Below are 56,937 nucleotides of genomic sequence, written 5' to 3'. Positions count from 1 at the left end.
GCGGCCTGGACGAGCTGGGTTTCGGTACTGCGAGATTCCGGGTGGAAAAAGGATTGGTGCTTCGGGTGACGGAGGCCGTGCGTGCGGCTGGTTTGCCGGTTACTGCGGGTCCGGTTCTCACGGTCTCCACTGTGACTGGGACGGCTTCGACTGCGGCCCGATTGGCTGCGCGGGTACCGGGTGCCGCCGCTGAGGGCATGGAAGGCTTTGGCGTGGCGACCGCCGCCCGAAACCGGGGTATTCCCGTCTTGGAGATTCGGGCCATTTCAAATGTTGTCGGGCCACGTGACCGGTCAGCGTGGCGCATTGATGAAGCGTTAGAGAAACTGGCAGCAACGATTTCCGTATTGCAGGAGGTTATCTTATGAGGATTGCTTTTTCTCCATGTCCGAATGATACATTCGTATTTCACGCGTGGGTGCACGGATTGATCCCGGGTGCACCGGAACTGGATGTTACTTATGCGGATATTGATATTACGAACAATTTGGCGGCAGGACCGGACGGATTGGAAGTGTTGAAGATTTCGTGCGCAGCTTTGCCATGGGTGTTGTCCAAGTATGCGCTGTTGCCGTGTGGCGGAGCATTGGGGAAAGGATGTGGCCCGCTCCTTTTGACCGGCGGCAAAAATGATGCTCGTAATCCCGAATCGCTTTCCGGCCGGCGGGTGGCAGTGCCGAGTGAACGCTCGACAGCATACTTGCTGTTCCGCTTGTGGGCTGCCCAACATGTGCCCGGAGGTGTCGGAGAAATTATTGTCATGCCGTTTCATGAGATCATGCCGGCGGTTCGGGACGGGGCGGTTGACGCGGGATTGGTGATCCACGAAGCCCGGTTTACCTATCCTTCCTACGGTTTGTCGATGTTGGTTGATCTGGGCGAATGGTGGGAGAAAGACACCGGATTACCCATTCCGCTCGGAGCGATCATCGCCCGCCGCTCATTGGATGTGAAGGCGATTGCCGATTGGACGAGAGCTTCTGTTGAATATGCCTGGGCGCATCCGGAGGCATCACAGGAATACGTGATGCAACATGCGCAAGAGTTGGACCCCGAAGTGGCCAAGGCGCATATCAACCTCTACGTAAACGAGTTTACGGCCAACCTTGGAGAAGAAGGATATGGGGCGATTTCCACCTTGTTGAGCCGGGCCGCAAAGGAAGGATTGGTGCCTGAAGTGGATTTGTCCCTCCTACGGTAACAAGGGGCATTCTGCTTGCAAATCCCCCAATCGGCAAAGATGGTTGATTGGGGGATCTGTTTGCAGTCCGCAAGCACAGCAGGAAAGAATTTCGGCGCAATCGGGGAAAGAACGGAAGCGTGACCGGAAAGGAAGACTGGCAGCCAAACAGCGGGAACGCTTTCGAAAGATTGACGCTTATTTTGAAAAGATCTTATATTTAGTTGAATGCAACCGTTTTCTCCCATTATTTAGATTGGAAGGTTATGCCGATGAAACCAACAATTAAGGATGTAGCCAGAAAAGCGAATGTTTCTGTTGCTACTGTCTCAAGAGTGCTCAACCACCAGTCGGGTTACTCCGAAGAGACCAAACAAAAGGTTTTACAAGCCATTAAAGAAATGGGTTATCAACCCAATGCCATCGCCCGCGGGCTGATCAACAAGCGGACACAAACCATTGGCGTTCTTTTTCCCAAGTTGTCCAGCATGTTTTCTTCCCAGCTCCTTCATGGCATTGAATACACGGCCCATGAACGGGATCACAGTGTCGTGGTTTGCAACACCGACAAGAACGGGAAACGGACCGTCAAGTATCTTCAGGTTCTGAGGGAGAAACAGGTGGATGGCATCATTTTTACGAGTGAGGTGTTGACGGAGGAATACTTCCGGGTTCTCACGGCGATGAAGATTCCGGTAGTTCTGCTTTCCACCCGTTCGGAGAAGTATCCCTTTCCCCATGTAAAGGTGGATGACAAGCAGGCAGCTTATGACGCAACCCGATATTTAATTCAGCGAGGCCATCGAAAAATCGCCATGATCAGCGGGGATCAAACGGATCCGATTGCCGGGAAACCGAGGATTGAGGGTTACAAGGAAGCGCTGGCTGCTTATGGAATACCGTTTCAAGAGAATCTCCTTGCGTTTGGCAGTTTTGGTTTTCACAGCGGGGTCATGGCCATGGAACAATTGCTGCAGTCAAAGGTTGAGTTTACAGCCGTTTTTGCAGCCAGCGATGAGATGGCTGTGGGGGCCATGTCTGCAGCCTTCCGGCACGGGATCAAGGTGCCGGATCAACTTTCCGTCATCGGCTATGATAATCTGCGGCTTGCGGAAATGACCACTCCTCCTTTGACCACGGTGGCACAACCGTTGTTTGAGATGGGAAAGCAGGCGGCAGAAATGCTGCTGCAAATGATTGAAACAAAAACGGAAGTGCCGGGACGGATTTTACCTCACGAGATTATCGAACGTCAGTCTGTGGCCCGGGTCTGAACGATCGGAAGGACGAAGACCGGTCGGGAGACAAAAAGCCCTCTTCGCAGAAGCGTGATCCCGCTGCAGAAGAGGGCTTTTTGTGTGTTGAAGGTTTGTCCGGGTAGAGAATGCGATTAATATCACAACGAAAATCTTGCTGACTTTAACATTTGGTGCGCTTGCTTTCAATCTGTCCGGGATTTACGGGTTGATTGGAAAAAGGGTATACGGGTTTGACGGGCTTCCTTGGCCTGGCTCTCTATGCTTAAACATGCTCGCTTTTAATGGCTGATCAAGTGGGAGTTCACCCATTTTAACAGTTCATCGACCGCCTTCATGTAGCCGCCTGCTTCGCGGAAGGATTTGCTGATTTTCTGGCTGTTCCGTTTGTAGACAGGATTTTTTAATACTTCCTCAACGGCATTCCGCAGTTTTTCGGCATCCAAAGTTTGATGATCGAGAACCACTCCGGCGCCCAATTCTTTGGCCCGGCTTGCCACGAAGGGTTGGTCGTTCACCAGCGGCAGCATCACCAGAGGAACCCCGAAGTACAAACCTTCGTTTGTGCTGTTCATGCCGCAGTGAGTGATAAAAGCATCGCTGTGGCGCAGTACATCGAGTTGCGGAACATAGTTGCGAACGATAAAGTTGTCGGGAATCGGGCCCAGATCCGAAGCGGACAACTGTTTCCCGATGCTGAGCACCACTCTGGCGTCGAGATCCTGCAACGCTTCAATACAGATCTTATATAAATCCGGACGATTGTTCACGATCGTGCCCAGAGCCATGTACACGACCGGGCCGTCTTTCAGTTCATCGAGCGGAAAGTCACCCTGATCCTTACGGTCAGCAATCGACGGACCCACAAAGAGATAATTGTCGCCAAAGCGATCAGAATCCGGCTGGAAATACCGAGATGTGAAAACGATGTTGAGATCGGCTTCGCACAACATGGCCTGCCGTAAGTCGGGAATGGAGATGGAATATTTCTGTTCCAGCCGAGATTTGCGCTCTTCCATCTCCTCTTTCATTTCTTCCATTGCTTTCAGAAATTCCGAGCCGCGCTGCTTCATGATTTTTTCAAAAAAATTGGAATCCCGGTTAGAGACAAAAATAGTCCAGATCGAAACAGAAGGAAGTTTTTTCATTTCAGAGATCCATTTTCCGGGCAAACTATTGGCATCATAGATAATGTAATCGTAAGTTTCCGACTCAATCTCTTTCAAAATGTCATCCGTGACCCATTCCATCATTTCGAACATCTTCGGCATTCTTTTGGCGAGAAGGCCCATCATATTTCCCGTATTTTTCATCATGTCGTTTGCTTGGCTGAAAAATTCGCGCATGAGCGTTTCCGCTTTTTCGGAGATAGGGCGAAATTCCGCTCCGGTGGTTTCAATTTTGTCTTTATACATGCTGTTCGCATAGTAGATGATTTCTTCACCGCGGTTAACCAGTTCGCGCACGAGCCCGATGGACGGATTTACATGTCCTTCGCCCAAAGGATTAATGAATAACGCTTTCGACACATAGATCACCTCATCATTTTGTAACCTAATAACTTTGCTATAAAGATATTGGGGAATAAAAAACAGGTTATGCTCCAAGATTAAATCCTTGAGCATCCCCCTCTTAAAAAAACTTTGCAGTAAAGTTATTTTGGTATAAAGTTATATTAAACCCAATCTGTATGAGTTGCAATTGGCTGAATGAGAAAAATATAACAAATTTGCAAACACGGTCTGTAATTTTTCTCATAATCAAAAGGGGGTGATTGAATGGGGAATGAGGAAAAGAGGTTTGATCCGCAAATCCAAAGAATTGATCAGATTACCGAACGTATCGGCCGTTATGTCGGAAGTCGGTTTGCCGGTCAGGAGGATTCATTCCAACCTAAAATCACGCCGGTAAAATTTATTTTGCTTCGCACAGTCTATCTCAACCGAAGATGCATGGTTGCCGATCTCTCGCGTGAAGTAAATTTAACTTCGGGTGCAACCACGCTGGCCCTCAACCGGCTGGAAAAAGAAGGCTTGATCCGTCGGCAGAGGGATCAGGCCGACCGGCGCATCGTCTGGGTGGAATTGTCGGAAGAGGGGGAAGCGCTGGTGGAGAAAATTTTGTGGCAACGCCAGCAAATGTTCAAGCAGATGCTAAGTGTTTTGACAGAGGATGAACAGGACTTATTTATAAAGTTATTGGAAAAAATTTCTTTTAAACTGTGTGGGCAGAAATAAGATTGTGTGATGCCTTCATTTTTTGAAACGGTTTTCATGTGTTTATTGAGGGAAATCGAGCATGTTGATTTAACCGATCCTGTATGTTCAATGGAGGGATTTTTGCAAGCGAGCGGTTCTTGCCGTCGCCGGGAAGTATAAGCGCCGTACGGAGGGGAAAATACGTATCAGATGCTTTACCGGAGGGATCAGGGAGTTTCGTCCGCACCCGGCGTTTCTCCGGCAAGACGACAAGAGTCCGGGGCTCAAAAATCTCCTCTGTTCTCTTCTGATATGATGCCTAATGATTATGAATAAACTCTTTCAGCACAATAGCATGGTTTTGCTGCTCGTTTTTGGCTGCATAGACCAGGGTGACATCTTGTTTTTCCAACATTTTGATCACTGTTCTCACGGCATTTTGTTTTTCCGGATCTGACTTGAGCTCTTCGAGATAACGATGTTGAAATTCAGCAAAACGTTCAGGCTGATGGCCGAACCATTTCCGCAATTCCGGACTGGGTGCAATCGTTTTGAGCCAAAGATCGATCTTCGCCGCCTCTTTTTTCACGCCGCGCGGCCACAGACGATCCACCAGAATGCGGAAGCCGTCTTCCGGTGCTGCGGTTTCATATACCCTTTTCATTTTGATTTTGCCCAACCGATTTTCCTCCTCTCCGTTTATATTTAATTTTATCTTAAGACACCGGTGAATAACATTCCTGCGTCATTGGGCAAATATGCTATGATAGTGAATAAATAAGGAGTCGAAATTTTCGCGTTTGAAACATCCGGCCATAATATTTTTACTATTTGTTATTTTTTGTGAACAGTAAACAAAAATATTTGCGGAGGGAAGCTGTCAGTGAAAAAGGTCGTAACGGTCAATGTCATTGTCGCTCTGATCATTGTGGGATTGGGGATTGGCGCTTGGTATTATGCGACGAACATCATGAATTTCATCATAACTGAGGATGCCCAAGTACAAGGGGATCTCAGCACCATCAGTGCACCGGCAAGTGGAAAGATTGTCAAATGGAATATAAAAACGGGAGACACCGTCAAAGAAGGGGACGTGATTGCCGAAATCGTTGCGGGAAATACAGAGATTACGGATCTGCCCGAAGAAGTTTCCGTAATAGAGACCATTCCCGTCACCGCACCGGCTGATGGAACGGTGATTCAAAGCGATGGAAGAGAGGGGCAAGTCGTCGCGGCCGGTACGCCGCTGGTCATTACGGTTCCGCTTGATCAGTTGTTTGTCACAGCCAATATTGAAGAAGGGGAGTTGAAGGGGCTGAAGACAGGCCAGGATGTCGATATCACTTTGGATGCGTTTCCCGGGCGAACGTTCAGCGGGAAGGTCCAGCAAATCGGCCTGGCGACCGTTTCCGTCTTTTCCCTGTTTCCGTCCGAGAACACCAGCGGCAACTACACCAAAGTGACACAAAAAGTGCCGGTGAAAATCCGTTTTGATTCCGTGGAAAAAGGAATGGTTCCCGGACTGAATGCAACGGTGAAAATACATAAATAACCGGGAGAAAGGTGGAAGCTCGTTGGATAACGCGGATATGAAAAATCGCGGCCTGATCTTGGCCACACTGTTGATCGCCGTTTTCATGGCGGTATTGGACAGCAGCATTGTCAATGTATCGTTGCCGAGGATGATGCAGGTATTCGGGGTGAACACCGATGAGATTCAATGGGTTGTGACGGCTTATGCGCTGATGGTGGGAACAATCATCCCCATTACCGGTTATTTGACTGAACGTTTTGGCTATAAACGGATTTTTATGATTGCTCTGTTTCTGTTTACTTTGGGTTCTCTTCTCTGCGGGCTGGCCTGGAGCAACCCGGTCATGGTTCTGTTCCGCATAGTTCAGGCCATCGGCGGGGGCGCCTTGATGCCCGTCGTGCAAGCCCTGATCTTTCGCATGTTCCCGCGGGAAAAAAGAGGGCAGGCGATGGGGATATTCGGAATTGCCATCATGTTTGCCCCCGCCATCGGACCAACATTAAGCGGTTATATCACGGAGTATTTAAATTGGCGCCTGATCTTCTTCATCAATGTCCCGATCGGTGTGGTTGTTCTGTTTCTGGCTGCGGCCGCCATGCGGGAAATGGAGCATTATACCGAGCAAAAATTTGATTTCTGGGGCTTTGTCACTTCAACAGCCGGTTTTTCCACTCTGCTGTACGGAATCGGAAACGCGGCGGACAAAGGCTGGTCCGATCCGGAAGTTATGGCGTTTATCGGTTTCGGAGCCGTCTGTTTGCTCTTTTTCATCCTCATTGAATGGAACAAGAAAGAGCCGATGCTGAGGATACAGGTTGTCAAACACGGTGTATTTTCCCTGACGCAGGTTGTTCTCAGCATTGCCAGCGTCATCTTGTTTGTGCCTCTGTTTCTCTTTCCTATCTTTTTGGAAAATATCATGGGTTTGTCTGCGGTTCAGACCGGCCTGTTGCTTTTGCCGCAGGCGCTGGTTACGGGTTTGATGATGCCGATCGCGGGAAGGCTCTATGACCGGATCGGTGCCAGGTGGCTGGCTGTTGCCGGGTTTGCCGTAACTGCCTTCTCGATGTATCTGACCACATCGCTGGATGTGAATACCCCGTTTTCCACGATCATTTTATGGCTGGTGCTGCGGGGATTGGGCATTTCACTGGTGATGATGCCCATTACGACAGCCGGGCTTAACGCGGTTCCAAATGAGCTGGTGAATCAGGCGACGGCATTGAGCAGCACGATCCGCCAGGTTGCGATGTCATTTGGCACCGCCTGGGCAACTTTGTTATATTCTCATCGCATCGCGTTTCATGCCGCTGCCAATGCAGATCAGCTCAATGTTTTTTCACCGACCGGCCAAATGGTCTTCAGCCAAATTCAGCAGCTGTTTATGACGATGGGACAACCCATGGCCGAAGCCAGGCAATCCGCCATCGGCTATCTGGCGGGACAAATCCGGATACACTCAATGGTTCAGGGGATGAGCGATGTCTTTTATGTCACGGTTTGGCTGGCGGTTGCAGCCTTGATCCTGGCTTTGTTCATTGCGGAAAAACGGCCGGAAGGTTCTCAGCCTGCCGGGTCTTCGTTACAGGAAACGGCATAATCACAGTTTTCAAAGAAAAGCCCTGAAATGAACATAAGGCTTTTACTCTGGACGATCCATCGGGTAAAAGCCTTATGTGCGTCAGGCCGGTCCCTCACTGCGCGGGGAGTATGTTGGTTTATTCGGTGATGCCCAGACTGCGCTTATATGCAAAGATCTCATCGACAGCTCGTTGGTATCCCCCTGCCGCACGAAACGAATTTCCGATTTTCCGGCAAACATTGCGGAAGGAAGAATCCTCAAGTATGCGCTCCGCTTCCTTTCTGAGACCGGCGGGAGTCAGCCCTTCCTGTTTTAATTGAATCCCCGCACCCAGATTCGCCACACGCTGTGCTATCAGAGGTTGATCGGCGCTTTGAGGAATCACAATTAGCGGTACACCGTAGTAGAGTCCTTCGGACGTGCTGTTCATGCCGCCGTGTGTGATGAACAATTTGGCACGCTGCAGGATTTCCAACTGCGGTACGTAATTGCGGACAACAAAATTCCCGGGAATCTCCCCCAAGTCTTCGATTCGCGTCTGCCTGCCGACGGATAAAATGACCGTATGTTTCGTATCAGCAAAAGCTTGAATGCAGAGTTTGTAGAAATCCACTGCTTGATTGATCACCGTGCCAAGTGATATGTAAATCAGACTGCTTGTGTCCAGCTCGGAAAAATCAAACCGGACGTGCGATCGTGGAGCTATGGATGGCCCGACGAACTTGTACGTTTCGTCAAAGCTCTCTCCTTCGGGCTGGAACTGCTTTGTCGTGTAGACAATGGTCAATGGGGCGGGATTGCAGAACACCTCGTAAGCAGAGCCGATTTTCACGCGGTATCTCTTTTGCACGGAACTGACCATTTGTTGAAAGTCTTGTTGCACACGTTCATTGATTTCTGCAGGTAGACGGCGTGAAAAGTGATCCAGCATACGGTCAAAAGTGGTCTGTTGGAACGCAAAGCTCGTGCAGGAGTTGATTGCCGGCAAGTTGAGTATTTGTGCGAGTAAACGGCCACACCCGAACATTGAATCGTGAATCATGTAATCGTATTGCTCTCCCTTTGTTTGTTCCAAAACGGCAGGGATCACGATATCGGTTGTGCGCAAGAGGCCGTTCACTCTGGAAAGCAGATGGGATCTTCCGCCCTTCAGGAACGCTTTGACAAACTTTTCGGTGTCAAACGTACGTACCGAAGCGCCTGTCTCTTTAATTCGATCACGCATGTTTTCCGTGGTAAAATAGACAACCTGTTCACCACGGCGGATGAGTTCACGAACCACGCCGAGAGTGGGGTTGATATGTCCTTCTGCTCCTGCGTTGACAAATAAAACACGTGCCATGAAATCATCACCTTTCGAGGGATGTGTGCCTTTCCCTTAAAGCATACCATTTCTTTAATATTGATATTTCAGTCTGAAAAAATGAAAAAAGAGATGATTCCCGCTTAAAACACATATGGGAACATCTCCAATACACCCAGGGACGTTGGCTTAACCTTACTTACGCAAAATCTCTTTCAGTTTCAAGTATTCTTCTTCGCTTATTTCATGGTTGATCAAGCGGCGCTTCAGGATCTCCTCCGCCTCAAGCCGGCCGTCGAAACGGTTGTAACAGTAACAGCGTCCGTAACGGCGGAATGAAATAATGCGGAAGATCAGGAATGTTGCAAACACGATACAGAAAAAACCAAACGGGAAAATTAAAGGGAAGAAATGAAAATCATGATTTGCAGCTAAAAACATGTAATCACCTTCTCCTCAGGATTGCGGTATTTTGTCCGCCGGGTGTCATGTGAATAAGATACCTTTTACCGATCACAGATAAATCGGATGAAAAGTCACAAACTGATCACGAAGCGGTCATAATTCAGCAGAGCGCCTGATCCTGGCTTGTTTGCTGTGTTAAGATGAAGGTGCTTCGCTGCAATTCCGTTACGATGGGGGGTTATGATGAACAGCAAACAAACCGTTTTGGTTGTCGATGATGATAAAGCGATTGTGGAGTTAATGCGGGATTTTTTGGAAGATGAAGGTTTTCGTGTCGAAGAGGCGTACGATGCCGAAGAGGCGCTTCGCATTTTGCGGCATTCAACCGTGGAGTGCGTGCTTCTGGATGTGATGATGCCTGGCCGGAGCGGATTTGAGCTGTGCCGGGAGATTCGGCGGACAAGCGATGTTCCGATTCTGTTTTTAAGCGCGCGCGGTGAAGATGTGGACAAAATCCGGGGACTGGGAATCGGCGGGGACGATTATATCGTCAAATCCGCCACGCCGGTGGAAGTGGTGGCGCGGGTAAAAGCGGTGCTTCGCCGCTATGGCAAACAGAGGATTCCCCAGGCAGCCGTTCGCCGGTTTGGCCACCTCACGCTTGATGTCCGGGCCCATGAAGTTCGGGTGAACGGCCATCCGGTATCCCTGACACCCAAGGAGTTTGAAACGCTGCTCTTACTTGCGGAGCATCCCCGGCAAGTATTTACCTATGAGCAACTCCTTGACCGTTTCTGGGATGGTGTGGGTGATAAGCATACGGTGATCGTCCATATGGGCAGGATTCGCGAAAAAATCGAAGCCGATCCCAACCATCCCAGACTGATTGTCAATGTATGGGGTGTAGGATACCGTTTTGAAGGAGCGCATTAGATGAGAACGATGCGGATTCGCAAATTCATCTTTGCCGGCCTGTTGTCGGTGATCATTTTGTCCCGGCTCTTTTATGGGATTCTCGGGTTTGTCATCCAGCCGATTGTCAGCCACCAGACGCAGACGAAAGCGGCGCTGGCGGACAGGGCGATCCGGGAAATCACGGGCAGTGTGGACAAATGGCGGAACGCGGACTGGCAAAAAACGATTCAAACCAAGTTCAAAGCTTCAGGAATCGCCGTTTCCATCACCGATCCGTCGGGAAAGAAGATTTTTCAGACGGGTCCGTATAATCCGAAGCAATTTAACAGCCAACAGGTCATGGTCATCGAAGACGGAAAAATGCGGGGGACGGTCAAGCTGTTTGTTTTTAACCATAATCAAATTTATGGCATATTATCGGCGGTCATTGCCATGATCCTCGCCATCATCTTCAACCGCTGGCTGATGGGGCGATATGTGCTGAAGCCGCTTGCTGCGATGAGTTCCGCAGCCAGACGGATTGCCGAAGGTGATTTGGATTTTCGGATCCCGACCTCCCGCGTAACCGAAGTGGCGGATGTAAGGGCTGCTTTTGAGGCGATGGGAGAAGGATTGAGGAAATCGCTCAAGCGCCAGGCAACCTTGGAAGAAGAGCGCCGTTTCTTTCTCACTGCCATCGCGCACGACCTCCGCACGCCGTTATTCGTGCTGCGGGGCTATTTGCTCAGGCTTGAGCAGGGGAAAGCGGAAACGGCGGAAAAAGCGGCCAGGTACTTAAGTGTCTGCAGGCAGAAATCAGAACAGATTGAGCGGCTGGTCTCTGATCTTTTCGTTTACGCGAAAACCGAATATATGGAACAAATGGATGTGAATAAACGTGAACCATTTGATTTTGGACTGTGGATGAAGGAGATGATCGAACATTACCGATTGCTCGCCCAGGCCAAGAATGTGGAAATCGTTGATGAGAGCGGAGAGGAAACGGCGTGTCCGGTTCAAGGCGATCCGCATTTGCTGGAACGGGCTGTCGGCAATCTCCTCGACAATGCTTTGCGTTATACACTGGCGGGCGGGAAAATCACGGTGAAGTGGTACAGGAAAGGAAATCAGGTATGTTTCACCATCAGCGATACAGGGCCGGGAATTCCCGAACAGGATCTGCCGCATGTATTTGAACCCCTCTACCGGGCGGAAAAATCGAGAAATGCCGAAACAGGCGGAACCGGAATGGGACTGACCATCGCCAAACGCATCTTCAAAGCCCACGGTGGCGATCTCACGGCCGCAAATCGGGCTGATGCCGGAGCAGAGTTTAGCGGTTGGCTTCCCCTTGGAGAACCGATCCATGTTTTCCGGAAATGATAACGATCGCAGAAGAAACCTTGGCTGGATACTGCACACCGCCCGGATCCGCTTCCTGGGCTGCCGTGTCCCCGACGCATCAGAAACACAAGTGGCACAAGGGGATGATCGATTACCGGACAGCAGAGGGGGAGCGATTGTACAGAGCCGGACGAAATGGTGTCTGCCACTGTGATATTCACCAGCCAAGGCCCTTGAGGCGCGCGGAAGCCGAGCACATGCAAAATCGGTAACGAGAGGTCCGGGGTCGGACGAGGCCTTTTCATTATGCAGGAAAATTGAATGTTCTCGTGTGGACCTTCACGATTGATGAACAGTCGTGTGTTTTGAAAATGCGGCCGTCGTATAATTTACTATTTAGCTATATGGCTATATAATAATATTATGAACAGCCAGCAGAAAGCAATAACGGTTGGTGAACTTGTATGAATGAAAATGTATTTAAAGCGATGGCCGATCCGACGCGCAGGAAAATCATTGAATTATTGAAGGAAGGGCCCAAAACAGCCGGTGAGATTGCGACCCATTTTTCGCATGCACAACCGACCATCAGCCGTCATTTAAACGTGCTCAAAAATGCCAATCTGGTTGCAGACCAGCGAAACGGCACGTATATCATCTACCGGCTGAACACGACCGTGTTACAAGATTGGCTTGCGTGGCTTTTAGAACGCTTTGGAGGTAGTGGAAACGATGATGAAGAGTAAAGCGATTCCTTGGTGGGGTTGGGCTGCATGGATCTTGGTGATGGTATTGACAATTTTGGCTTATCCACATCTTCCGGCCGAAGTTCCGACGCATTTCAATTTGGCAGGGCAACCGGATCGATTCAGGCCGCGCCTTGTTGCCGTTCTCATTCAACCCGGAGCCATGTTGCTGGTTATTCTCTTATGGCATGTGCTTTGGAGAATCGATCCGAAAAAGAAAAACTACCGGGAATTTTGGCCCACTTACCGGTATATCGGCGGCATTACCGTCGTCTTTTTCGGATTGATCGCTCTCTGGTCTCTGGCCAGTGCCTTAAACATCGGGATTCCGCTGAAATTCGTGCCTGCGATGATCGGCCTTCTGATTCTTCTGTATTCAAATGTTTTGCCCCGGCTTCAACCCAACTGGCGGATTGGCATCCGGACGGCGTGGACTCTTTCCAGCGAAAGAAGCTGGCTTCGTACGCATCGGCTGGCGGGGAATCTGGGCATTCCCACCGGTCTGCTGATCATCGTTCTCGCATGGGTCCTGCCCTCCTCCATGGGGAACTGGGCCGTGCTGGGCCTGATTCTGTTGTGGTTGCTGATCGCGGTTGTGGCCTCCTATTTTTACGCCAAACCACCAACCATTTCCGATGATTGAGCTGCCGGTGGATGAGCGGGGACTCTCAGTTTGATTACACGCCCGAAAACAGGAGTCCGGCGGGATTGGTTTTTTCCAGGTCGTTGCGGAAAAACGCCAATCCCCTTCTGCTTAAGTTGGCCGCAGCCTCTGAAGGACTATTTGTCCTCCTTGGGTATACGATTTTCTCCTGCTTGTTTTTTTATATAAAATCCTCCTCCGATTTCCTCGTATTGATCCTTGTTTTTGACCGGGCAGAAATTACAACGACCGCCCGGTCTTTGCTTGTAGCATTCCAGGCATTTAATCGGTTTCTCCACGGTGATCCGCCCCTTGTCCCGCTGCAGCTGCGTTTCTGTATTGTTTTCAGGATGGCAGAAAACGATTCGCCGTGTCAATTCATTAAAAAAACTCCCCGGCCGGTTGCAGGGAGCGGATCAGCTTAAACGTCTTGATTCGCTTTGATCAATTTAACGGAACAAGCGGTTAAAATGACAAACAGAAGATCGATCAACAAAACAGTATCGGTCGGATGATCATTCATGACCATGACTCCCAGCATCGCCCCCATCAAGCCACCCATGATTCCCGCCAGCATTCCGTCGATGACAGCGATCAGGCCATAGGGTCGTCCGGTCAAATAACCAACAGCCAAACCGAAAAGCGTCGCGACGGCGGTTGGCACAAACATGGTCATCTGCATGATTCCCAAGACTGTACCTGTCGTCAAACCGGACATCGTGGCGTTCGTCATCGCCGTCATCATGCCTGACATACAAGGGATTTTTCCTCTGTTTTTTGAGGCCAGACAGACCAACAAGCTGCTCAGGAGCACCGCCAGAACAAGGGAAGCGGCGTGAACGGCCAGTGGCAGCGCATCCGGGGTTGCTTGAGAGGACATGGAATGCATACGGTAATATTCAACCTCCTGTTCTTGTTGGAGAGCATGGCTGCTTCCAATCATTTAATAGTATGAATCATGGTTATTTTATATAACTTTCTCTTGGACCGGTATAGCCCGAAAGAGTTATAAATGCGACCCAAGTTGAGAATGGACAAGACTGTTTCTGAACTTTGCCGGTCGGTGGTATACTCAGATTGATGGTATCGGGAGGGAAAGAAATGGAAGAAAATAACGGGCAGGCGCGAAACTGCCCCATCTGCGGCCGGGACAACGTGTGTGGTTATCTTTCGCGGCCGCCGCAGGAAAGTTGCTGGTGTACCGCTGAAACTTTTCCGCAGGAAATCTTTGGGCTTGTTCCTCCGGAGCAGTTGCATCAATCGTGCATATGCAAGGAATGTCTCACAAACTTCAGGAGGAAAGTTAAACCGGAAAACGGGATTTGAGGTTTTTGTCAAGTGGAGCAAGGAATTTATAATAGTGGATAACGGCTGTCTGGGCTGCCTGAGCTGAACATGTACATAAGGGGGGATCACAGGTGAAAAAAGGTGTTTTCTTTTTGATCCTGGGAATTGTCTCTATTTTCATAGTTGCTTGTAACACAAATCAAGTGGTCATCAAGGATGAAGCGAAAGCTCCTTCCGGTGCGGAGGCAACCAAAAAGGATGAAATGAAAATCCCCTTTCCGGACGGTGCTTCGGAAACAGGGGATGGAAAGCTGACGATCCAAACAGCGGACGGTGAAGCTGCGGACGGAGACATTCCGGTTCTGATGCTGGGGGAAGATGATCTGACCGTACAAACAGGATTTACAATTGAAAACTTTGCTGATGATAAAGACGTTTTTATTTTTGTGAATAAGCGCTGGTTGCAAACGGAGCACGGGGGCAAGATGTTCCAGGGAACACTGGCTCTGGAAAAAGACCCGAGCATGCTCAAGCCCGGTACATATACGGTCACTGCCGTTCAATATGAGGGAAATGACCCGGTTCACGGGAAAGTGATTGAGTTTCACCAGGCGAAGTTTGCAGTAAAAGCGGGTCAGTAAGGGGCAACACCTTAAAGCGAAAAAAGAAACCCTCGTCAATCTTGGCGAGGGTTAAATTTTAAGCTCATCCAGACACTGGCCAGTGAGGAGACGATGAGTGCATACCCCATCCATTGCAGGTGGCCGGGACTTATTTTCGTGCCGAATACCAGTCCCAGCAGAACCGACGACAGGATGCAACCCATATAGCGGCATGTTTGAAAAAGTCCGGACGCCAAACTGGTCATTGAGGGAGGGGCGACCATCAGCAGGGCAGATTGCAGGCATACGTTCGTGATTCCGTAACTGAGGCCCATGATCGCCAAAGCAAAGGCCATCCCATACAACGGCAGGTGAACGAAGACAAAGGTTAACAGCAAAGCTCCGCCAACCATCAAGAAAGAGCTGATGATCAGAGGGGTTTTTACGCCGGAACGGTCAATCCATTTTCCCATCACCGGATAAATCAAGGCACCGAATCCGGCATTGAACAGCATGAGCAGCCCGCTTGTTTTCACATCCAGGTTCATTGCCTCCTGAAAGTAGGTGGGCAACCCAAAAAAAATCGAGTAGTTATAAATGTTCAAGACGATAAACTGAAGGTAAACCCAGCTCAGCAAGGGGTTGGTTTTAAACAGCCGAAGCTGTATAAACGGTTTTTCCACGTGAAGTTCGCGGTAGATGAATCCGGCGAGCAGGAGAATTCCCAGAATTCCGGACAGCGGATGGACTTGGGTTTTAAAGGAAAGCAAAAACCAGAGCAAGAAGACCATGGAGGCCGCAAATAACAAGATTCCGGGCAGATCCAGTTGTTTCACCGTTTGCCGGAAGGAGGGCCGCTCCTTGTCGCGGTCGGGCGGCAGGTAGAACCAGCCCAGCAGGAGACTGATCAAAATGACCGGGATGTTCACCGTAAAAATCGCCGGCCAATCGCCCAGATCAATGAGAAATCCGCCGATGGTGGGACCGAAGGCGGCGCTTCCGGTGGCGAATAAAGAGATGATCGCCAAGGCGGAAGCCTGCTTTTCCGTGATATATTCCCGGATCATGCCCATGCCCGAGGGGTAAATGGAACAACTGCCAAAAGATTGGATCAGCCGGGCCAGGATGAGAATGAGAAAAGTCGGGGCCCACGGAGCTGACAAAGCCGACAGGGCGACCAAAAGCAAACCGATGAGAAAAATATTCTTGCGGCCCAGTTGATCACCGATTTTGCCCATAACGGGCTGACCGATGGCGCTGGCCAGATAGTAGGAGGAGATCAGCCAGGAGACCGTCGTAAATGAAAGGTGAAAATCCTGCTGAATGCGGTGAAGGGCCATGGAAATCATTGACGAGTTAAGCGGATTTAGCAAGGTCCCCGATGCGATGGCGATGAGAAAGAGGAGGCGGTTCGGTTTTTTGCCGTTCATTTTGTTTCACCACGGACAGTAAAAACAGTGATAAAAATGAAGTTCTCCATGTTTTCGATCTCCTTTGTCAGTGATGGAAAAACCCCCCTTAAAGGGATGTCAGAACGATTTCGGGCCCTTTAAGGGGAGTACTTTAAAATTCTATTTTTTTTGCTGCATTTGGCGCAGCATTTTCCGGTACTCATCATCATCGATGTGATCTTTTTTTGCTGGTTTTTCCGGTTTTGTCATCGCGGACAAACCACGTCGCAGCGCTTCGCGGTATTCCTGGTCTGTCTGCCTGGAAATCTCTTGTTTGGTAGAGGTTGTTCTCGGAGCCACCTTGGTTTTTGTCTCCACCTTGGGCTTCGATTGATCCATGGCCGCCGCGGAATCCGGTTCTTCTGCGGAAACCGGGTCCGGTTTGGACTGGAGGGTGGGATTCTCAGCTGATGTCACTCTTTTTTTGTCTTTGTTTTTGACAGCTCTTACGTTAAAGATAATCAAAAAGAGAATCCCAACCACCATTAAGAGAATGATGATTACTAATCCCATCGATTTCACTCCTGACGTTATTGGATCAAATGAATTAACCGTGAAGTTTTTTTGCTACTTCCGCTACACGGCGCCCCAATGCACGTCCAAGAGCCTGGTCTGATTCGGTGGGCATATTTTTTGGTGCATCTTCGCTGTCTTCCACCGGACAGGTTACCGCCACCCCATAGTATGAGCCATGCAAAACGTTTTCCGGCACGTTGCTCGGCAGACCGACAATGATCATTCCGTTATGCATCATCGGGGTGATCAAGTTCCACAGCGTCATTTCCGCACCGCCGTGCAAAGTGGCCGTGGTGCAGAAGGCGGCGCCCACTTTTCCAACCAGTTTTCCGGCTGCCCACAGGTATCCCAGCTTGTCGATCCAGCTTTTTAAGCCGGCGCTGATGGTGCCAAAGTGACCCGGGCAACCCCAGATCAGGGCATCGATATCATGCAAATCGCGAACGTCCGCTTCGTTCACATGTTTGACGAACACTTCTGCACCTTCAATTTCCTGTGCGCCTTGTCCGATCGCCTTGGCCAGTACCTCTGTATGTCCGCTTTCGCTATCGTAAACCACGTATACTTTCATCGCAAAAACTCCCCTTATGTCAGATGTATAGTTCTACTATTTGATTTAGTAAACAGGTTTTATTCTAACATGATCTTACGGGTTGCGAAAGAGTGAACGGGAACTGTTTCTGAATTATACAAAAATTGATGGGTGAATGGCAGAAAAAAGGGGGGTTTTGGCGAAGGGGCATTTTTTTCACTCAACCTTGACGCGGACTTTAAATATACCGTTGTATCCGTATCCTTTCCGGTTCCAGACGGGTTCCATCGGCTGGGTTCGCCCCTCTGAATCAGTCGCGCGTGACATGATGGTAAATTTTCCTTCACATTTGGCTTCCCATAAGAACTCCCAAAAAGTCCAAGCGTAGGGGTGCTGCGGTTCTGAGTGCAATGTTGCCGGGTGCCAGGATCGGCCGTTGTCCGTGCTTATCTCCACCTTTACAATCCTTCCTTCTCCCGTCCAGGCAAATCCTTTGATTTTGTTTATTCCCTTTTTCACTACATCATAGTCTTGCGGCTGCTGAATGATTGAATTCACTTTCATCGTTGTGACCGGGGTTTTGCCTTCATCTGTATCGTCATGGGGGTAGTAGACGTAATCTTCTGTCTGGAAAAAACCTTGAAAGGGGTGGTCGATGGCTGTTATTTTCGAAAGCCATTTTACGGAAGCCATGGCATACCAGCCGGGGACGATCAAGCGAAAGGGGTATCCGTGTTTGAAGGGAAGGGGTTTTCCGTTCAATTCATAAGCAATGATGGTATCCGAGTGCAGTGCCTTTTCCACCGGCAGGCTGCGGGCATAGGAGGTTCCGTCGGGGCTTTGGTCAATGGCCGAAAAGACGATTTCTGTTGCCGTCGTTTTGAGCCCCGCCCGTTTAAGAAGAGAGGCAAGAGGCACTCCTTTCCACCGGCCCTGACTGATGGCCCCCTTCTGCCATTGAACGCCGTAGACCCTGGGTGAGTAAGATGTTCGCCGGTTGCCGGCACACTCCAAGGGAACGACAAGGGTTTTGGACGGCCATGACAACAAATCTTCATAGTCCAGCGTCAAAGGATGATCGACCAGCCCGTTGAGATGAAGGGTGGCGGGAATGTCGGCGGCAGAGGGATAAGGAAAGTGATTCCGTTTATACATCAATTCCACCGGAGTGATCCAGTCTTCCACAAAATGAACCGGTGTCTCCTGATTTTCGGGATTGAGGCTCACTGTGAGCGGATAAGGATGGTTTTTTCTGCCGTTTTGTTGATTCATTTTTCATTCCTCCTGACAAGCGTATTGTTCAATTTTTGAGAAGAGGCAACGGAGAAAGTTGACCTGGATTTCATCTTTCTGATCCATGGCGTCATGGAGACAGGAAACGATGACCGTTTTGAGGAAGCGATATTCCGCCGGCGTGAAGAGAATGTCGGGAAATCTGATTTTGCCCAGAATGGAAGTGATCAGGGATTGTTCCTCACGACACACATGGATTTTGATTTTTTCCAGATGCCTCAGCAGAAAGTATCGTTCTTTCAAATTGATGTAACCCATCACGTTCACCCTTTCAAAATGGAACGAACCAAGGTGTCAAAAACAGCATATTCTGAAGATGATCAATCAGACATTAAATCTTGACTAATTAAGTAAATATTGTAAAGAAAGTGATCATTTCCGTTTGATGGAGGGAAGAGAAATGGATTTTTTAAGGCAGATTAAAGAGGTACTGTCCAAGGTGGAACACCCGGGATTCCGTGAACTGAAAGAAGCGGTACAGGCCATCGGGTGTACGCGTGAAAAAATCCTCCCTTATGTGACCAGCCCCGACGGGAATCCGTACGGGAGAAATGTGGTCTACCGTTCGGATTTCGTCGAGGCGGTTGTGATTCATATCCCCGGAATGAAACAAACACCGATCCATAATCACGGTTGCTCCATCGGATGCGGTCAGGTGGTGGAAGGAAATTTGATTAACCATTTGTACGTTCTGGAAAAAGAGGACGAACCGTTTGCTTATGAGCAAAACCGTTACGGGCCTGGCCAATTCTTTTTTGCCACGCAAGGGCAGATTCATAAAATGCGCAATCCTTCCACGCAGAGGCTTGTCACCTTCCACTTGTATTCTCCGCCGTTACAAGAGATGAAAATCTATAAATAAAATGGGGAGGCGGTACTGACCCTGTTTTCGGACAGCAGGGTTAGGATGAAGCTTTATCCGTTTTGGAAGTGACCAAGTTCAGGGTTTGCGACTTTTGCCGGTCCGTTGAGGCCATTACCTGGTCAAGGATGGTGCCGACCAGCGAAGCAAAGAGCGGATTGTTCCGCTGTCGCGGCCTGGGCAGAGGAATACGGATATCCATTCCCACTTTCCCGTCTCGCAGCATGATGACCCGGTCAGCCAGGATGACGGCTTCCTCGACATCGTGAGTAACCAGGAGAGCCGTGAATCGTTGTTCTTGCCAAAGCTTTTCAATTAACCGCTGCATTTCAATCCGTGTCAGGGCATCCAGAGCGCCCAATGGTTCATCGAGCAAAAGAAGGCGGGGATTGCTTGCGAGAGCCCGTGCCAGGGCGACCCGTTGACGTTGCCCGCCGGAAAGGACTCCAGGCCATTGCTTCTCGTAACCGGCCAAACCGACCTGCTCCAGGATGCGGGCTGTTTTTTCCGTTCTGCCGTTTTGGTCCCGGATGCCGAGCGCAATGTTGGCAAAAACAGTTCGCCACGGCAAGAGGCGGGGTTCCTGAAACATGATTCTGGCGGCGTCGTTCAGCCCGGAGATGGCTTTTCCTTCCTGCATAATCACGCCGCCGCTCGGTTCTTCCAGTCCGGCAATCAGGCGAAGCAGCGTGCTTTTCCCGCTGCCGGAACGGCCGACGACAGCGAGAAATTCGCCCCGTTGAACGAGAAGATCGATGTTGTTCAAGATCAGGCGATTGTCAAATTGTTTTTTTAACCCCCGAATGTCCAGCGTTGTTCCTGAAACTTTGCGGTTCAGTTGAAACACCCCCTGATGATGTCAGAAAATATTCATGTCCTTGCGGCACAGTCGAAGAGACCGGGGGATGCCATGTTCCTGCCTGCAACCCATTTTTTGCGAGAAAGCTAACCGTTTACCCGCCAGCGCAGGCAGCGTTTTTCCAAAGCTTTTGCCACAAGATCAGCCAGTTTGCCGAGCAGGGCATAGAGCAAAATGCTTAAAACCACCACATCCATCTGCATAAACTCCCGTGCGTTCATCGCCATATAGCCGATTCCCGAGTCTGAGGAAATGGTTTCCGCTACGATCAGCGTCAGCCACATAATCCCCAGGGCATAGCGGAATCCGATGAGAATGGATGGCAATGCATTGGGCAGGATAATGTGCCAAAAAAGAGCCCTCTTTGTCAGGCGGAAAATTTTTCCCATCTCCAGCAGTCCGGGATCAACACTGCGAATGCCATGAAAAGTATTCAAATAGATCGGGAAGAACACACCCAGGGCCACGAGGAACAATTTTGATTCTTCACCGATTCCGAACCACATGATGGCCAACGGGATCAGGGCCAGATGAGGGATATTTCGCAACATCTGCACAGTGGAATCGAGGATTTTTTCCGCAAATCGAGAAATTCCGTTTAAAAAGCCCAACACCAGGCCGATGCTTCCGCCGATTGCCAAACCGAGCAATGCGCGGACGGCACTGTCATCAATGTGATGAATCAATTCTCCCGAACGGGCCAGGTGAATGGCCGTCCGGATCACGGTGACGGGGGCCGGAAGGGTTTCCGTGGAAATCCAGCCCATGCTGCTGAAGATTTGCCAAAGGATTACCAAAATGGCCGGGAGAGACCAGGACAGAAGGGCATCCATCTTTGTTCGCCATCGGAAATTACTCAGCTTCATGGGCAACACCTTCTTTTTCCCGGGGGAAATGGTCATTTGCCACGATTTCGCCAAAGGGACTGTAAACATGAGGATGAGAAGCAGGCGGATTATTGGTTAAAGGTAATTCCGGGAAGAGCAATTCGGCGACCCGATAGGCTTCTTCCAGGTGGGGATAGCCAGACAGGATAAACGTTTCTATCCCCAGGTCCGCATATTCCCGCATCCTTTCTGCCACGGTGCGTGGATCCCCGACAAGAGCTGTTCCCGCACCTCCACGAACCAGTCCGATGCCCGCCCATAAATTGGGGCTGATTTCCAAATCGGTTGTTTTTCCGTTGTGAAGCCGGGTCATCCGTTGTTGTCCGACAGAATCATAACGGGCAAAAATACGCTTTGACTTCGCGATCGCCTCGTCGTCAACATAGCGGATCAAACGCTCAGCTGCCGCCCAGGCTTCTTTTTCCGTCTCCCGGACGATCACATGCAAACGGATGCCGAAGCGCAATGATCTTCCCTGTTTGGCAGCCAGTTTCCTCACTTGTCCGATTTTTGCCTCTACTTGTTTCGGGGGCTCACCCCATGTGAGATAAACATCGGTATGTTTGGCCGCGACTTTCATTCCCGCCGGTGAAGACCCTCCGAAGTAAAGGGGGGGATACGGGGTTTGCACAGGCGGAAAAATCCGTTTGCCGCCGGAAATTTTCAAATGTTTTCCGGTGAAGTAAACATCTTCTCCCCGCATGATTTCCCGCCAGACGGTCAGGAACTCGTCCGTTAACTCATAACGGGTATCGTGATCCAGATGCAGGCCGTCACCGGCTAATTCGACTGGATCTCCGCCTGTTACGATATTGATGAGCAGACGGCCCGCGGATAAGCGGTCAAACGTGGCTGCCATTCGCGCGGCAAGCGTGGGAGAGATCAGGCCGGGACGGACAGCGACCAGAAATTTTATTCTCTCTGTGGCAGACAATAAAGAGGAGGCGACAATCCATGCGTCCTCGCAAGACCGTCCGGTCGGCAGCAATGCTCCGCTGTAACCGAGATGGTCAACCGCTTGGGCCAATTGTCTCAGATACGGAAATCCAATGGCGCGTCCGCCTGATGCGGTAGCCAGATACCGACCGTCTCCGTGTGTGGGGATAAACCAGAATATTTGCATGATTATCATCCTTTCTCAAAAAGAGTTATGATTTTTGCTCCCGCCAAACGACGTCACGAACCTGAATCGATTTGGGAATCAGGCCAATGCGCAGAAAAGTATTGGCGATCTGCTGTTGATCGTCGATAATGGATTGATTGATCGGTTCGATTCCATACTCAGCGCGCTGAATCGCCAGGTTGACCGGCTTCAGGTCCATCCCGATCTGTTTGGCCAAGAGCCGGGCGGTTTGATCGGGATTCCGGTTAAACGAATCGGCTGAATTTTTCAGCTCATCGACAATGATCCCGATCACGTCCCCGTGCTGCGCAGCATAGTTTTTTGCCGCAAGATAATAAGAGCGGTTGGACGTATATCCATGAGCATCCGTCAACGTTCTGGTTTGCAGACTGGTTTCGGCATCCGCATAATAAGGGTCCCAAATAACCCAGGCATCGACGTTTTTTTCGGCAAAAGCAGCCCTGGCATCGGCCGGTGCCAAATAAACCGGTTGGATGTCGCTGTATGTCAGTCCCGCTTTTTCCAATGCCCTGACCAACAGATAATGGACGTTGGAACCTTTGTTCAGTGCCACTTTTTTCCCTTTCAGGTCCCTGATGCCGCGAATCGGGGAATCTTTGGGAACGATGATCGCCTCCGCTTCGGGCCGCGGCGTTCCGGCTGCGAAATAGACGAGCGGAGCATTCGCTGCTTGCGCGAAAATCGGGGGTGTATTTCCGGTTTCGCCGATATCAATGCTGCCGACGTTCAGGGCTTCCAACAGCTGCGGACCGGCCGGAAACTGAATCCACTTCACCTTGATTCCGCGGGATTTCAAACGTTTTTCCAATGTTCCGCGGGCTTTCAAAATGCTCAATATGCCGAACTTCTGATAGCCGATGCGGATTTCGTTTTGCCTGTCGTCGGAATCAGCCGGCTGGCAACCGATTGTCAGCGAAGTGAACAAAACGATGAGAAGGGCGATGGAAAAGAACCTCAGTGTCTGTTTGATGCGCATGATGTATTCACCTCATCTCGCCGAAAAATGAAAAAGGCCCCAAAACCCTCAGTTCGATGATGAGGGACGGGGCCTCCGGTGGTCCGGTCGGCATCGAATGGTCTCTCCTATTTTTTATTTGCCGCGCTGGCATGTTTTTTGGACAAGGATGAAGCTTCGGACGGAAAGCGATGTTTTTCGGTTCTTTCAATTTGCACGATATTGGAATCGTGAACGGTGATCAGAACCGTGCCGTATTGAAGACCTTTCAACGCTTCCCAAATGCGGTGGATTTTTTCATCCGGGAACGAAACTGGCTTCATGCTTTTTTCACTCTCCTTTCCTCTCTTGGAATGCGGCCTTCCAGCAAATCCTCCAGCGTCGTATTTTCCAGAAGCCGGGCGACGGTATCGCGGATCAGGGTCCACAGCGGTTTTAACAGACATCCCTCTTCCAGGGGACATGGATCATAAGCGGTAACACTGACACAACCCATCGGTGCCAATGGCCCTTCCAGCTGTCGGATCACCTCACCGATCACGATTTGGTCAGGAGGCTTGCGCAGTGCGTATCCTCCCCGAATTCCCCTTTTGCTTCTGACATAACCGAGGTTTTTGAGCTGGAGGAGGATCTGCTCCAGATAATTGACAGGAACCAACGTTTTTTCGGCGATTTCACCGATGGAGATGACGCCGGAATGCTGCCCCAGAAGGATCAGAGCACGCAATGCATATTCTCCACGGGTAGAAACTTTCATTTTCTTGTCTCCTTCTAAGCGGAGTTGGTACAGTAAACCGTCACGCCGCGATGTTTAATTTCTATAATACCAAGTGTATTAGTCGACTTTTGGGTGAATGTCTCATATATATGTTCTTTGGCGATGGTTTATACTTGGACAATATTTCCTTAACTCAAATTTATTATAATATTTCGCGTCAGTCAATCATTATTTTGTCATTTCCTATCAAATTACTATGTTTTAAAATAGGAACTAAACAGGACGAACGCATGTCATTGAAAACAAGAATAGAGTTATAATGGCCTTAGAAAAGAGCTTAAGAGGGGGAGAAAGATGAAACCGCATGTATTTCTGGCTAGACGCGTTTCGAAAGAGGCTGAAGCATATATTGCCGAACATTGTACATACCGGAAATGGGAAAAAGACACCCCAATTCCCCGCAGCCAATTGCTCCGGGAAATTGCCGATGCGGAGGGTTTGCTCATCAGCGGCGGGAAGATTGACGATGAGCTGCTTCAGCATGCCCCCAAACTGAAAGTTGTCAGCAATATGTCCGTCGGTTACAACAATTTTGATCTTGAGGCGATGAAGAGGAGAAATGTGCTCGGAACCCATACCCCCCACGTCTTGGATGAAACCGTGGCCGATCTGGCATTTGCCCTGATTTTATCGGCGGCCAGGCGCGTCCCGGAATTGGATCGCTTTGTAAAAGAGGGAAAATGGACCAATGGGGACGATACGCATTTGTTCGGCGTTGATGTTCATGGCCGGACGCTCGGGATTATCGGGATGGGCCGCATTGGGGAAGCGATTGCCAGACGCGGAAAGCTCGGGTTTAACATGGATGTGCTTTACTTTAACCGAAGGCGCAAGCCCGATGTGGAAGAAAGATTGGGCGTCCGCTACTGTGAGTTGGAAACCCTTTTGAAGCAGGCTGATTTTATTGTGTTGATGGTTCCGCTGACCGCGGAAACAAAGCACATGATCGGGCGTGAACAGTTTGCCTTAATGAAGGAATCGGCTATTTTTATCAACACTTCGCGGGGCAAGACCGTGGATGAAGCCGCATTGATCGAAGCGCTGGAAAATAAACGGATTCGTGCCACCGGACTGGACGTTTTTTACCAGGAACCGGTTCCAGCCGACAACCCGCTGTTACGCATGCCCAATGTCGTCACACTCCCGCATATCGGTTCAGCAACAGCGCAAACGAGACATAAGATGGCCATGTTGGCTGCCAAAAATTTGGTTGCCGCTGTCACCGGCCAAACGCCGCCCAACGTGGTCGAAGAATTAAAGGATTTGCTTTAAACAGCGGGCAAGTTTCCGACGGGGTCAATTTTTATCAACCCGGCAAGCAACTGGAAAGCTCGCCGGGTATTGGTGAACTCTTGTGCGGATGACTTTGACAGGGAAGTGTCAGATCTGCTCTTCCGCAGAGGCGAAAGGAGAAAACCGGATGGATGGCTCCGCTGCGGTTGTATCAAAAAAAGCTGGAAAGCACGTTGGAGCGGGCAAAAGAGTGCATTGCCCGACTGAATGATGAGGACATCAATTGGTGTCCGAACCGGGAGAGCAACAGCATCGCTTGGCTTGTTCTGCATATGGCAGGGAATCTGGCATTTTTCTTGAATGAGACGATAATGGGAAAAGAAGTGGATCATGAACAATTCCGGCCGCGGAAGCTGACGAAAGAGGAAACACTGGCCTTGCTGGAATCTTCTTTCAGTGATGCGATCCGTGTCCTGGATCAGCTTCCGCCGGAAAAAGCCGGGCAATCCGTCAGATTTCGGGGAAAGCTCATTCCGGTTTCGGATCTGGTATTCAATACGGTTGTTCATCAGGCGGAGTATGCCGCGCAGATTATCTGTCTCGCCAAACAGAGGCTTGGTGCCTCCTATCAACGATTAACGTCGCCGTATTTGGTATTCTCCGGCGGGGACTGGCAACTGGATTGAACGGGTTGTGATTGACAATTAAATGATCGGAATGGAGGAAAAGAGATGAAATCACATCGCTTACATACATTGCCGCAGGGAATCTTCAAAAAATTGGCTGAACATAAAGAACAGATGAAACGGCAGGGGAGATCGATCATCGATTTGAGCATTGGCAGTCCTGATCTTCCTCCACATCCGGAGATTTTGGATGCGTTGTCAGGTTGGGCCGCTGATCCGTCCGCCTACGGTTATACCCTGAAGGCCCTGCCGTCTTTCAATGAAGCTGTTGCTGACTTTTACGACAAGCGCTATAAAGTGGCGATTGATCCGAACCATGAAGTATTGCAGCTCAGCGGGACGCAGGACGGGCTTTCGCAATTGGCGCTCTCCTGTATCAACCCTGGCGATCTCGCCCTGATTCCGGACCCTGCCTATCCGATTTATGAGATTGGTGTTCTGCTGGCCGGGGGACGGGTCATCCGGCTTCCGCTTAAGCAGGAAAACCGTTATCTTGTTGATTTTTCCTCTCTCCCCAGCGAAGTGTTGGAACGGGCGAAACTGTTATACCTGAACTACCCCGGCAACCCGATCCCGGAGATGGCTCCTTTGTCTTTTTTTGAAGAAGTTGTTTTTTATGCGAAAAAATACGATATCAAAGTGATCCATGATTTCGCTTATTCCGAGCTGGTCTATGACGGTCGGCGGGCCCACAGTTTCCTGTCCGTGCCCGGGGCAAAAGAGGTGGGTGTTGAATTCAACTCGTTATCGAAAACATTCAGCATGGCCGGATGCCGCATCGGTTATATGGCGGGCAATCAGGAGATGGTTGAATCGCTCGCAAGCCTTATGTCCCATACACACTACGGGATTTTCCTTCCTGTGCAGAAAGCGGCCGAAAAAGCTTTGCGGCAAGGGGAAATCCTGTTTCGGGATCATGTGAACACTTATCAGCGAAGAAGAGATTTCCTGGTGCAGCGGCTGAGAGAAGCTGGCTGGGAGGTTTCACAGCCGCCGGCAACGATGTTTATTTGGGCCCGGATTCCGTATGCGGTCTCATCCATGGAATTTTGCGAGGAGTTAATGGAGGAAACGGGAGTGGTTCTGGTTCCAGGAGAGACTTTTGGAAAACAGGGAGAAGGGTATGTGCGAATCAGCCTGGTTCAGCCGGAAACATTGCTGGATGAAGCGGTGCGAAGAATTAAGGGGTTTTTGGAAGTAAAAGCGGGAGCATGACCAAGTGACCCTGCCGCCGTGTTGATATGGGCAGGGTTATTATCTCACCTCTTGCCTTTTATTAATTTTCGCAGGAAATAGATCGGCCCCACCAGCAAATAAACGGGATTGGAAAAGAAAGTCGGTTTTTTTCCTTCAAACATGTGTCCGACAAATTGAAAAATCCAGCCGACGACGAACAAGAGCAGCGCCAGTTTCCATTGGAAGAAAAAGCAGGGAAGCGAGATGATGATCAAAGGAATGCCAATGGCATGCGTCATTTTATTCACAGGATGTTGATGGTTCTGATGATATTTTTCCAACATTTTCGAAAAATCCATTTTCATACTCCTTTCCTTGGAAACTATATATTTTTATTATGAAATATTTCACAGGGATCAGCAACCGGCAAAATAGAGAATAATCTTAATTCAACGGAGATTTGTTACAATATTTGTACAGGAATTTTCGTCATCGCGGGATGACAGGAGACACGCAATCCGCGTTGACAAAAAAGGAGAAGAAAAAGTGAAACCCATTTTGGGCAAAGAGTGTTTAACCGATACAGAAAGAAGAGCGTATGAACAGATGAAAAAAAGCCCGGTCAAAGTGCTGCAGATCGGCGAAGGGAATTTTTTGCGCGGGTTTTTTGACTGGATGATTCACTCTTGCCGGAAGCAGGGGCTTTTTTCGGGAAGCATTGCCGTCATACAACCTCGTCCTTCAGGCCGGCACAAACTGGAGCAATTATGCCGTCAGGACGGGATTTATACCCTGGTGATCCGGGGAATGGAGAAAGGAGAATGGGTGGAGCAGAGGGAGAGGATTGCTGTTTTTTCCACCTTGGTTGACCCTTATGAAGATTGGCCGGGCTTTTTGGCCATCGCCGAAAAGCCGGAACTGGAATGGGTTGTGTCGAACACCACCGAAGCAGGGCTGGTTTATCAACGGATGGAGTGGAACCCGGAGAAACCGGCCGAATCTTTTCCCGGAAAGTTGACTCATTTTCTGTACCGGCGTTACCTTCATTTTGCCGGTGATCCCGGGAAAGGCCTGATTCTTCTCCCTTGTGAACTGGTGGATCGCAACGGCGATGAGCTGAAAGCGTGTGTGCTACGTCATGCCAGGGACTGGGGGTTGCCCGGTGCTTTCCTTCAGTGGGTCGATTGCCATAATCGCTTTTTAAATTCGCTGGTGGACCGGATTGTCACCGGTTATCCCCATACGGAAGCGGAGCGGTGGTTTGATGAATGGGGCTATCGCGATGAATTGCTGAACACGGCGGAACCTTACCATTTTTGGGCGATTGAAGGGGAACCCAAACTGGAGTGCAGGCTTCCGTTGCGACAGGCCGGGCTGAATGTGGAGTGGGTTGCGGATTTGCGGTCTTTTCAATTGCGAAAAGTGCGCATTTTGAACGGTGCCCATACACTGATGGCGCCGCTTGGCCTGTTATACGGATGCAGTCTGGTAAGGGAAGTGATGGAGCACCCCGAGCTCAGCCGCTTTGTCCGGGAGACGGTGGAAACGGAAATCATCCCTTCACTTCCGCTGGATCAGCAAAAAATGAAAAAGTATGCCAAAAGCGTGTTTGAACGTTTCGCCAATCCCTGCATCGAACATCGGCTCTCCGATATAGTGCTGAACAGCGTCAGCAAGTTCAGGGTTCGCCTCTTGCCTTCGCTTCAGTCTTTTCTGGCTGAACAAGGCCGGCTTCCGCAAGGCATTGTGCGGGCTCTTGCCGGCTTAATCCGTTTCTTTCAAGTGCGGAAGGAAGGGGAGGAATATATCGGAACCAATTTGGCGGGGCAGGATTATACGGTTCGGGATGACTGGGAAATCCTTGCTTTTTTCCATGCGCAATTCGCTGGCTGTTCTGTTCGGAATATTTCACAAAAGGAGCGGGTTGGGAGAATTTTGGGCAATGAGCGATTATGGGGGGGAGATTTGACACAGGTGGATGGATTGCCGGAATCGGTGTTGCAACATCTGGCGCGGATGGAGCGGGGAAACGATGTGAACACCCGCTGTTAAAAACAAAAGCAATTGCAGAATAAAAAAAGAAATCAGCCTCCGTGCGTACCGGGGCACGAATTGGCGGGGTTGGCTTGGGAGATAAGAGGGTGGCGTTTTGGACAACCTAAGGATATAAAGAGCGAAGGAGGAAAGAAATTGTCCAAACAAAGTCAAACGAAGTCCAAGCCCATTCTTCCGCCGCAGCATCAGGAGAGGCGACCCGGACTGGAAGCGGAAATGGATCCGCGGCCGGTGTTTGATCGGCCCGACCGCCCCGGGTGTGGCAAACTTGCGGGAAAAGTGGCTTTGATCACCGGAGGGGACAGCGGGATCGGCAGGGCGGTCGCCGTGGCTTTTGCCAAAGAGGGGGCTGATGTGGCGATTGTTTATTTGAATGAAGAGAGCGATGCCGCGGAGACAAAACGGTATGTGGAAGGGTTGGGCCGGCGATTGTTGGCGTTTGCCGGTGACATTGGCGACGAATCGTTTTGCGGACAGGTTGTCACCGAAGTGGTGAGAGAGCTGGGCCGGCTGGACATTCTGGTAAATAATGCTGCTGAGCAGACACCGCAGTCGGGAGTGGAACAGATTACTCAGGCTCAGCTGGAAAAAACGTTCCGAACGAATCTCTTTTCGTTTTTTTATTTTGTCAAGGCCGCTTCCCCGCATTTAAAGCAAGGAAGCGCCATTATTAACACAACTTCGGTGACTGCTTACAAGGGAAATGAGCAATTAATCGATTACTCGGCAACGAAGGGAGCGATTGTCTCATTTACCCGTTCATTGGCGCTCTCCCTGGTGAAAAGGGGAATTCGCGTCAATGGCGTGGCCCCGGGGCCAATCTGGACGCCGCTGATTCCGTCCACTTTTCCGGCCGACCAGGTGGCCAAGTTCGGCACCGATACCCCGATGGGAAGACCCGGACAACCGGTGGAACTGGCCCCGGCCTATGTTTTTCTGGCATCGGATGATTCTTCTTATATGACCGGGCAGATTCTCCATGTGAATGGCGGAGAGATCGTGAATGGTTAAAAAAGAGATGGTGATGGAATGGTGTTCCGAATCTGTTCAGAATGCCATTCCATTTTTTTTGCTTGCCTCGGCCGATTGTCGGGAGAACATAATGCAAGAAAAAGAACATATGAATGAAAAATGATCTTCTCATTGATTGCCTGGTTATTCTCCTTAATGGGAGGTGGAAAGGACTGATGAGCCATAAGAGGCGAAAAAGCGCCCGGGCGAGTAAGACGGCTGAGTTCGTCGCTTTTTTTCGGGCGCTGGAGTATTCCTTTCCGAAAGAGAGGCGCTTGTTTGAAGACCCGTTTGCAGTGAGATTTTTAAGCCTTCCCTTGCAGGTGGCTTCCTGCCTGTCACGGGTACCGTTGTTCGGGAAAGTGGTTCCCTTTCTCGTCGATTGTTTTGGCCCGGGGGCAAGAGCATCCGGGGTGGCCCGCACCCGGCTGATTGATGATCATCTGACAAATGCATTGGAAAAAGGAATTGAACAAGTGGTCATATTGGGCTCGGGATATGACAGCCGCGCTTATCGGATTGCGGATATTGAGCGGGTGCATGTTTTTGAAGTGGACCAACCGCAAACCCTGTCGGTCAAGCAAAAAAAGCTGAAGCGGGTGCTCAAGCGCCGGACGCGGAAAGTGACGTTTGTAGAGACGGATCTGAATGTTCAAAAATTGGAAGATACGTTGCTGAAGGCGGGATTTGATTTAACCCGGCCCGCCTTTTTCATTTGGGAAGGGGTGACCAACTATCTGATTGAACAAGCGGTCGATCTGACGCTGCGATTTATCAGCACGGCGGCGCCGGGGAGTTTTATCCTTTTTACCTACGTCCATAAGCAGGCGATTGACACATTGGCAAGCAGCCCGGAGACGCGGCGGATCTACCGGTTGCTGACATGGATTGATGAGCCGTGGACGTTCGGGATGGTTCCCGAAGAACTTCCCGCCTATCTGGAATCACACGGGCTGAAGCTGGTGGAAGATGTCAATTCGGTTGAATTTCGGAAACGCTACATGAATCCGGGTGGTCCCCATATGAACGCATACCGGTTTTACCGGGCGGCTCTGGCCGAAGTGAAAAACAAAGGCGATGAGCCGCAAGTGCGCTTTTTTCGATCCTTTTTTCATTGATCGCGGTTTCCGGCAAAGCCCATTTTCCCCATGCGGGAATCTGGGCTCTTTACATTTTTTTGATGGATGGGGAGAAAATTACCTTTAGCAGGAAGGAGGTTGAAAATGAAGCGCTGGGCGATTTTTATTCTGTGTGCGCTTTTTTTGGGATCCGGCTGTGCGTTGAAGCAAAATCAAACCGGGAACCAGGCTCCTCCGAAGCAAACGGAAGTGAGCGTTCCGACAAGGGACGGGAGGCTGGAAACGCTTGATTTGCTCAATACGGGAGACAAGCTGCTCGCTTCCTATGCAACTTTTTTTGACCAGACCAAGACGAATCGCGTCCACAATATCCAACTGTCAAGCGAGGCGATTAACGGCCATGTGCTGAATGTGGGAGAGGTGTTTTCCTTTAATCAGGTGGTGGGAAAGCGGACGCCTCAACGCGGATATTTGCCTGCTCCGGAGATTGTGAAAGGAGAGTATACGGAAGGAATCGGCGGCGGGGTCTGCCAAACCTCTTCCACTTTGTACAATGCCGCGGATGCTGCCGGGTTGCGCATTATTGAACGGGTGAGCCACAGTCATGTTGTTACATATGTGCCGAAAGGAAGGGATGCCACTGTTTCCTGGAAAGAACCTGATTTCAAGTTTCAAAATCAATTAAACGTTCCAATCAGAATTGCGGCGAAGACTCAAAACGGGAGAATCACAGTGGCAATCTATGCTCCAGCTCATGTTAATGCGCTGAGGCGGAAAGTAGCCGCTCCGCCAACCACACTGCCGGAAATCATCCGCGTCACCCCGGATGAGCCGATGTCTCTCGATCCGAAAAAAATAAAAAGAGAGTTGCAAAATCCGCTGCGGATTCCACAGTAAAAAGTTAAGTTTGGACTCTTCCGAGGTTGTGGATTGGTGCCGCTTTTTGCTTCCGGCTCCCTGGTTGTAAAGGTTGCCGCAGAATAGTACCGATCCCCTTTGAAAGATAAAACAAGCTGGGCTGGGTTTGCGGGCCCGGCTTTTTCTTTCAGAAGTTAACGACACAGTTTTTCATTTTTTGTTACAATAATCATAGAAATGGTTTCATAATATAAAGAAATTAATGAATAGTGATTTGAAAAAGAATCAGGAGAGATCAGGCGATCCGATTTGGGGGAGGGAACCAGATGCATCCTACCATTGGGCGGATGTTTGAGCAAACAGTCAGCAAATTTCCGCAGAAGGAAGCGGTTTATGATGTCAGGAAGGGACGGCGTTTGACGTACAGAGAGTGGGACCGTGAGGTGAACAGGGCAGCCAATGCTTTTCTGGCAGCCGGTGTGCGCAAAGGGGACAGGGTTACTGCGTACCTTTATAACACGGAAGAGCTGGCCACTTCCCTCCTCGCTTGTGCCAAGATCGGCGCCGTTTTCAATCCGGTCAATTTTCGCCTGTCTGCTGAGGAAATCGCGTTTATTTTACAGGATGCCGAACCGAAAATCGTGTTGTTTGAACAGGCTGTTGAGCCCTGCGTTGCCGCGGTTCACAAAGGCTTCCCGGGAACCGCCTTCTGGTTTATTGACTCTGATCCTCCTGACTATGCGGTTGATTATCATCAGCAGGTTCTCGCTGCGTCCGATACCCGGCCCGATGCAGATGTATCGGAAGAGGATCTCTACGCGATCATGTATACCAGCGGGACGACCGGAAAGCCCAAGGGCGTCATGCACTCCCACCGGACTATGGTGGAGCAGGGTATGATTGTGATCGGAGCCAAACGGCTGACGGCGAAAGATCGTGGATTGACCGTCGCGCCGATGTTTCACTGTGCCGAACTGCACTGTTGCTTTTTGCCCCGTGTTATGGTCGGCGCCAGCCAGGTGATCATGCATCATTTTGCTCCAAAACAAGTATGGCAGATTGTTGCTGATGAGAAAATTTCCTACTTTTTTGCTGCTCCGACCATGTGGAATATGTTGTTGCAGGAGAAATTTGACTACAATCGTCTGGGATCTCTGCGCCTCGGTTTTTACGGAGGGGCTCCGATGGCTCCGGCACTGGTGCGCTCCTGCCGGGAAAAGTTGGGCATTGATCTGATTCAGGCTTATGGCATGACGGAAATGGGGCCTGCGGTCACCTTTTTATTCGAGGACGAACAGCTGAGCAAGGCGGGATCAGCCGGGAAAGCGTGCCTCGGCCATGAAATTCGCGTGGTCCAAGTGCGGGAAGGAGCGCCGTCAGAACCGGATGATGTGCTGGAACCCGGAAATGTCGGCGAAATTATCATGCGCGGGCCGTGCATGATGATGGGGTATTACAAACGGGAAGAGGCTACAGCCAGAGCGATGTACAAAGGCTGGTACCATTCTGGGGATTTGGGTTATGTCGATGAAGACGGCTATCTGTGGGTCGCCGACCGGGTGGATGACATGATTATCAGCGGTGCAGAAAATATTTATCCTCGGGAAGTGGAGGATTTGTTGCATGAACACCCCGGGGTGCTGGATGTGGCTGTCCTGGGAGAAGCGGATGAGAAGTGGGGGCAGCGGGTGGTGGCTTATGTGGTCAAAAAAAATCCGGATCTCACGGCCGATGAATTGGATCGCTTTTGCCAGGAAAGCGGAAAGCTGGCCCGGTACAAACGGCCCCGGAGATATGTTTTTGTCGGACAACTTCCGCGCAATGCCAGCGGTAAGATTCAGAAGTTTCTATTAAGGAGTGGATCGTGGCAATAAACAGCCCGAATGAGGGAGGGGAGAGGAATGAACCATCCGTACCTGACAGAAGATCACCAGCTCTTTCGCCAATCCCTGCGCAAATTTCTGCAAAAAGAGGCGGCTCCCTTTTATGATCAGTGGGAGAAGAATCGCGAAATTCCCCGCTCTTTCTGGAGAAAAATGGGGAATCAAGGGTATCTGTGTCCGGGTCTGGAGGAGCAATACGGCGGTTCGGGAGTCGACTGGGGCTACTCTGTGGTGATCAATGAGGAATTGGAACGCATCGGTTCCGGACTTGTCGGGATCGGACTTCATAATGATATCGTCGTTCCTTACATCGTTGCCTACGGTACGGAGGAGCAGAAACGCCGTTGGTTGCCGGGATGCGCCAACGGGGATATTATCACGGCCATCGCCATGACCGAGCCGGGAGCGGGTTCCGATCTGGCTAACATTCAGACGAGCGCGATCCGCGACGGCGACGAATTTGTGATCAATGGGCAGAAAACTTTTATCACCAACGGAATTTCAGCGGATCTGGTTCTCGTTGCCGTCAAGACCGATCCCGATGCAAGGCCCAAACATACAGGAATCAGCCTCATTTTGGTGGAACGGGGTACTCCGGGATTTTTCAGGGGAAGAAAGCTGAACAAAATGGGGCTTCACTGTCAGGATACGGCGGAACTCATTTTTGATCAATGCCGGGTTCCGGCCGCAAATTTGCTGGGGGAAGAAGGAAAAGGATTTGCGTACATGATGGAAAAGCTGCAACAGGAGCGCCTGGTGGTAGCGATCTGTGCACAGGTGGCGGCGGAAGAGATGCTCAGGATGACCATTGATTATGTAAAAACGCGCAAGGCGTTCGGACAACCGGTCAGCCAATTTCAAAACACACAGTTCAAAATTGCCGAAATGGCGACAGAGATTGAGGTGGGGCGGGCGTTTCTCGATCAATTGATTGCCGCACACATGGCAGGAGAAGATCTGGTGACCCGGGTATCGATGGCCAAATGGTGGCAGACGGAAATGGCCAAGCGAGTGGCTGCCGAGTGCCTGCAATTCCATGGCGGGTATGGATACATGGAAGAGTATCCGATCGCGCGCCGTTACCGCGATATCCCGGTTTCCGCCATCTATGCGGGCACCAATGAGATCATGAAAACCATTATCGCCAAACGCCTCGGTTTATGAGAAGCGAAAGAGGGGGATTCGCAAGTGCCATTGCCGCTTTCATCTCTGCGTGTGCTTGACCTGACCCGCCTGTTGCCAGGGCCGTATTGTACCATGCTTTTGGCGGACTTTGGCGCGGAGGTGATCAAGATTGAAGAGCCCGGCCTGGGCGATTACGCCAGGTGGTACGGGAACGAATGGAACGGGGAAAGTGCGCTCTTCGCCTCTCTCAACCGCAATAAAAAAAGCGTCACCCTTAATTTGAAGACAGAGGCAGGCAAGAATATTTTCCGGGAAATGGTGCAGCGGGCAGATGTTGTAATCGAATCCTTCCGTCCAGGTACGATGGAGCGACTGGGGCTTGGATATGATGCCTTGAAAAAAATCAACCCCGGGTTGATCTATTGCGCCATTACCGGTTATGGTCAGGACGGCCCGTATGCCGACCAGGCAGGGCATGACCTCAATTACATCAGCTATGCCGGGTTGTTGGCATTGCAAGGTGAAAGAGAAGGAAAACCGGTTCTGCCCGCGGTGCAGATTGCCGATCTCGGGGGCGGGGCAATGATGGCGGTCGCTGGAATTCTTTTGGCCTTGCGTGCCCGTGATCAGACCGGAAGGGGACAACTGGTGGATATTTCAATGTTGGACGGGGTTATTTCCTGGATGCAGACAATTCTCCCGCATTATCTGGCGACAGGGAAGGAACCGGTACGGGGGGAATTGCCCCTGTCGGGCGGGCTGGCTTGTTACAGCGTTTATGAAACGGCAGATCATCGGTATTTGGCAGTGGGTGCGCTCGAGCCCAAGTTTTGGAAAAACTTTTGCCACGGAATCGGCAGGGGAGATCTGATCCCCCGTTTACAGGCAACGCCAGCGGAACAGGAGGAGATGAAAAAGATCATTGCCGCCGCGATCAAAAAACAGACGCTGTCGCACTGGATGAATGTTTTTGCCGGAAAAGACGCCTGTGTCTCACCGGTTTTGAATATGGATGAAATGGTGCGTGACCCGCAGGTGCTCCATCGCCGGATGATCGAGGACACGAAACATCCCTCAGTCGGAAACGTCCGGCTTCCGGGGATTCCGATCAAACTGTCGGAAGCGGCGGGGACGATCCGCTCTTTTGCTCCCTCCTTGGGTGAGCATAACCAAGAGTATTTGCAGGAATTGGGGTATAACGAGGAACAAATCTTGCGTTTTCGGGAGGAAAACATTATTTAGAGAAATGGAGAAGGAGAGATTGATGTGCGCGAAGCAGTGATCGTGGAAGCAGTAAGAACGCCGATTGGGCGCCGAAACGGGGTTTTAAGCGGTATCCGCCCCGATGAACTGGCCGCGATGGTGTTAAGGGCGGTAGTCGAGCGAGCCGGCATTTCCCCTGAGATGGTGGAAGACGTGATCATGGGCTGTGTTTCCCAGGTGGGGGAACAGGCGGGCGATATCGGGAGAATCGCTGCCTTGATCGCCGGTTACCCGGTGGAAGTGCCCGGAACGACGATTGACCGGCAGTGCGGTTCCAGTCAGCAGGCCGTTCATTTCGCGGCCCAAGCGATTATGAGCGGGGATATGGATGTGGTGGTGGCGGCAGGGGTCGAGAGCATGTCCCGCGTTCCCATGTTTTCCAATATGCAGGGGGCGGAATACAGCGAGAAGCTCACTTCCCGCTATGAAATCATCAACCAGGGATTATCGGCGGAAAGGATTGCCGCAAAATGGGGTTTCAGCCGCGCGCAATTGGATGAATTTTCTTTGAACAGCCACGAAAAAGCCGTGAAGGCGCAGAAGGACGGGCGTTTTCAACAAGAGATTTTGCCTCTGGAAGTTACTTTGCCAGACAAAGGAAAGATAATTGTAGACAAGGATGAGGGACCGCGGGAAGATACTTCAATGGAAAAGATGAGAGCGCTTTCTCCTTCATTTCAGGAAAACGGGCTGATTCATGCGGGTAACTCAAGCCAGATCAGTGACGGTGCGGCGGCTTTGCTGATCATGTCCCGTGACAAAGCCGAACAACTCGGGTTAAAACCGCGTTTTCGCGTTCTGGCACGCGCTGTGGTCGGATCGGACCCGACGCTGATGCTCACCGGACCGATCCCGGCGACGAAAAAAGTATTGGAAAAGGCGGGCCTCACCCTGAGTGAGATCGATGTGTTTGAAGTAAACGAAGCGTTTGCACCGGTTCCGCTTGCCTGGCTGAAGGAAACCGGTGCCGATCCGGAAAAACTGAATCCCAACGGGGGAGCGATTGCTCTCGGACACCCGCTCGGGGCATCGGGGGCCCGGTTGATGACAACCATGATGCATGAACTGGAACGGCGCGGCGGGCGTTACGGGTTACAGACCATGTGTGAAGGTCTTGGCATGGCGAACGCAACCATTATTGAACGGCTTGTTTAACGGACGGGGAGGAGGAAGTCGGAATGAAAATCAAAGATTGTGTCGCCCTGGTGACCGGCGGCGCATCGGGTCTGGGAGAGGCGACGGTGCGGCGTTTGGTGGCGGAAGGAGGAAAAGCGGCTATTGTCGATCTCGCAGAGGAGAAGGGGGCAAAATTGGCGGCGGAGTTAGGAGATGATGCTTTCTTCCTCACGGCGGACGTGGCAGATGAAGCATCTGTCAGGCAAGTGGTCAACCGGATTGAGGAACGGTTCGGCAAAATCGATATCGTCGTCAACTGCGCAGGGGTGGCCGTAGCCGAAAAAGTGTTGGGGAAAAAAGGGCCGCATGCGCTTTCCTCTTTTGTGAAAACAATCCAGGTGAATCTCATTGGCACGTTTAACGTGATCCGTCTCGCCGCGGAGAAAATGTCAGCCAATTTGCCAAATGAAGGAGGGGAACGGGGGGTGATTGTCAATACAGCTTCCGTGGCCGCGTTTGACGGACAGATCGGGCAGGCGGCCTACAGTGCGTCCAAAGGAGGGATTGTTGGCATGACACTGCCGATTGCCAGGGAACTGGCCCGGTATGGAATCCGGGTGATGACCATTGCCCCTGGACTGTTCGATACGCCTCTGTTTGCGTCACTGCCACAAGAAGCACGGGAATCGCTGGGAAAGATGGTTCCATTCCCGCCGCGGCTCGGGTTGCCGGATGAATATGCGCGGCTGGTTCAATCCATCGTGGAAAATCCGATGTTAAACGGTGAAACCATCCGTTTGGACGGAGCGATCCGCATGCAGCCCAAATAAGGATCCGGAGCCCGGAGTAAATGAAAGGACTGCTGACATTCCATTTTGCCAGCAGTCCTTGTTCATTTTCCGACCAGATATGCTCCCGGCCGGAAACGATGCAGCCCCATTGTGATTAGCAGCGGAAGGGAGATCATGGCGGCAAGCAGCCAGAGAAAACCGTAGAATGGCTTGGGAACCAGTTGGAACTTAACCCAGAGCGCCTGAACCATCGGATGCATGAGATAGACGCCGAACGAGTGGCGGCCGATGAGAGAGATTCCTTTGAGAGAAAACTGCCGGGCAAGCCGGTAGACCAGCACAAAAAGCGTAATCGCATAAGGAACGGTAACCAGAGAATAAAATCCGCTCCGGTTTTCCAATCCGACTTCCAAGGTCATCAGAAAAGCAAGCAGAATGGCAGTCAGGGCAATTGCCGACAAGGAGATGCTGTTCAGCTGTTTCCGGACCTTCTGCCAGTTCATTCCCAACCATCCGCCAAACGCAAAATAGAACAACCAAACGGGAAAGAAACGGCGAATGTTGTATTCATCGACGGAAATGCCCCAGACCGATGTCCATTCATTCCAGTTGAAGCTTAAGGCGAGGATGGAGACCCACAGGGTCAGCACCAGGATCAATGAATCGGGCAGCTTTTTAAATCCTTTCAACAGAAGAGGAAACAGGAAATAAAGTTGAACGAGAACAAAGAGAAAGTAAAGATGGTAATATCCCTGGCCCAGCAGGATTTTGATGAGATTGTCCGTCACAGTGCCTGTGAGGTTGTGGGGGTTGTCCCACCAGAGGTAGGCGGTATAGATCAGTGACCAGATGAGAAACGGCGACAGGATGAACGCACTTCGCTTTCGCCAGAAATTCCACAGGGGAAACGGTTCGCGATCGTGATATTGGTAGAAGAGAAGCAACCCCGAGGAGAGAAAAAAGACGGGAACGCTAAATCGGCTTAAATGATTGAGATAAAAGTAAATGTTGCCCGGCTCAGCGGAAAATGAGAGAAATGTGCCCGTTGCATGAATGACGGCCACGGCCAGGATGCATATCCCTTTGATGACGTTCATCTCGCGGATTTGTTCTTTCATGTTCAGCCTCCTTTTCTGTCCGCCAAAAAAAAAGGAACAGAGCGCAAGAAATCACTCTGTTCCACTTGTCTTCGGTCAGGCGGGTTTTTTTCTTCCCGTGTTGAGGGGAGAATCAATAACAACACCTGTTCTCTCATTTATTACCCGGGATTGGATACAGGTAAACATGGATTTGTTTTTCCGGTCGCCGGAACCATGTCAAATCGCATTATACAGGCCAATCCGGCACTTTTTGGTTCTGCATTTTTCTGATCTGCTCGTTTGGGATCTTTAAAATAAAATTTCGAACAATGACATATTATGAATAAAATTTTGTTTCAAACGTGGTATAATGAAAATGAAAACGGATACATTTCTTATTCAGCTTTTATGGAGACCGGAGGCTAATGTTTATGAAAGAACGATTACACGCACTTACAACCGAAAAGCGAAACCCAAACAGCATGCAGATCGATCAGGCGAGTACGATTGACATCCTGAAGCTGATCAACGAAGAAGATCAAAAAGTGGCCCTGGCTGTTCGGGAAGTGCTTCCGGATGTGGAAGTGGCCGTTGAATACGCTTATGATTCGTTGAAACAGGGTGGCCGGCTCATCTATGTCGGTGCCGGAACCAGCGGTCGGCTCGGTGTGCTTGATGCCGTTGAATGTCCGCCGACGTTCAGTACGGCGCCGGAAATGGTGCAAGGGTTGATGGCCGGCGGGGAAAAAGCTTTTGTCAAGGCGGTGGAAGGAGCTGAGGACAAAGAAGAATTGGGGGAGCAGGACTTGCAGAGGATCAGTCTTACGTCCAAGGATACCGTGATCGGCATCGCCGCCAGCGGACGCACCCCTTATGTTATCGGCGCTCTCCGCTATGCGCGCAGCATCGGGGCGAAAACGGTGGCCCTCTCCTGCAACGAACAGGCCCGAATCAGCCAAGTGGCCGATCATCGCATTGAAGTGATCGTCGGACCCGAGGTACTGACCGGTTCGACCCGGATGAAAGCAGGTACGGCACAAAAAATGATTCTCAATATGATCTCGACGACGGCCATGATCCGTCTGGGGAAAGTATACGAAAATTTAATGGTGGACGTGAATATCAGCAATTACAAACTGAAAGAGAGAGCGATCAGCATCATTTGCACCGTGACCGGCGTTTCCTATGAAGAGGCCAAAACGTCGCTGGAACAGGCCAACCACGAAGTCAAAACGGCGATTGTTATGATTGAAGCCGGTGTTTCCTATGAGGAGGCAACCGAACTGCTGCACAGGGCGCAGGGCTACGTAAGGCAAGCGATTGTGCTGGGAGGCAAAAGGCAGTGACGACAGGCGGATTGAAGATGATTGCCGGCATGCTGGAGCAGTTGCCTCCCTCGGAACGGAAGATCGCCGCATACATTTTGCAACATCCCCATGAAGCGCTCAATCAGACAGTCCATCAGTTGGGAGTAGCAACAAACACGAGCAGCGCCGCGGTGATTCGCCTTTGCAAATCGCTGGGGCTGAGAGGTTTTGGCGAGTTGAAGATGCGGATTGCCGGCGATCTGCTGAAGTCGCCCGAACAGGGATATCGGGATATTGATCCTGATGAATCGATGTACTCCATCGTGCAAAAATTGACGAACAACAGCCTGCAAAGTTTGCGCGATACTGCCGATATCATCAATTACGAGGAGCTGGAACGCGCTGTACAGGTGCTCTTGAAGGCGAAAAACATCCACTTTTTCGGTGTGGGGGCTTCAGGGATTATCGCGGCTGACGCCCAGCAGAAGCTGCTGCGCATCAACAAGGCGGCGACAGCCTTTTCCGATCTGCACCTGGTGGCCACTCTGCTCGCCAATGCGGATGAACAGGATGTGCTGTTTGCCATTTCCTTCTCCGGAGAGACGCCGGAGGTGGTCAAAATAGTGACACTGGCCAAAGAACAGCGCATCCCGACGATCAGCTTAACCAATTACGGCGTGTCGACAGTGTCCTCTTTGTCCGACATCCGTCTGCATACCTCGTATCAGAACGAAGCACCTTTTCGCAGCGCGGCGGCTTCTTCCCGTCTGGCCCAGCTTCACATGATTGATATTTTGTTTTTTTGCCTGGCGACTGCTCAGTATGAGCAAACAGTGAAATCGATTGACAAGACCCGGGAAGCGATTCGCAAGCTGACCGGGAAAAACAAGCGGTGAAATTAAAGCGCTTACAATAGGAGAGGAGGACCAACCATGGCCCAAGAAAAGAAACATCAAGTGCTCGCCCGTAAAATTTTGGAGCTGTTTGGCGGGCCGGATAATGTTGATTCTTTTACTCATTGCATGACCCGACTCCGCGTAAAGCCAATAGACGGGAAACTTGTGGACAAAGAAGCTTTGAAGAGTTTGGACGGGGTGATGGGGGTCGTTGAGGCCGATACTTTGCAAATCATTGTCGGACCGGGTGTGGTGAACCGGGTTTCGGCGGAGTTTGGCAGATTGCTCCGGGAGGCGGGAAGGGATATTGATCTGCAAAAGAAAGCAGCCGCCAAAAAAGCGGAGCTGAAGGAAAAAAATGCAACACCGTTTAAATTGTTCCTGCGCCGGATCGCCGGCATCTTTATTCCGCTCATTCCGGCACTTGTCGCTTCGGGCTTGATTTCCGGCATTTCCAAAGCCATTGTGCAGGCGGGCTGGTTATCGGACAAGTCGCCTGTCGCCACGATACTGACTGTCATCGGTTCGGGTTTGTTCGCTTATCTGGGCATTTTGGTAGGATTGAATGCGGCGAAAGAGTTTGGCGGATCACCGGCGCTGGGGGCATTGGCCGGTATTTTGGTTATCAACCCGGATATAGCGAAAATCAGCATGTTCGGGGAAACGCTGGTTCCCGGACGCGGCGGTTTGATCGGAGTCATGTTTGCGGCGATCTTTATGGCTTTCCTTGAAAAACGGATTCGTCGTTTTGTCCCCGCTTCCCTCGATATTATTGTGACGCCGACCCTCACTCTTCTGATTACGGGACTGATTACCTATGTTGTTTTCATGCCGGTCGGCGGCTTGATCTCGGAGGGAATCACCAAAGGATTGTTGGCCGTGTTAAACATCGGAGGTCCGGTTGCCGGTTTTGTGCTGGGCGCTACTTTCCTGCCGCTGGTGGTAACCGGTTTGCATCAGGGCTTGACGCCGATCCATTTGGAATTGATCAATTCGACCGGAAGCGACCCGCTGTTGCCGATTTTGGCGATGGGCGGAGCCGGGCAGGTGGGAGCAGCCTTCGCCATTTACTTCAAGACGAAAAAAGCGCGTCTGAAACGAGCCGTGGGCGGTGCTTTGCCATCGGGGATGCTCGGGATCGGGGAACCGCTGATCTTCGGAGTCACATTGCCGCTGGGACGCCCGTTTCTGACGGCATGTCTGGGAGCGGGGATCGGCGGGGCCTTCCAAGCTTATTTCAAAGTTGCCACCATTGCCGTTGGCGTTTCCGGCTTGCCGCTGACGTTTTTGGTGGTGGCCCATCAGATTTTGTTCTATCTGATCGGACTGGTCATTTCCTACATCGCCGGGTTCCTGTTCACATACTGGTTCGGTTTCAAAGATGAAATGGCAGGGGAATTTGCATGATCGGTGTATCGTTTTATTTAAATGATCCACTGGCTGGGAAACGGTTGGAAGAAGCGCACTCCAAAGGAGTGACACGCGCTTTCACTTCTCTCCACATCCCGGAGGAGTCAGGCGACTTGGCCGGGCGGGCGAAGATGTTGTTGCAGACAGCGAAGGAGATGGGCATTGACGTCTATGCCGACGTTTCCCGCAGTACCCCGCAACATTTGGGCATTGGACGGCTGGAAGAACTGTCTGAGCTCGGTGTGACCGGACTCCGGCTCGATGATTATTTTGATTATGAAACGATGGTTTGCTTGGCTGAGCGGTTTCAGATTGCGCTCAATGCCAGCACTCTGTCTGAAGCCGATCTGCAGCGGCTTTTGGATTCCGGAATCGCATCGGAGCAGCTGATCGCCTGGCACAATTTTTATCCGCGCCGCGAAACCGGTTTGGATGAGCGATTTTTCCGAGCCCAGACTGATCGGTTCCGGCAGTATGGCATCCGGGTTGCCGCCTTTGTCCCCGGGCGCGGTGAGAAACGCGGACCGCTGTTTGAAGGTTTGCCGACGCTGGAAAAGCATCGGGAGCTCGACCCGTTTGTGGCGGCGGTGGAGCTTTTTCGCGATGGTGTTGACGAGGTGTATGTGGGTGATCCCGATGCAGGCGAAGGCTTGCTGGAACAACTTGTTGCCTATGCTTTTGACCGGGTCATTCCGCTGCGGATTCGGACTTCCTCCCTCGCCGGCGGGGAATATCAGTTGCGTCCCGATTTTGCCCGTGATGTGTTGCGCTTGATGGATACGCGCAGCCCCGGTCCCGTTCCGCCGGCCAATACCACGGCCCGTCCCCGGGGAACAGTAACGATGGATAACGACAAGTACGGGCGGTACCGCGGAGAAGTCCAGATCGTTCTCCGTGATCTGCCGGCTGATCCGCGCGTCAATGTCGTCGGTTCCGTCTTCCCGGAAGATTTGCCTCTTCTGCTGCTCGTTCAGCCGGGACAGCGTGTTTTTCTGCATTGTCACGATGAATAGGACAAATCGGAAAAAGCTGGCCAACCTTTCACAAAAATTGGTTGACCAGCTTTTTTATATCCTGGAAACCGGTTTACCAAGCGGCAATCTGCCCGTCGGTACGCGGTTCGGTTCCTCCTGCCAACACGCCGTTTTCTTGTTGCCAGATGATCTGTCCCCGTCCAAAACTGCCGGAGCCCAGCGACCATCTCACATCGTGACCGCGCCGGGCCAGAGCTTCGACCAGATGGGCCGGGGTGGAATGTTCCACCTCTACCGTTTTCCCATCGATCCACTGCCATCTTGGCGCATCCAGGGCGGCCTGAGGATTGAGCCCGAAATCAATGGAATTCATGATTACTTGCAGATGTCCTTGCGGTTGCATGAAACCGCCCATCACGCCAAACGGGCCGACAGGCTTATTTCCTTTTGTCAGGAAACCGGGAATAATCGTATGGTACGGTTTTTTTCCGGGTTGCAACCAGTTGGCATGCGTTTCATCCAAGGTGAAATTATGGCCGCGGTTATGCAGGGCGATTCCGGTGCCGGGGACGACCAGTCCGGAACCGAATCCCATATAATTGCTCTGGATAAATGAGACCATGTTCCCTTCGCCGTCTGCCGTACATAAATAGACCGTTCCACCCCGGGGCGGTTTTCCCGCTTCCGGCAGCAATGCTTCCCTGCCGATCAGGCGTCGCCGTTCTTCGGCATAGGCGTCGGATAATAACTCTTCCAGTTTTACGCGCATATGTCGGGGATCGGCGATATACTTTTTGCCATCGGCAAATGCCAGTTTGAGCGCTTCGATCTGTTTATGGAAAGTGTCGACCGTATCCCGCTCCGCAAAGTCGAAGCCTTTTAAGATGTTCAAAGCGATCAGGGTGACCAGACCCTGGCCGTTGGGCGGAATTTCCCATACCTCATAGCCGCGATATCGGACATGGATCGGTTCGACCCACTCCGGTTTGTAGGCGGCGAGGTCTTCTGCGCGCAGGTAGCCGCCGTATTGTCGGGAAAAGAAGTCGATTTTTTCGGCGAGATCGCCGCGATAAAAAGATTCTGCTTTGGATTCGGCGATTGATTGCAGTGTTTTCGCGTGGTCGGCAGAGCGCCAGATCTCCCCGACCTCCGGAGCTCTTCCTTCCGGTGCGAACGTATCAAACCAGGCGGCAAATTCTTCGCCCCTCAGTTGTTTCTTATAGGTTTGGAAGGCGCGAGACCAGTAACTTTGCAGAACCGGACTTAACGGATAGCCTGTTTCGGCATAGTCGATGGCCGGACGCAGCACTTCGGCAAAGGGGAGTTTCCCGAATCTGGCAGAGAGTTCCGCCCAGGCGGCTGGTGCTCCGGGAACGGTGACCGGAATAAATCCGTATTTCGGAATCTCTTTGATTCCCGCCTTTTTGAGTCTTTCGCCCGAAAGGAGTTGCGGCGCCGGACCGCTGGCATTCAAACCGTGAAGTTTTCCTTTTGTCCAGACGAGGGCAAAGGCGTCTCCGCCGATTCCATTGGATGTGGGTTCGACCACGGTGAGGGTGGCGGCTGTGGCAATGGCCGCATCAACAGCATTTCCCCCTTGCCTGAGAATCGAGAGTCCGGCTTGGGCAGCAAGGGGCTGTGATGTGGCAACCATTCCGTTTTTGGCATAGACCGTTGACCGCCGTGACGGATATGGATGGTGGAGCGAATCGTAATTCATTTTTATTCTCCTCTCATGTCAGGGGATGGGACAGCGCGATGAAGCTGCAGGGAAAAGCGATGGATCTTCAAATTCCGATCGGGCCGGACTGCGTATCGGCGGGAGCGAGGGCCTTGACATCTTCATCACTCACAATTTCATCCCCATCCTGCTTTTGTATCGTTTTAACAGCATCTGAGTTTCAACCCGCAAGATTCCGGGCATTTTGTACAAGGTTTCCAGCAGAAATTTTTCCATTTCCCGGTGATCGGAAAAAATCCCGTGCATGTGAAGTGTGCTCGGCCCGGTCATATGATAGAGGCTGGTGACAGCTGGTTCCTTTGCCAGGTCTTCGGCTACCTTTTCCAGATCATCGGGCTTCACATCGATATTAAAAAATGCCGAGACGGTGATGCCCACTTTAACGGGATTGATTACCGCGGTAAAGCGTTCGATTACCCCGGATTCGATCAAGGCCTGAATGCGGGACTGAACAGCCACGCGGGAAAGATTGATCTGTTTTCCCAGATCCGTGTAGGAAATCCGGCTGTTTTGCAGCAATAACCCCAGGATTTTCCTGTCTGTCTCGTCGATTTTCATCGGAGGAAACTGATTTTCATCCCCGTTTTGCTGTGCCAACCTTATCCCTCCCGGCTTTTCGTTAACGATCCAATTTGGGGTCCAATACTTCGCGGATGCCGTCGCCGAGCAGATTGAAGCCGAGCACCACCAGGAAAATGGCCAGCCCCGGCCAAAAAGCCAGCAACGGATCGATCGTCAAGTACCCTTGGGCGACATTGAGCATGGACCCCCAGCTGGGCTCTTCCGGTTTGGCGCCAAGCCCCAGATAGGACAAACCTGCTTCCGCGATAATGGCCGAAGCCATTGCCAAAGTGGTTTGTACCAGAATCGGTGCCAGGGAATTGGGCAATACGTGCAGAAACATGATGCGCCAATCGTTTGCCCCGACGGCCCGGGCGGCCTGGACGAATTCCTGGTTGGTCACGGACATGACCTGGGAACGGGTGATGCGGACAAATGAAGGGATAAAACCGATCCCGATCGCGATGATGGCATTGCCAAATCCGCCTCCAAGCACAGCGGCCATGGCCAAGGCGAGGATGAGGGACGGAAATGCCTGCATTGCATCGACAATGCGCATGACAATCCATTCATCCCAAAAACCGCGGAAATATCCGCATACCAGACCGATCGGAACTCCGATCACCAGAGCGATTCCCACGGAGACAACGGCGGCTTCCAGCGAAAGGCGGGCCCCGTAGACGAGTCTGGAGAAGGTGTCACGGCCGAGATCATCCGTGCCGAGGAGATGATTGTGCCCCGGACTTTGCAGAATGGCGGAGTAATCCTGGTCATAAATCGGATCGTGGGTGGAGATCCACGGGGCAAAGACGGCCGTAAGGATCAGGAAGACAAAAATGACCGCTCCCGCAACGGCCAGTTTGTTTCGGGCAAAGCGGCGAAAAAAGTCTTCCCACTGACTTTCCCGGCGCGTTTGGGTCTGATCGGGTGTTGGCACCGAATCGGCAGCTGTCCGGCTCATCTTATCCAACCTCCTTTCCCGACTTTATCCGCGGGTCGATGATGAAATGGAGAATGTCGACCAACAGATTGATCAGCACAATCAGCAAGGCTGAAACGAGAACCGCTCCTTGCACCGTGACAAAATCGCGGTTGAATATCGAATCGACGATCAGCTTGCCGAAGCCGGGGATCGAGAAGATCGATTCCGTAATGACCAGGCCCCCGAGGAGCCCGGCGACAACCAAGCCGCTCGTCGTGACGACGGGAACCAGGGCGTTTTTCAGCGCATGGCGGAGAATGACCAACCTTTCTTTCAATCCCTTCGCATAAGCGGTGCGAATGTAGTCGGCTTGAAGCGCTTCCAGCAGACTGCTGCGCATCATCCGCATGAGAACGGCCGATTCACGCAGGCCGGTGGCGATGATGGGCAGGATCATCGCGGAGAGATTTCCCAGGGGATCATCAAAAAATGGAACGTAACCGGATGCAGGCACCCAGCCCAACTTGACGGCGAACAAAATAATCAGCATCATGCCGAGCCAGAAATGGGGAACCGACATGCCGCACAGGGCAAACAAAGTGCCCGAATAATCGGTCAGGCTGCGCGGACGCACTGCGGACAGGATTCCGGCCGGAACGGCGATCAGGGTCGCGACGATAAAGGTGCCGAGCGTCAGTTCGATCGTGGCGGGCAACCGCTCCATGATCAACTGGGCAACCGGGGTATGGTCGACGAGAGAGTTGCCCAGATTGCCGTGCAGGACTCCGGACAACCAATCGAAGTACTGAACCGGGAGGGGCTTGTTCAAACCCAGTTCAGCCCGGAGAGCGGCCACTGCTTCCGGGGTGGCTTCCTGGCCGAGAATGACGGTTGCCGGATCACCGGGGAGCATGTGCATCAAGGAGAAGACCATGAGGGTGACGAGGAAAACGACAGGGATGGCGAGCAACAGGCGCCTGATGATGATGGCCATGTTTTTCCTCCTTTATTTTTTGCTGAGTTCCGCCGTACGGATTAGACCGTCGGGAATATATTGAAAGCCTTGCACATTCTTCGACAGGCCGAACACGTCATGTTCGTTGTAGAGATAAACATAGGGAACATCTTCATGCACGATTTTCATGATCCGGTCATATATCGCTTTCCGCTTTGATTGATCCATCTCACGGCGTGCGTCGCTGAGCAGCCTGTCCACTTGCGGATTGCTGTAATGCGAATAGTTTTGCGAACCGGTTGAAGCGAGGAAATCGTAAATATTTAAATCCGGGTCGGGGCGTCCGCTCCAGCCGAGTGCGACAGCCTGCATATTTCCGGTCTCCGCCTGCTCGATCATGGTTCCGAATTCCACCTTTTCCAGCTGGACATGAATACCAGCCGGTCTCAACATATTTTGGATCATTTGCCCCACCTGTTGGCCGGCGGGGGTGGTCGGAATCTTCAAGGTAAAGGTAAATCCGTTTTTCATTCCCGCCTTCTCCAGCAGTTCCTTTGCTTTTTTTACATTGGGCGTTTCCGGTCGGTCATCGGGGTTATAGGCAAAGTGGCTTGGAACGAACGGTGAGTAGGCGGGAGAACCGGCGGGCCCGAATACGACTTTGGCGATGGCCTCGCGATTTATCAGGAGATCGACCGCTTGCCGGAGTTCCTTTTTATTGAAGGGAGGTTTCGCCATGTTCAAGTGAAATCCCTGATATCCCTCCGACTCATGATTTATCACCCTTACTTGGGCATCGTTGATGATCCGGCCGATTTCCCTGGGAGGAAATTTGTTGGTGATGTCCACATCTCCGCTGCGGAGGTTCATCAAGGCGACATTCGGATCGACAATCACCTTGTAGACCACTCTGTTTACCTTCGGCAGGCCTTTTCGCCAGTAATGGGGATTCTTTTCCAAAACGATGGTCGAGCCTTTGATGCGGCTTTTATAGAGAAACGGGCCGGTTCCCACGGGATGATTCATGAAGTTTTTCCCCTCTTTTTGCACGGCAGCGGGGGAGACCATCATGCCGGCGCGATCCGTCAACACTGCCAAAAATGGCGCGAAAGGCTGCTTGAGCTGTACTTTCACCGTATACGGGTCGAGTGCGGTGACATGATCGACCAGTTTCAGTTCGTTTCTGCGTACGGAATCCGGTTGCATGTAACGCGCAAAGTTGAATTTTACCGCCTCGGCATTAAAGTCCGTGCCATCCTGAAATTTGACTCCCTTTCGCAGATGAAAGATAAAGGTTTTGTCATCAGGCGAAATTTCCCACTTTTCTGCCAGCATCGGCACGATATTTCCGTGTTGATCCAGATCAACCAGCTTGTCAAAAATGCTTTGAAACACCATTCTGTCGACTAAAGCGCTGGAATAGGCCGGGTCCAGCTTCGGCGGATCGGCATTCAGCGAGATATTGATCGTATCTTCATCCCGGTCTGTTCCTGCCTGTTGGCCGTTGCAGCCCCCGAGAAGCAGAGAACTGCCCAGCAGCAAAATGAATGCGATCAACCATGCTTTTTTCACGATTCAGCCTCCCCTAGTTTGTTCATATGGTAAGGGATGATTTCATGATTCTTTCGTTTTGTATTACTATATAATGAATCTATTTCATAAATCAATGAAGATTTATTATTTAATGAACATTTTGTTTAAAATGATAAGTGATTATATGGTTAATGTGAATGAATGCTCATGAATCATCATTGTATTTGTACAAAATATTTGTTATATTCTATATAATGAAATATAAACATAGTTTAATATAATAAACCAAGACTGTTTACAAATTTAAGATGAAGGATTATAAATCAATTAATCCTGTTTACGAAGAAGAGTGAACTAATGACAAAGTATCGGGTTCCGGCCATTGAACGGGCACATGCCGTCTTGGAAGTGCTTGCCCGTGAGCCGTCGAAGTACCGTCTGATTGACTTGGCGAACCGTTTTCACGTGAATAAGAGTTCGATGTTTGTGCTTCTCCGAACGATGGAACAGCTGGGTTGGGTACAAAAAGACAAAAAGGAGACGTATGCGCTCGGCCCTGCCCTGGGAGCGCTGGCCGCCGCTTATTTTCAGCAATTTGATCTCGTGCAAGTCTTTTACCGGGAGGCGGCCGCCGCGGTTGAGCGGGTCAAAGAAACGGTCCAGCTCGCCGTTTTGGATGATGACCATATTCTGTATCTGGCGAAAGAGGAATCGCGTTCTCCGGTGCAGTTGGTGACAAGTCCGGGAATGCGTTTTCCCGCTCATGCGACTGCTTTGGGCAAAGCGATGTTATCCCGGTTGAACCGTGAACAGTTTTGCCGTCTGTTTCCGTCCGCCAGCCTGAAATCGGTTACTCCGTATACGATCATTGATTCAGAGCTGCTGTGGAAGCAAACCCGCCAGGTGCAAAAAGATGGCTGTGCCTGTGATGAGCAGGAAGCCGTCATTGGAATTTATTGTGTTGCGGCCCCGATTTACAATCAGCTGGGGCGGATCGAGGCAGCCGTCAGCTTCGCGATGGGTGAGGCGAGCTGGGAGAAAAAAAGGGAGAGGGCCAGGGCGGAAATTATCCGTCTGGCCAGGCGGTTATCGCTGCATGCCGGTTTCTCATTTTTTTCTGAAGGAGGAAACTGAGTTGAGGCTAAAAGGAAAGGTCGTGCTCATCACCGGTTCCGGTTCAGGCATCGGCAAAGCGACTGCGCTTCTGTTTGCCGGGGAAGGGGCCAAGGTCATTGTCAACGATATTTCCGTGCAGGGCCGGAAGACGGTGGAGGAAATTCAGCGGCAGGGAGGGGAAGCGATATTTCTTCAGGCGGATGTAACCAAAGCGGCAGAAGTGGAGACGATGGTGGAAAAAGCGCTTGACCGCTATGGACAAATCGATGTTTTATTTAACAATGCCGGGATCTCGGGTGTCGGAGCCGTTCATGAGACCAGTGAAGAGATGTGGGATCGGGTTGTCAATGTAAACCTCAAAGGCGTTTTTCTGCCGAGCAAGTCGGTTATTCCGCACATGATGCAAAGAAAAGAGGGTTGCATTATCAACATGTCGTCCTGCATCGCGGAGATCGGTCTGATGAAAAGGGCGGTTTATTCGGCAACAAAAGGGGCGGTTCTCGCTTTGACCAAATCGATGCAAGTCGACTACGCTCCTTACGGGATCCGTGTCAATGCCCTGTTGCCGGGAACGATTCTCACCCCGTTCGTCGAGGATTATTTGAAACATTCGTATGAAAATCCGGAAGAGGCGTTGGAGGGAATTAAAAAGCGACAGCTGAACAGCGAATTGGGCAGACCGGAAGATGTGGCCAGAGCCGCTCTGTTCCTCGCCTCCGACGAATCGAGGTTCATCATGGGTTCACCGCTCTACGTCGATGGCGGCGTCGTCTTCGGCAAAATGGCGTAATCCGACAGAATCCATTCAAGGACAAACCTAAAGGAGAGAGCGCGATGAAACTGCTGACATACCGCACGAGCACAGGTTTGCGTACCGGAATTGTTACGGATAAAGGCGTTGTTCCCGTTCCGCATTCGGTGGAGGAAATCGTGAGCGGCGGACAGGCTATTCTTGCGGAACTGAACCGATTGGCCAAAAGCGAAATGGAAGACAAATGGCTGAAGGAAGAGGAATTAACTTTGGGGCCTTGTCTGCCGAAGCCGGGCAAAATGATTTGCGTCGGTCTTAACTACCGCAAACATGCTGATGAAACCGGTTCGCCGATCCCGGAGACGCCGATTTTGTTTAACAAATTCCCCAATACCTTGGCTGCGGATCGGGATGAAATTCTCATTCCTCACAACTCCAAACAGGTGGATTATGAGGCTGAACTGGCGATCGTGATCGGCGAGACGGCGAAACGGGTCAGCGAAGAGGAGGCACTCGATTATGTTTTCGGTTACTGCACCGCCAACGATGTCTCAGCACGCGATCTGCAATTTCGCACAAATCAATGGCTGCTCGGCAAATGTTGTGACGGATTCAGCCCCATCGGCCCCTATCTCGTTACCGCTGACGAGGTGGGAGATCCCGATAACCTGGGAATTCGCACTTATGTAAACGGCGAGCTCCGTCAAAACTCCAATACCTCAGACATGATTTTTTCCTGCCGCGAAATTGTCAGCTATATCTCGCAACATATGACGCTGAGCCCGGGGGACATTATTTTCACCGGTACGCCAGAGGGAGTGATTCTCGGTTATCCAAAAGAAAAACAGGTTTGGTTAAAAGATGGGGATGAAGTGGTCATCGAGATTGACAAACTGGGCCGGCTCACCAATTACATGAAGCAGGAAATATAGAGGTTTTCAGTATTTTGATTCCGGCAGGAAAGGAGGTGGTCAGGCGGCGCCCGCGGTGGCGTCGGTACATCGCCCCGGAGGAAAACGCTTTCCGAAACCCTGCTTGTGCAAGGAGGTTTACCTTTGAAAAACATCAAGAATCAGAAGAGGACGAAGGTTCGCTGGAATATAGCCATTCTGATGTGGGCTGCGATTGCGATCAATTATTTGGATCGGACCAATATCTCTGCCGCTGCGCCGACCTTAATGAAGGAATTTCATCTTTCTGCGGAGACGATGGGACTTGTCATGTCATCCTTTTTTTGGACTTACGCACTTTTTCAAATTCCGGCCGGATGGTTTGCCGATAAGGTGGGGCAACGAATCAGTCTGGCCGTTGCGGTTGCCTGGTGGTCGCTGGCCACGGCGGCTACGGTTTTGACACGCGGCGCAGCGTCGCTCATCACGACAAGGGTTTTGATGGGAATCGGTGAAGCCGGTGCCTATCCGAGTAATGCCGGGGTTACGGCCAAGTGGTTTCCGGATAAAGAAAGGGCAAGGGTTTCGGCCATTTTTGACAGCGGTTCCAAAGTGGGGACGGCGCTGGCCATGCCGGTGGTTGTATGGTTGCTCAGCAAATTCGGCTGGGAAGTTCCTTTCATTGTATCCGGGTTGATCGGGCTCGTTTGGGTGGCGATCTGGTGGGTTTACTATCGTGATCCGGAGAAGCACAAGTATGTGAACGAAGCGGAACTCACCTATATTCGCGAGGGACAGGTGAAAAAGGAAGGGATTGACCGCGTTCAACCCCTCAAATGGTACCAACTGTTCCGCTACCGCAATATCTGGGCGATGTGCGTCGGATTTTTCATGCTCAATTATGCGATCTATTTTTTTATTACCTGGTTTCCGACGTATCTGGTCGAAGCGCGTCACATGAAATTGCTGACGATGGGGTTTGTGGCGATGATTCCGCCTTTGACGGGGTTAGTCGCCGAGCTGGTCGGCGGATGGTTTTCCGACTACCTTTATACCAAAGGGGTATCGCTCACGGTTGCCCGCAAAATCAACCTCGTTGGAGGAATGCTGCTGGCGACCTCAATCGCTTTTGCCGGATTGGTCGATTCCGCCGTCTGGTGCATTGTGTTGCTGTCCGTTTCCTACGCCGGGCTGGTTTTTGCCGCCTGTGCCATCTGGTCCCTGCCGGGGGATGTTGCCCCGAGAAATATGACATCGGTCGTTGGCGGCTTGCAAAACTGCGTGTCCAATCTCGGAGGAATTTTGGGACCAGTCATTACGGGATGGATTGTTGCGACCACCCATTCTTTTATCCCTGCACTGCTCGTGTCCGGGGCCGCTACGATGGCCGGTGCGCTCACGTACCTGTTTGGCCTCCGTAAGATCGAACCGATTGATCCGGGGAAAGAAAGCAGACAACAGGAAAAAGCAAGCGTTGACACGCATAATTAATTGACAATTATCATAAAAGATAATAACATGAATTTATAGAATATTATAATTTGGTGAAAGTATTTTTTATTGGTAAAAACCAGGCGGGAATGAGGGGTTTTTGGGACATTGTGAGGAATTGCGTCATGTCCCTTTTGTTTAGGAAAGGATCAGAACAGGGTTTTACAATCTAAAACAAATGCAGAAATCCTCGTTGACGACGGAATGGGGTGGAGAATTTGCCCAAATGGAAAGTGGTCGTTTCTGATTGGGAGTATCAGGATCTGCGCTATGAAGAAAAAGTGCTGGATCATGAACAGATCGAATTGATTCCTGCCCAATGCAAAACGGAGGAGGAGGTGATTCGGGCTTGCCGGGAGGCCGACGGGATCTTAAATCAATATGCGCCGATCAGCGGAAAAGTGATTCGTGAGCTTCAACGCTGCAGAGTGATTGTCCGCTACGGCGTCGGTGTGAACACGATTGATCTCGATGCGGCAACGGAGAGAGGCATTTGCGTCGCCAATGTGCCGGATTACTGCGTGGACGAGGTGTCGGATCATACGCTGGCCCTCATTTTAGACAAAGCCCGTAAAATCTCTCTGGCCGACGCATGTGTGAAACAAGGAAAGTGGGATTTCAAGGTGACCCAGCCTGTTTACCGCCTGCAGAACCGGACGCTCGGCCTGGTGGGCTTTGGCAAAATTCCGCAAAGATTGGCAGAGAAGGTGAAGCCGCTCGGCCTCCGGGTGATCGCTTATGATCCTTATGTGCCGGAACCGGTGGCGGAAGCGCTCGGTGTTGCACTGGTCTCTCTCGAAGAAGTGTGCAGGCGGTCCGATTTCGTTTCCGTCCATGCACCGCTGACGGCAGAGACAAAAGGGTTGATCGGCAGGGAGCAATTGAGGCAAATGAAAAAAGAGGCTTATCTCATCAATACATCTCGCGGTCCGGTGGTTGATGAAAACGCACTGATCGAAGCCCTGCGCGAAGGGAGCCTGGCCGGGGCAGCGCTTGATGTGGCCGGGGAGGAACCGATCCGGCCAGACCATCCGTTTCTCTCGATGAAATCAGTAACCCTTACCCCTCACATGGCCTGGTATTCGGAGGAATCAGCGGAAGAGATGCGCTCAAAAGCGGCGCATGGCGTGGCTGATGTCCTGCTTAAAGGCGAGTATCCAAAGTACCTGGTTAACCGGAAAGTGAAAGAGCGGGTCAAGCTTAAGCCGAACGCGCTTGCTTACTGATACTTCACTAAAGAAGGGGATCGCATGAACGTTATTGAGGAATTGCTCCGGCCCTATCCTCTTCCCAAGATGGTGAGGGTCCGTCAAAATTTTCCCGCTCCCGAGGTTGTGGACGTGGCCGGGGCTGTGCAAAAAACGATCAAGGAAGCCGGCGTCTTAACGAAAATCGCTCCGGGCAACCGGGTGGCCATCGCCGTCGGAAGCCGGGGAATTGCCGACCTTCCCATCTTGGTGAGAGAAGTGGCCGCCGCAATCAAGTCGGTTGGGGGCCGGCCTTTCATCGTCCCGGCGATGGGGAGCCATGGCGGAGCAACTGCCGAAGGGCAGATTGACGTGCTGAAACAGTTGGGGGTGACCGAACCATCCGTCGGAGCGCCGATTCATTCCAGTATGGAAGTGGTGGAAATTGGCAAATTGGCAAACGGCCTTCCTATCTATATTGACAAATATGCATACGGGGCGGAGCAAGTGGTGGTCATTAACCGGATCAAACCGCATACCGCCTTTCGCGGCCCGGTTGAAAGCGGATTGATGAAAATGCTCACCATCGGCCTGGGAAAACAAAAAGGGGCTGAAGCCGCACATGCCTATGGCTTCAAGTATATGGCCGAGCATGTGCCGACGATGGCGAGAGAAATTCTGAAAAAAGTGCCGGTGCTGTTCGGGCTGGCCACCATTGAAAACGCGTATGACCGGCCGGCCAAAATCGTCGCCGTTCCCGGAGAGAAGTTTGAAGAGACGGAGCCGGGTTTGTTGCTCGAAGCAAAGGCGCTCATGCCCAAAATCCTGTTTGATCCGATCGATGTGCTGATCGTCGATGAGATCGGCAAAGACATTTCCGGTGACGGCATGGATCCCAATATCACCGGGCGATATCCGACTCCTTATGCCAGCGGCGGCCCCGAGGTGAAGCGGATTGTCGTTTTGGATCTGACTGAACGGACCCACGGCAATGCCAACGGCATCGGGCTTGCGGATATCACCACAAAAAAAGTATTCGATGCGATTGACTGGGTGAAGGGATACGCAAATGCCCTGACAAGCACGGTCGTGAAAACAGTGAAAATGCCGATGTTTCTCGAAACGGAAGAATTGGCGGTCAAAGCGGCGATCAAGACATGCAACGCGTTTGATCTGAATCACGTTCGCGTTGTCCGCATTAAAAACACATTGGAACTGAAAGAGATTTGGATCTCCGAAGGATTGATTGACGAGGCGCGAGAGCGGGCGGAGATTGATATTCTGTCTGATCCCGTACCGCTTCAAAGTCAACTGGACGGATCATGAACTTCAGGGAGGGAAACCGGTTGCCGTTGTTTTCCAAAATAGAGGCCGACAGTAATCCTTACCGGGACAATGTACAGGGAAAGGCGAATGAGCCGATTACTGTGGCCGCTTTGCTGGATCGGGCCAAACAGATTCTCGGCCCTTCGTATGAGGGAACGATGCCGGACTGGACGTTGGAGGAAATTTACGACCGCCTGGAAGAGAACGCGCCACGCATCGCCATTATCGGCGGTTCAAGCGACCATCCGGCTCATATCATGGATTACCAAAC

61 protein-coding genes (2 of these 61 cut by a window edge) are annotated in these 56,937 nt (G+C 51.2%); 38 read left to right on the top strand and 23 right to left on the bottom strand.

Annotated features, from left to right (window positions below):
• The 3 genes from I8U18_RS06040 to I8U18_RS06030 form a co-directional block, all read left to right on the top strand.
• On the top strand, positions 1–368 hold the 3' portion of the coding sequence (locus I8U18_RS06040) for a futalosine hydrolase (RefSeq protein WP_052153881.1). It extends 331 nt beyond the left edge of the window; 368 of the gene's 699 nt are visible here — the last part of the coding sequence; its start codon lies off the left edge, out of view; its stop codon occupies positions 366–368.
• Complete coding sequence (locus tag I8U18_RS06035; protein WP_033099329.1) at positions 365–1,201, top strand: 1,4-dihydroxy-6-naphtoate synthase; 837 nt, start codon at positions 365–367, stop codon at positions 1,199–1,201. Before I8U18_RS06040 ends, I8U18_RS06035 begins: the two co-directional genes overlap by 4 nt.
• A 251-nt stretch (positions 1,202–1,452) precedes the next feature.
• Positions 1,453–2,454 carry a LacI family DNA-binding transcriptional regulator gene (locus I8U18_RS06030; RefSeq protein WP_198055099.1) on the top strand — a complete coding sequence of 334 codons (1,002 nt, stop codon included), beginning with the start codon at positions 1,453–1,455 and terminating at the stop codon, positions 2,452–2,454.
• A gap of 263 nt (positions 2,455–2,717) precedes the next feature.
• Here I8U18_RS06030 and I8U18_RS06025 read toward each other — a convergent pair whose 3' ends face one another.
• Entirely contained in the window at positions 2,718–3,965 is a 1,248-nt protein-coding gene (locus I8U18_RS06025) for a macrolide family glycosyltransferase (RefSeq protein ID WP_198055098.1), read from the bottom strand.
• Between the two features lie 249 nt (positions 3,966–4,214).
• On the opposite strand from I8U18_RS06025, the gene I8U18_RS06020 reads away from it, so the two are divergent.
• The gene (locus I8U18_RS06020) at positions 4,215–4,673 is read left to right on the top strand and encodes a MarR family winged helix-turn-helix transcriptional regulator (RefSeq protein ID WP_198064578.1); all 459 of its coding nucleotides are present in this window, start codon (positions 4,215–4,217) and stop codon (positions 4,671–4,673) included.
• A gap of 280 nt (positions 4,674–4,953) precedes the next feature.
• Here I8U18_RS06020 and I8U18_RS06015 read toward each other — a convergent pair whose 3' ends face one another.
• A complete protein-coding gene (locus I8U18_RS06015) occupies positions 4,954–5,313 on the bottom strand; it encodes a DUF488 domain-containing protein (protein WP_232336305.1) in 360 nt (119 codons plus the stop codon).
• A 204-nt stretch (positions 5,314–5,517) separates the two neighbouring features.
• On the opposite strand from I8U18_RS06015, the gene I8U18_RS06010 reads away from it, so the two are divergent.
• Positions 5,518–6,186, top strand: coding sequence for an HlyD family secretion protein (locus I8U18_RS06010; protein WP_033099327.1), 669 nt, complete (start codon positions 5,518–5,520; stop codon positions 6,184–6,186).
• A gap of 22 nt (positions 6,187–6,208) precedes the next feature.
• Positions 6,209–7,768: a DHA2 family efflux MFS transporter permease subunit gene (locus I8U18_RS06005; RefSeq protein ID WP_198064577.1), complete on the top strand. Its 1,560-nt coding sequence runs from the start codon at positions 6,209–6,211 to the stop codon at positions 7,766–7,768.
• A 118-nt stretch (positions 7,769–7,886) separates the two neighbouring features.
• Here the strand turns inward: I8U18_RS06005 and I8U18_RS06000 are convergent, their stop codons facing one another.
• On the bottom strand, positions 7,887–9,092 hold the full coding sequence (locus tag I8U18_RS06000; RefSeq protein ID WP_198055096.1) for a macrolide family glycosyltransferase: 1,206 nt from the start codon (positions 9,090–9,092) through the stop codon (positions 7,887–7,889).
• 156 nt (positions 9,093–9,248) lie between these two features.
• On the bottom strand, positions 9,249–9,494 hold the full coding sequence (locus I8U18_RS05995; RefSeq protein ID WP_198055095.1) for an SHOCT domain-containing protein: 246 nt from the start codon (positions 9,492–9,494) through the stop codon (positions 9,249–9,251).
• A gap of 207 nt (positions 9,495–9,701) precedes the next feature.
• On the opposite strand from I8U18_RS05995, the gene I8U18_RS05990 reads away from it, so the two are divergent.
• The 5 genes from I8U18_RS05990 (at position 9,702) to I8U18_RS05970 (ending at position 13,085) form a co-directional block, all read left to right on the top strand.
• Entirely contained in the window at positions 9,702–10,391 is a 690-nt protein-coding gene (locus I8U18_RS05990; RefSeq protein ID WP_033099324.1) for a response regulator transcription factor, read from the top strand.
• Complete coding sequence (locus I8U18_RS05985) at positions 10,392–11,735, top strand: sensor histidine kinase (RefSeq protein WP_033099323.1); 1,344 nt, start codon at positions 10,392–10,394, stop codon at positions 11,733–11,735. It begins immediately after the preceding gene.
• Positions 11,732–11,968: a hypothetical protein gene (locus tag I8U18_RS05980; RefSeq protein WP_198059258.1), complete on the top strand. Its 237-nt coding sequence runs from the start codon at positions 11,732–11,734 to the stop codon at positions 11,966–11,968. Before I8U18_RS05985 ends, I8U18_RS05980 begins: the two co-directional genes overlap by 4 nt.
• Positions 11,969–12,160: 192 nt before the next feature.
• Entirely contained in the window at positions 12,161–12,442 is a 282-nt protein-coding gene (locus I8U18_RS05975) for an autorepressor SdpR family transcription factor (RefSeq protein ID WP_033099321.1), read from the top strand.
• The gene (locus I8U18_RS05970; RefSeq protein WP_232330984.1) at positions 12,429–13,085 is read left to right on the top strand and encodes an SdpI family protein; all 657 of its coding nucleotides are present in this window, start codon (positions 12,429–12,431) and stop codon (positions 13,083–13,085) included. Before I8U18_RS05975 ends, I8U18_RS05970 begins: the two co-directional genes overlap by 14 nt.
• Positions 13,086–13,506: 421 nt before the next feature.
• Here the strand turns inward: I8U18_RS05970 and I8U18_RS05965 are convergent, their stop codons facing one another.
• Positions 13,507–13,974: a hypothetical protein gene (locus I8U18_RS05965; protein WP_198055093.1), complete on the bottom strand. Its 468-nt coding sequence runs from the start codon at positions 13,972–13,974 to the stop codon at positions 13,507–13,509.
• Positions 13,975–14,165: 191 nt separating this feature from the next.
• On the opposite strand from I8U18_RS05965, the gene I8U18_RS05960 reads away from it, so the two are divergent.
• Positions 14,166–14,411, top strand: coding sequence for a cysteine-rich CWC family protein (locus I8U18_RS05960; protein WP_370589378.1), 246 nt, complete (start codon positions 14,166–14,168; stop codon positions 14,409–14,411).
• A 92-nt stretch (positions 14,412–14,503) separates the two neighbouring features.
• Positions 14,504–15,013 carry a hypothetical protein gene (locus tag I8U18_RS05955; RefSeq protein WP_033099319.1) on the top strand — a complete coding sequence of 170 codons (510 nt, stop codon included), beginning with the start codon at positions 14,504–14,506 and terminating at the stop codon, positions 15,011–15,013.
• A 35-nt stretch (positions 15,014–15,048) separates the two neighbouring features.
• Here the strand turns inward: I8U18_RS05955 and I8U18_RS05950 are convergent, their stop codons facing one another.
• From I8U18_RS05950 to I8U18_RS05930, 5 genes are all read right to left on the bottom strand, one after another.
• Positions 15,049–16,404 carry an MFS transporter gene (locus I8U18_RS05950; RefSeq protein ID WP_198055091.1) on the bottom strand — a complete coding sequence of 452 codons (1,356 nt, stop codon included), beginning with the start codon at positions 16,402–16,404 and terminating at the stop codon, positions 15,049–15,051.
• Positions 16,405–16,545: 141 nt separating this feature from the next.
• Entirely contained in the window at positions 16,546–16,938 is a 393-nt protein-coding gene (locus tag I8U18_RS05945; protein WP_198064575.1) for a hypothetical protein, read from the bottom strand.
• A 34-nt stretch (positions 16,939–16,972) separates the two neighbouring features.
• Positions 16,973–17,512 carry an NAD(P)H-dependent oxidoreductase gene (locus tag I8U18_RS05940; protein WP_033099316.1) on the bottom strand — a complete coding sequence of 180 codons (540 nt, stop codon included), beginning with the start codon at positions 17,510–17,512 and terminating at the stop codon, positions 16,973–16,975.
• 177 nt (positions 17,513–17,689) lie between these two features.
• A complete protein-coding gene (locus I8U18_RS05935; protein WP_198055089.1) occupies positions 17,690–18,745 on the bottom strand; it encodes a sulfite oxidase in 1,056 nt (351 codons plus the stop codon).
• Positions 18,746–18,748: 3 nt separating this feature from the next.
• On the bottom strand, positions 18,749–19,024 hold the full coding sequence (locus tag I8U18_RS05930; protein WP_033099314.1) for a hypothetical protein: 276 nt from the start codon (positions 19,022–19,024) through the stop codon (positions 18,749–18,751).
• Between the two features lie 142 nt (positions 19,025–19,166).
• On the opposite strand from I8U18_RS05930, the gene I8U18_RS05925 reads away from it, so the two are divergent.
• Positions 19,167–19,628 (top strand): cysteine dioxygenase, encoded by a 462-nt coding sequence (locus tag I8U18_RS05925; protein WP_198055087.1) that lies wholly within the window; start codon positions 19,167–19,169, stop codon positions 19,626–19,628.
• Positions 19,629–19,668: 40 nt separating this feature from the next.
• On the opposite strand, the gene I8U18_RS05920 is transcribed toward I8U18_RS05925, so the two are convergent.
• The 6 genes from I8U18_RS05920 to I8U18_RS05895 form a co-directional block, all read right to left on the bottom strand.
• The gene (locus tag I8U18_RS05920) at positions 19,669–20,466 is read right to left on the bottom strand and encodes an ABC transporter ATP-binding protein (protein WP_198064596.1); all 798 of its coding nucleotides are present in this window, start codon (positions 20,464–20,466) and stop codon (positions 19,669–19,671) included.
• A gap of 107 nt (positions 20,467–20,573) precedes the next feature.
• Entirely contained in the window at positions 20,574–21,353 is a 780-nt protein-coding gene (locus tag I8U18_RS05915; protein ID WP_052153877.1) for an ABC transporter permease subunit, read from the bottom strand.
• Positions 21,340–22,497 carry an FMNH2-dependent alkanesulfonate monooxygenase gene (ssuD, locus tag I8U18_RS05910; RefSeq protein ID WP_198064574.1) on the bottom strand — a complete coding sequence of 386 codons (1,158 nt, stop codon included), beginning with the start codon at positions 22,495–22,497 and terminating at the stop codon, positions 21,340–21,342. Before ssuD ends, I8U18_RS05915 begins: the two co-directional genes overlap by 14 nt.
• 25 nt (positions 22,498–22,522) lie before the next feature.
• The gene (locus I8U18_RS05905; protein WP_033099311.1) at positions 22,523–23,494 is read right to left on the bottom strand and encodes a sulfonate ABC transporter substrate-binding protein; all 972 of its coding nucleotides are present in this window, start codon (positions 23,492–23,494) and stop codon (positions 22,523–22,525) included.
• Positions 23,495–23,601: 107 nt separating this feature from the next.
• Positions 23,602–23,796, bottom strand: a complete 195-nt coding sequence (locus I8U18_RS05900; protein WP_198055085.1) for a YezD family protein — start codon at positions 23,794–23,796, stop codon at positions 23,602–23,604.
• Positions 23,793–24,230 carry an RrF2 family transcriptional regulator gene (locus I8U18_RS05895; RefSeq protein WP_033099309.1) on the bottom strand — a complete coding sequence of 146 codons (438 nt, stop codon included), beginning with the start codon at positions 24,228–24,230 and terminating at the stop codon, positions 23,793–23,795. The genes I8U18_RS05900 and I8U18_RS05895 overlap by 4 nt, the downstream gene beginning before the upstream one ends.
• Before the next feature lie 315 nt (positions 24,231–24,545).
• Between I8U18_RS05895 and I8U18_RS05890 the strand changes: the two genes are divergently transcribed.
• From I8U18_RS05890 to I8U18_RS05880, 3 genes are all read left to right on the top strand, one after another.
• Positions 24,546–25,523, top strand: coding sequence for a 2-hydroxyacid dehydrogenase (locus tag I8U18_RS05890; protein ID WP_198064573.1), 978 nt, complete (start codon positions 24,546–24,548; stop codon positions 25,521–25,523).
• Positions 25,524–25,675: 152 nt separating this feature from the next.
• Positions 25,676–26,170, top strand: coding sequence for a DUF1572 family protein (locus I8U18_RS05885; RefSeq protein WP_198059261.1), 495 nt, complete (start codon positions 25,676–25,678; stop codon positions 26,168–26,170).
• Positions 26,171–26,215: 45 nt separating this feature from the next.
• The gene (locus I8U18_RS05880; RefSeq protein ID WP_198064572.1) at positions 26,216–27,385 is read left to right on the top strand and encodes an aminotransferase class I/II-fold pyridoxal phosphate-dependent enzyme; all 1,170 of its coding nucleotides are present in this window, start codon (positions 26,216–26,218) and stop codon (positions 27,383–27,385) included.
• A 44-nt stretch (positions 27,386–27,429) separates the two neighbouring features.
• On the opposite strand, the gene I8U18_RS05875 is transcribed toward I8U18_RS05880, so the two are convergent.
• The gene (locus I8U18_RS05875) at positions 27,430–27,705 is read right to left on the bottom strand and encodes an Mpo1-like protein (protein WP_033099305.1); all 276 of its coding nucleotides are present in this window, start codon (positions 27,703–27,705) and stop codon (positions 27,430–27,432) included.
• A 187-nt stretch (positions 27,706–27,892) separates the two neighbouring features.
• On the opposite strand from I8U18_RS05875, the gene I8U18_RS05870 reads away from it, so the two are divergent.
• From I8U18_RS05870 to I8U18_RS05830, 10 genes are all read left to right on the top strand, one after another.
• Positions 27,893–29,398 (top strand): tagaturonate reductase, encoded by a 1,506-nt coding sequence (locus I8U18_RS05870; RefSeq protein WP_198055082.1) that lies wholly within the window; start codon positions 27,893–27,895, stop codon positions 29,396–29,398.
• A gap of 138 nt (positions 29,399–29,536) precedes the next feature.
• Positions 29,537–30,412 (top strand): SDR family oxidoreductase, encoded by an 876-nt coding sequence (locus I8U18_RS05865; RefSeq protein ID WP_033099303.1) that lies wholly within the window; start codon positions 29,537–29,539, stop codon positions 30,410–30,412.
• The gene (locus I8U18_RS17980; protein ID WP_255517793.1) at positions 30,405–30,536 is read left to right on the top strand and encodes a hypothetical protein; all 132 of its coding nucleotides are present in this window, start codon (positions 30,405–30,407) and stop codon (positions 30,534–30,536) included. Before I8U18_RS05865 ends, I8U18_RS17980 begins: the two co-directional genes overlap by 8 nt.
• Before the next feature lie 52 nt (positions 30,537–30,588).
• Entirely contained in the window at positions 30,589–31,530 is a 942-nt protein-coding gene (locus tag I8U18_RS05860) for a class I SAM-dependent methyltransferase (RefSeq protein WP_052153875.1), read from the top strand.
• Between the two features lie 105 nt (positions 31,531–31,635).
• A complete protein-coding gene (locus I8U18_RS05855; protein ID WP_052153874.1) occupies positions 31,636–32,388 on the top strand; it encodes a VanW family protein in 753 nt (250 codons plus the stop codon).
• Positions 32,389–32,675: 287 nt separating this feature from the next.
• Positions 32,676–34,223 carry a fatty acid--CoA ligase gene (locus I8U18_RS05850; protein ID WP_198055081.1) on the top strand — a complete coding sequence of 516 codons (1,548 nt, stop codon included), beginning with the start codon at positions 32,676–32,678 and terminating at the stop codon, positions 34,221–34,223.
• Positions 34,224–34,250: 27 nt separating this feature from the next.
• On the top strand, positions 34,251–35,396 hold the full coding sequence (locus I8U18_RS05845; RefSeq protein ID WP_198055080.1) for an acyl-CoA dehydrogenase family protein: 1,146 nt from the start codon (positions 34,251–34,253) through the stop codon (positions 35,394–35,396).
• A 24-nt stretch (positions 35,397–35,420) separates the two neighbouring features.
• Positions 35,421–36,599, top strand: coding sequence for a CaiB/BaiF CoA transferase family protein (locus I8U18_RS05840; RefSeq protein ID WP_370589373.1), 1,179 nt, complete (start codon positions 35,421–35,423; stop codon positions 36,597–36,599).
• A 24-nt stretch (positions 36,600–36,623) separates the two neighbouring features.
• A complete protein-coding gene (locus I8U18_RS05835) occupies positions 36,624–37,775 on the top strand; it encodes a thiolase family protein (protein WP_033099299.1) in 1,152 nt (383 codons plus the stop codon).
• A gap of 23 nt (positions 37,776–37,798) precedes the next feature.
• Positions 37,799–38,566 carry a 3-hydroxyacyl-CoA dehydrogenase gene (locus I8U18_RS05830; RefSeq protein WP_033099298.1) on the top strand — a complete coding sequence of 256 codons (768 nt, stop codon included), beginning with the start codon at positions 37,799–37,801 and terminating at the stop codon, positions 38,564–38,566.
• 62 nt (positions 38,567–38,628) lie between these two features.
• Here I8U18_RS05830 and I8U18_RS05825 read toward each other — a convergent pair whose 3' ends face one another.
• Positions 38,629–39,645: an acyltransferase gene (locus tag I8U18_RS05825; RefSeq protein ID WP_198055079.1), complete on the bottom strand. Its 1,017-nt coding sequence runs from the start codon at positions 39,643–39,645 to the stop codon at positions 38,629–38,631.
• 392 nt (positions 39,646–40,037) lie between these two features.
• Here I8U18_RS05825 and murQ point away from each other — a divergent pair, with 392 nt between their 5' ends.
• From murQ to I8U18_RS05805, 4 genes are read left to right on the top strand one after another with little or no spacing between them, the layout of a single operon-like run.
• Positions 40,038–40,952: an N-acetylmuramic acid 6-phosphate etherase gene (gene murQ / locus I8U18_RS05820; RefSeq protein WP_198055078.1), complete on the top strand. Its 915-nt coding sequence runs from the start codon at positions 40,038–40,040 to the stop codon at positions 40,950–40,952.
• Positions 40,949–41,809 (top strand): MurR/RpiR family transcriptional regulator, encoded by an 861-nt coding sequence (locus tag I8U18_RS05815; protein ID WP_198055077.1) that lies wholly within the window; start codon positions 40,949–40,951, stop codon positions 41,807–41,809. The genes murQ and I8U18_RS05815 overlap by 4 nt, the downstream gene beginning before the upstream one ends.
• A 36-nt stretch (positions 41,810–41,845) precedes the next feature.
• The gene (locus tag I8U18_RS05810; protein WP_033099295.1) at positions 41,846–43,216 is read left to right on the top strand and encodes a PTS transporter subunit EIIC; all 1,371 of its coding nucleotides are present in this window, start codon (positions 41,846–41,848) and stop codon (positions 43,214–43,216) included.
• Positions 43,213–44,232 carry a MupG family TIM beta-alpha barrel fold protein gene (locus I8U18_RS05805; protein ID WP_198055076.1) on the top strand — a complete coding sequence of 340 codons (1,020 nt, stop codon included), beginning with the start codon at positions 43,213–43,215 and terminating at the stop codon, positions 44,230–44,232. Before I8U18_RS05810 ends, I8U18_RS05805 begins: the two co-directional genes overlap by 4 nt.
• Before the next feature lie 73 nt (positions 44,233–44,305).
• Here I8U18_RS05805 and I8U18_RS05800 read toward each other — a convergent pair whose 3' ends face one another.
• From I8U18_RS05800 to I8U18_RS05780, 5 genes are all read right to left on the bottom strand, one after another.
• Positions 44,306–45,913, bottom strand: coding sequence for a gamma-glutamyltransferase family protein (locus I8U18_RS05800; RefSeq protein WP_198055075.1), 1,608 nt, complete (start codon positions 45,911–45,913; stop codon positions 44,306–44,308).
• A 129-nt stretch (positions 45,914–46,042) separates the two neighbouring features.
• Positions 46,043–46,531, bottom strand: a complete 489-nt coding sequence (gene chrS, locus I8U18_RS05795) for a chromate efflux transcriptional regulator ChrS (protein WP_483316406.1) — start codon at positions 46,529–46,531, stop codon at positions 46,043–46,045.
• 22 nt (positions 46,532–46,553) lie between these two features.
• Positions 46,554–47,456, bottom strand: coding sequence for an ABC transporter permease (locus I8U18_RS05790; protein WP_081943643.1), 903 nt, complete (start codon positions 47,454–47,456; stop codon positions 46,554–46,556).
• Between the two features lies 1 nt (position 47,457).
• A complete protein-coding gene (locus tag I8U18_RS05785; protein ID WP_033099292.1) occupies positions 47,458–48,411 on the bottom strand; it encodes an ABC transporter permease in 954 nt (317 codons plus the stop codon).
• A 12-nt stretch (positions 48,412–48,423) separates the two neighbouring features.
• Complete coding sequence (locus tag I8U18_RS05780) at positions 48,424–49,944, bottom strand: ABC transporter substrate-binding protein (protein WP_198055074.1); 1,521 nt, start codon at positions 49,942–49,944, stop codon at positions 48,424–48,426.
• A 318-nt stretch (positions 49,945–50,262) separates the two neighbouring features.
• Here I8U18_RS05780 and I8U18_RS05775 point away from each other — a divergent pair, with 318 nt between their 5' ends.
• From I8U18_RS05775 to I8U18_RS05745, 7 genes are all read left to right on the top strand, one after another.
• Complete coding sequence (locus tag I8U18_RS05775) at positions 50,263–51,039, top strand: IclR family transcriptional regulator (RefSeq protein ID WP_033099290.1); 777 nt, start codon at positions 50,263–50,265, stop codon at positions 51,037–51,039.
• Position 51,040: 1 nt separating this feature from the next.
• Positions 51,041–51,811: an SDR family NAD(P)-dependent oxidoreductase gene (locus I8U18_RS05770; protein ID WP_033099289.1), complete on the top strand. Its 771-nt coding sequence runs from the start codon at positions 51,041–51,043 to the stop codon at positions 51,809–51,811.
• Positions 51,812–51,855: 44 nt separating this feature from the next.
• Positions 51,856–52,704: a fumarylacetoacetate hydrolase family protein gene (locus tag I8U18_RS05765; protein ID WP_198055073.1), complete on the top strand. Its 849-nt coding sequence runs from the start codon at positions 51,856–51,858 to the stop codon at positions 52,702–52,704.
• Positions 52,705–52,827: 123 nt separating this feature from the next.
• Complete coding sequence (locus I8U18_RS05760) at positions 52,828–54,153, top strand: MFS transporter (protein ID WP_232336304.1); 1,326 nt, start codon at positions 52,828–52,830, stop codon at positions 54,151–54,153.
• Between the two features lie 218 nt (positions 54,154–54,371).
• Positions 54,372–55,379, top strand: a complete 1,008-nt coding sequence (locus I8U18_RS05755; protein WP_033099287.1) for a C-terminal binding protein — start codon at positions 54,372–54,374, stop codon at positions 55,377–55,379.
• A 24-nt stretch (positions 55,380–55,403) separates the two neighbouring features.
• Positions 55,404–56,666 carry a nickel pincer cofactor-dependent isomerase, group 22 gene (locus tag I8U18_RS05750; protein ID WP_198055072.1) on the top strand — a complete coding sequence of 421 codons (1,263 nt, stop codon included), beginning with the start codon at positions 55,404–55,406 and terminating at the stop codon, positions 56,664–56,666.
• On the top strand, positions 56,663–56,937 hold the 5' end (the start) of the coding sequence (locus I8U18_RS05745; protein ID WP_198064571.1) for a dihydroxy-acid dehydratase domain-containing protein. 1,945 nt of this gene lie beyond the right edge of the window; the window shows 275 of its 2,220 coding nt (coding positions 1–275); the start codon lies at positions 56,663–56,665; its stop codon lies beyond the right edge, outside the window. Before I8U18_RS05750 ends, I8U18_RS05745 begins: the two co-directional genes overlap by 4 nt.

The sequence above is a fragment of the Thermoactinomyces sp. CICC 10522 genome, from assembly GCF_016055075.1.
Lineage (GTDB): Bacteria > Bacillota > Bacilli > Thermoactinomycetales > Thermoactinomycetaceae > Thermoactinomyces_A > Thermoactinomyces_A daqus.
This window is presented reverse-complemented; position numbering and strand designations above follow the sequence as displayed.

Excerpts from the sequence above, each read along its gene's own strand:
- I8U18_RS06035 (WP_033099329.1), top strand. The coding sequence starts at position 365 with ATGAGGATTGCTTTTTCTCCATGTCCGAATGATACATTCGTATTTCAC.
- I8U18_RS06030 (WP_198055099.1), top strand. The coding sequence starts at position 1,453 with ATGAAACCAACAATTAAGGATGTAGCCAGAAAAGCGAATGTTTCTGTT.
- I8U18_RS06020 (WP_198064578.1), top strand. The coding sequence starts at position 4,215 with ATGGGGAATGAGGAAAAGAGGTTTGATCCGCAAATCCAAAGAATTGAT.
- I8U18_RS06000 (WP_198055096.1), bottom strand. The coding sequence starts at position 9,092 with ATGGCACGTGTTTTATTTGTCAACGCAGGAGCAGAAGGACATATCAAC.
- I8U18_RS05995 (WP_198055095.1), bottom strand. The coding sequence starts at position 9,494 with ATGTTTTTAGCTGCAAATCATGATTTTCATTTCTTCCCTTTAATTTTC.
- I8U18_RS05990 (WP_033099324.1), top strand. The coding sequence starts at position 9,702 with ATGAACAGCAAACAAACCGTTTTGGTTGTCGATGATGATAAAGCGATT.
- I8U18_RS05985 (WP_033099323.1), top strand. The coding sequence starts at position 10,392 with ATGAGAACGATGCGGATTCGCAAATTCATCTTTGCCGGCCTGTTGTCG.
- I8U18_RS05980 (WP_198059258.1), top strand. The coding sequence starts at position 11,732 with ATGATAACGATCGCAGAAGAAACCTTGGCTGGATACTGCACACCGCCC.
- I8U18_RS05975 (WP_033099321.1), top strand. The coding sequence starts at position 12,161 with ATGAATGAAAATGTATTTAAAGCGATGGCCGATCCGACGCGCAGGAAA.
- I8U18_RS05970 (WP_232330984.1), top strand. The coding sequence starts at position 12,429 with ATGATGAAGAGTAAAGCGATTCCTTGGTGGGGTTGGGCTGCATGGATC.
- I8U18_RS05965 (WP_198055093.1), bottom strand. The coding sequence starts at position 13,974 with ATGCATTCCATGTCCTCTCAAGCAACCCCGGATGCGCTGCCACTGGCC.
- I8U18_RS05960 (WP_370589378.1), top strand. The coding sequence starts at position 14,166 with ATGGTATCGGGAGGGAAAGAAATGGAAGAAAATAACGGGCAGGCGCGA.
- I8U18_RS05950 (WP_198055091.1), bottom strand. The coding sequence starts at position 16,404 with ATGAACGGCAAAAAACCGAACCGCCTCCTCTTTCTCATCGCCATCGCA.
- I8U18_RS05945 (WP_198064575.1), bottom strand. The coding sequence starts at position 16,938 with ATGGGATTAGTAATCATCATTCTCTTAATGGTGGTTGGGATTCTCTTT.
- I8U18_RS05940 (WP_033099316.1), bottom strand. The coding sequence starts at position 17,512 with ATGAAAGTATACGTGGTTTACGATAGCGAAAGCGGACATACAGAGGTA.
- I8U18_RS05935 (WP_198055089.1), bottom strand. The coding sequence starts at position 18,745 with ATGAATCAACAAAACGGCAGAAAAAACCATCCTTATCCGCTCACAGTG.
- I8U18_RS05930 (WP_033099314.1), bottom strand. The coding sequence starts at position 19,024 with ATGGGTTACATCAATTTGAAAGAACGATACTTTCTGCTGAGGCATCTG.
- I8U18_RS05925 (WP_198055087.1), top strand. The coding sequence starts at position 19,167 with ATGGATTTTTTAAGGCAGATTAAAGAGGTACTGTCCAAGGTGGAACAC.
- I8U18_RS05915 (WP_052153877.1), bottom strand. The coding sequence starts at position 21,353 with ATGAAGCTGAGTAATTTCCGATGGCGAACAAAGATGGATGCCCTTCTG.
- ssuD (WP_198064574.1), bottom strand. The coding sequence starts at position 22,497 with ATGCAAATATTCTGGTTTATCCCCACACACGGAGACGGTCGGTATCTG.
- I8U18_RS05905 (WP_033099311.1), bottom strand. The coding sequence starts at position 23,494 with ATGCGCATCAAACAGACACTGAGGTTCTTTTCCATCGCCCTTCTCATC.
- I8U18_RS05900 (WP_198055085.1), bottom strand. The coding sequence starts at position 23,796 with ATGAAGCCAGTTTCGTTCCCGGATGAAAAAATCCACCGCATTTGGGAA.
- I8U18_RS05895 (WP_033099309.1), bottom strand. The coding sequence starts at position 24,230 with ATGAAAGTTTCTACCCGTGGAGAATATGCATTGCGTGCTCTGATCCTT.
- I8U18_RS05890 (WP_198064573.1), top strand. The coding sequence starts at position 24,546 with ATGAAACCGCATGTATTTCTGGCTAGACGCGTTTCGAAAGAGGCTGAA.
- I8U18_RS05885 (WP_198059261.1), top strand. The coding sequence starts at position 25,676 with ATGGCTCCGCTGCGGTTGTATCAAAAAAAGCTGGAAAGCACGTTGGAG.
- I8U18_RS05880 (WP_198064572.1), top strand. The coding sequence starts at position 26,216 with ATGAAATCACATCGCTTACATACATTGCCGCAGGGAATCTTCAAAAAA.
- I8U18_RS05875 (WP_033099305.1), bottom strand. The coding sequence starts at position 27,705 with ATGGATTTTTCGAAAATGTTGGAAAAATATCATCAGAACCATCAACAT.
- I8U18_RS17980 (WP_255517793.1), top strand. The coding sequence starts at position 30,405 with ATGGTTAAAAAAGAGATGGTGATGGAATGGTGTTCCGAATCTGTTCAG.
- I8U18_RS05860 (WP_052153875.1), top strand. The coding sequence starts at position 30,589 with ATGAGCCATAAGAGGCGAAAAAGCGCCCGGGCGAGTAAGACGGCTGAG.
- I8U18_RS05855 (WP_052153874.1), top strand. The coding sequence starts at position 31,636 with ATGAAGCGCTGGGCGATTTTTATTCTGTGTGCGCTTTTTTTGGGATCC.
- I8U18_RS05850 (WP_198055081.1), top strand. The coding sequence starts at position 32,676 with ATGCATCCTACCATTGGGCGGATGTTTGAGCAAACAGTCAGCAAATTT.
- I8U18_RS05845 (WP_198055080.1), top strand. The coding sequence starts at position 34,251 with ATGAACCATCCGTACCTGACAGAAGATCACCAGCTCTTTCGCCAATCC.
- I8U18_RS05830 (WP_033099298.1), top strand. The coding sequence starts at position 37,799 with ATGAAAATCAAAGATTGTGTCGCCCTGGTGACCGGCGGCGCATCGGGT.
- I8U18_RS05825 (WP_198055079.1), bottom strand. The coding sequence starts at position 39,645 with ATGAAAGAACAAATCCGCGAGATGAACGTCATCAAAGGGATATGCATC.
- murQ (WP_198055078.1), top strand. The coding sequence starts at position 40,038 with ATGAAAGAACGATTACACGCACTTACAACCGAAAAGCGAAACCCAAAC.
- I8U18_RS05810 (WP_033099295.1), top strand. The coding sequence starts at position 41,846 with ATGGCCCAAGAAAAGAAACATCAAGTGCTCGCCCGTAAAATTTTGGAG.
- I8U18_RS05805 (WP_198055076.1), top strand. The coding sequence starts at position 43,213 with ATGATCGGTGTATCGTTTTATTTAAATGATCCACTGGCTGGGAAACGG.
- I8U18_RS05800 (WP_198055075.1), bottom strand. The coding sequence starts at position 45,913 with ATGAATTACGATTCGCTCCACCATCCATATCCGTCACGGCGGTCAACG.
- I8U18_RS05790 (WP_081943643.1), bottom strand. The coding sequence starts at position 47,456 with ATGAGCCGGACAGCTGCCGATTCGGTGCCAACACCCGATCAGACCCAA.
- I8U18_RS05785 (WP_033099292.1), bottom strand. The coding sequence starts at position 48,411 with ATGGCCATCATCATCAGGCGCCTGTTGCTCGCCATCCCTGTCGTTTTC.
- I8U18_RS05775 (WP_033099290.1), top strand. The coding sequence starts at position 50,263 with ATGACAAAGTATCGGGTTCCGGCCATTGAACGGGCACATGCCGTCTTG.
- I8U18_RS05765 (WP_198055073.1), top strand. The coding sequence starts at position 51,856 with ATGAAACTGCTGACATACCGCACGAGCACAGGTTTGCGTACCGGAATT.
- I8U18_RS05750 (WP_198055072.1), top strand. The coding sequence starts at position 55,404 with ATGAACGTTATTGAGGAATTGCTCCGGCCCTATCCTCTTCCCAAGATG.